Source organism: Robertmurraya sp., assembly GCF_036676585.1.
Lineage (GTDB): Bacteria > Bacillota > Bacilli > Bacillales > Cytobacillaceae > Robertmurraya_A.
The window spans coordinates 1-40,665 of the sequence record NZ_JAKFCQ010000122.1; the positions used below are offsets into that span (position 1 = coordinate 1).

Genomic DNA, 40,665 nt, shown 5'->3' on the forward strand with positions numbered 1-40,665 from the left:
CTGATTATTGATATACACTCTTTTTCGATGTCTAAAACCTGGATTTTTAATTAATAATACGAGAGCAACTATATCCATTAAATGAACTTCTAGCCCATCCTCTTGAAAGATTGGATTCTCTAAAAATGGAGTGAACTCATTCAACTTCTCCTCAAAAAAACGGACATAAAGAACTGCTAGCGTTTTCTCCGTATTCTCTTCTACAAAAGTTACTTCGCTTCGGTTGAAAAAATCCTCCGAAGTGTTAGATTTTTCTTTTTCCAGCTCATACCCTACACAGCTTTTAATTAACACGTTCATACATCCCTTTCTTACCTCCTAATGAGGCAGGTGCAAATTGTGTTAAAAATGCCCCTAAATAGAAGCATTTCCCTGAAAATTAATTATATTTTATCACAAATAATGAATATATGCGTAAGAAAACTTATGATTCCAGATTTTCTTGAAATTTCTCAAAAAACAAGTCCGCTTCTTCTTGCACAAACTCATCATCCACTTTCTCTGGCAATGGAGGCAGCTCCTCTAAACTCCTTAAACCAAAATAATCTAAGAATTCTTTTGTTGTACCATAAAGAATTGCCCTGCCAGTTCCTTCCGCTCTCCCAACTTCCTTTACAAGCACTTTTCCAACCAATGTTTGTAGTGGCCGCTCGGTCTTTACTCCTCTTATTTCTTCTATTTCTGCTCTGGTGATTGGCTGTTTATAAGCGATGATAGCCAGCGTCTCTAATGCAGCCTGTGAGAGCGTTGATGTACTTGGTGATTCAACCAGTTTCTTTAAGTAAACGGAATTCTCCTTCTTTGTTGCGAGCTGATAGGTACCAGCCAGTTGAACAACCGCTATTCCTCGATTTTCATTTTTAGAAAGCTCGTCCATTAAACCCCTGACAATTCGTTCCGCTTCGACCTCTTCGATTTCAAGGACCGTTGAAATTTGCTTAATTGTTAAGCCTTCATCCCCTGCTGCAAACAAGAGACTTTCCACTATTCCATTCCAATTAATAATATCCAATGACAATGTTATACTCCCTTCGCAATGACAAAAATCTCAGAAAAATTGCTTTCTTGCTCTACAAATATTTCTTTTCTTTTCATTAGCTCTAGTATAGAAAGAAAAGTTACGACAATATGATCCTTCTCTTGGATTGGGAATAAATCATAAAAGCTAATTCTTCCCTTCACTTTTCGTAGCTTACCCATGATTTCATCCATTCGTTTTTCAATAGGAATTTCTTGTCTTGCAATCTTAGTAGATAATGGTTTTTGAAGCCTTTTTCTCCGCAAGAGCTTTTGAAAAGCACCCAGCATATCGTACAACGACACGTCTAGATGTCGTCTATCTACTTCCTCCTCTTTCGAATAATCCGAAAGATCACTAGGGGGCTTCGTGAACATTAGTCCTCTCTCCTGCTCCAAAACCTTTAAATCGTCAGCTGCTTCTTTATATTTTTTGTATTCCATTAGTTTTTCAATTAATTCTTCTCTCGGGTCTTCTTCGTAACCAAATTCCATATCATCTTCAAGCTCTTCCTCATGTTTTGGAAGTAGCATCTTACTTTTGATGGCTAGTAAAGTAGCTGCCATGACCAAATACTCACTGGCTACATCTAGCTGTAGCTCCTTCATTGTGTGGATATATAGTAAATATTGCTCTGTAATTTGTGCTACTGGTATATCATAAATATCAATTTCTAGTCGATTAATGAGGTGCAGTAATAAATCTAACGGTCCCTCAAATGCATCGATCTTCACATTATAGTGCATAATCCCACCAAAATTTCTTTCTTAATTTCTTAAAATAACTATACTTAGTATAGAGGAAAGATTGTGTTAATCCAAGATTCTTTCTGAAAGTTTGTTCCTATTTCTTCATGTAAGCAACGTGAAAAGCGTATAGATAGAAAACATGGTAAAATTAAGTAATGAAAGGAGCGTATCTATGTTTACAACGGATTTCATTAATTACTTAGTTCATTTTCATAGTGACAGAGATTATTTTGAATGTCATGAGATTCTAGAAGAACACTGGAAGGATGTAGATGCGCGTAATAAGGAATCTATTTTAGTTGGATGGATTCAACTAGCAGTCAGTCAATATCACCACCGTCGAGGAAATTTTGCTGGAGCTTTACGCACGATACAAAAAGCATTCTCAATACTAACCGTCCATAAACAGTCAATCAAAGAGTACGGTATTGATGAGGATAAGCTACTTGAGGCCATTTTAAGAAAAAAAGAAGAGATTGAGCGTACACTTCCTTATAAAAGCATGCACCTTCCTATAAACGATGCCTCATTATTAAGCGCTTGCGAGCGTCAAGCCGAAAAAGCTGGTCTAATTTGGGGTGTTAATAGCAATTTAACAAACAGTGAAATTATTCATCGACACTCGATGAGAGATCGTTCAGAGGTCATCAAAAGCCGATTGCACGCATTAAAACAAAAAAAAGGAAGCAGTGACTAATCACTGTTTCCTTTTTCTATTTATGATAAAAGAGAGTCGCATTTTTCAAAGAAAGCTGAAGTTTCTTCATTAGCTCGTATCTCTTTTCCAGGGAAAAACTCTTTTAATGCCTTTATCATCGTTTTTCCAATTCCTTGGTGCCGATGCGAAGGATTCACTGAAATATGTTGAATTTCTAGCATGTCCTCTGACACTGTCGTTACCCCAATTAAACCGATAATATCTTCTTCTTTCCAAAGAAACAATTGCCAGTCCTCAGATTGGTCATACTGCTTCATTGTTTGCTGTAGCTTTTTAAGGTCTTTTTCATTAGGCATAAATGACAGTAAGCCCATCGCAATCTTTTCAAAAGCTTTTTTGTAGCGAATTAACATAAGTGATCCCTCATCATATCCTGAGCTTTTAAGGAGTTAAATTTCCTTTAAATACATTTGTATTATATGTCAATTATTTCTTTTTGTTTCAATGTATATTCCTCAATACGATATTATCATACAAGATTCTCTACATTTCTTCAATGTATTTTCAAATACAACAACTTTTGGATCATAAAGTGTGTCTTTTTTCTTTACAGCCCTGGTGATAAGAATAACCAATAATACGTGCCCCAAATGAGCGAAATAAGTAAAATGAAAATAAATAAAAGCGCATTATTTTTTTTCACAAATACCTCCAAAAGATCTATGTAATGTAAAAAGCTGTCACAATCGCGACAGCTCTCTAAATTAGCTTTTTACTCGCTGTACAAATGGCAAATCTTGTTTAACAATATCTTCAAACGTCTCCCTACGAACAACTAATACCGCTTTTCCATTTTCAACAAAGACAACTGGTGGCCTTGGAATACGGTTGTAGTTGTTTGCCATTGAATAACCGTAAGCTCCAGTACAGAAAACCGCTAGAATATCGTCACTATCCGTCTTCGGTAACGGTAAATCCCAAATCAGCATATCTCCCGATTCACAGCATTTCCCAGCAATAGAAACCGTCTCTTCGACTGGCTGAAGTGGTTTGTTCGCTAGGATCGCTTCATATTTTGCCTCATATAATGCTGGACGAATATTATCACTCATTCCACCATCTACGGCTATATATTTACGAACATTAGGAACATCCTTTTTTGAACCAATTTTATACAGTGTGGTCCCCGCATCACCAACAAGGGAACGACCTGGCTCAATCCAAATTTCTGGCATAGCCATTGAGAACTCCCCGGCCTGCTGCTTTACTTCTTCAATAATTTCTTTTACATATTGCGAAGCAGGAATTGGCTCATCTTCACTCGTATATCGAATACCGAAGCCACCACCTAAATTTAGTACCTTTGATTCAAAAGAAAACATTTCTTTCCACTCATGAAGCTTAGAAAATATTTTTCTTGCTGCTAACAAAAATCCAGTTGTTTCAAATATTTGTGAACCGATATGACAATGCACTCCAAGTAGGTTTAAGTACTCAGATCCCATAGCCTTTTGCAGCGCCTCTGCCGCTTGTCCATTTTGCAGATCAAAACCAAATTTCGAGTCTTCCTGGCCTGTTAGAATATAGTCATGTGTATGAGCTTCAATCCCTGGTGTGACTCGAAGCAAAATAGAGATAGATTGCTTTCTCTCCGCACAGATGGTATCTAATAGTTCTAGTTCATAAAAGTTATCAACAACAATACAGCCGATTTGATAGTTTAATGCCATTTCAAGTTCTTCACGACTTTTGTTGTTTCCATGAAAATGAATTCGCTCCACAGGGAATTCAGCTGCTATTGCCGTATATAGCTCTCCCCCGGAAACAACGTCCAATGAAAGCCCCTCTTCCTCAGCCAGTTGGATCATAGCAATCGTGGAAAATGCTTTGCTAGCGTAAGCAACTTGAGCTTTTATACCTAGTTGGTCAAAGGTTTGTTTGAAACCTCTTGCCCGCTCACGAATCAATGAAACATCATAAACATATACAGGTGTTCCGAACTCTTTTACGAGGTCTGTCGTATCGACACCACCAATTTCTAAGTGGCCTCGTTCATTTATCTTTGATGAACCATGAAAAAACATTTCTTCCCCTCACTTCTATGGATACACAAATAGACAGCTAGGCTGTCTATTTGTTGATTAAACCAGTTTGAAATTAAACATTACTTTACCATAGATAAAGTAAATTCGCAATATTCCCATTTAGTTCCCGTTTGTTTTTTGTCTGTAACGATCTCTAGGCTGAACAATACTTGGTCTAAGCTTTGTCCCCGGAACCGACCTGCGGAAAAGCACTTCAAGAAAGGCTTTAGGATGAAACGGCATGAACGGCCACATATATGGACTGTTCAATGATCGAATACTTGTTAGGAATAAGATATAGGCCGTTACCCCTATTACAAAACCTGGTAGTTTAAATATTGCTACAACAATTAATAAGAAAAGCTTCATAAGATTATTCGCAATTCCAAGTTCATAACTTGGAGTAGTAAAAGTTCCAACCGCCGAAACCGCGACGTACAAAATCACTTCTGGTACAAATAAACCCACATCTATGGCAATTTGGCCAATGAGTACGGCAGCAACTAAGCCCATTGAGGTTGCCAACGGAGTTGGTGTATGAATAGCTGCTAATCGTAAAAACAAGATTCCGAAATCGGCCAAAAACAATTGAACTACTGTTGGTATATTAGTTGATTTGTTTGGACCAATGAACTTTATGGCTTTTGGTAATAACTCAGGCTCCAATACAAATAAAAACCATAACGGAAGTAAAAACAAGGATGCTAATACACCAAACAAACGCGTCCAACGTACGACTGTACCAACGAGTGCTGATTCACGATACTCTTCTGCATGGTGTAAATGATGAAAATATGTAGTAGGCGTGATAATAACACTTGGTGATGTATCTACGTAAATTAAGACATGTCCTTCTAAAATATGCGTTGCTGCAATATCTGCTCTTTCAGTGTATCTTACTAAAGGATACGGGTTATACCCTTGCTTTACGAGGAATTCTTCCACTGCTTTATCTGCCATTGTTAATCCATCAATCTCAATGGCTTCGAGTTCTTTTCTAATAATGTTCACAAGGTCAGGATTTGCAACATCTTTTAGGTAACCAATTACAATGTCTGTCTTTGATCTCTCACCAACCGTTAACTTTTCGAATCGTAATCTTCCATCTTTTATTCTTCTTCTTGTTAGCGCAGTATTCACGATGAAATTCTCTACAAAGCCGTCACGAGAGCCTCTTATTACCTTCTCTGTATCAGGTTCTTGAGGTGTTCTACCAGGGTACGATCTTACATCCACTACTAATGCTTCTGAATACCCCTCAACAACAATGACAAGTGTTCCTGTTAGAACTTGGTCAACTATTTCACCTATTGTTTTAATTTTAGATACAGATTGATGAACTAACCGATTTTCTATTAAGGCTAAATAATCGGAAGTGGTTTTTTCATGGTCATTGATTCTTACAATTTCCTCCGTGTTTTGAATAACCACGTTCGTATCAACTAGACCATTTAAATAATACAAGTGCACTTCCTTTTTCAATACCTTAAACTTTCTGACTCCAATATCAAACGTTTCCTCTAATCCAACATGCTCCTTCATATAATTTTCAAGTTCGTCAAGAGAAGGAATCGGTAGGGGATTGATCGGTTTCTTAGTCATAGAATCCACTCCTTTCTAGGATGATTTGTACCGCTTTATGTGTTATAGGAGCTCCTATTTTAACATCGTCATTCCTAGCCATTTTTCCTATATCGCCTATCCCAACTACAACAGGTGCATGAAGCTCATCTACACAATATACGGTGTCTCCATTCATTCTTCCAAGTTCTAAATCTGCTTCACCAAATTTATCTACCCCATAAGGAGTGAGTTCACCGTAGCGGTCCACACAAACATCAATTTTAGTCCACTCGGCTTTTCTTGTTTTAGCTGCAACCGCTAATACACCAAGAACTTCAATATCTTTATGTGTTGCCACATACCTCATTGCCTGTTCTCCAGCACCTTCTCCTACGTATCCGCTATCATCAAACATGACAAGCACCGGATCATTGGCTGCCTTCTTAATGAGCTTGACCATTTCCTCCCCTGATATCGTCGTCGGGTTTCCATAAGACATAGATATACATCTTCCACCAATTTCCTTCGCAACATGTTCGACTGCTTTTCTTGCGTATTCATCTCCGTCTGTTACAAGAATCACGCGGCGCCGTCTATCCATAGGAAATGTTCCTTTCTTATCTTATTTACTCATTTACGAAGTACATCCAATGAAACAGGGAACCGAAAATTTTACCGAACACAAAGGCCATCATCAAGATCATAATTTTGTCCTCTATTCTTACTCTTTTCGCCAGAATCGGAAAAACGTTTAATACTTCAGTTAAGGCAGCTGCAAGTAAACCAACAAATACTCCTCCAGCAAGGCCTAACGGAATTAGTATGATCGAAGGTAAAAAGAGAGTTGGTTCTCTTAAAGAGGCAATTGTACCTGCAATTGCACCGAAAACGACAGACCATTCATACCAATGAATCATCTTCATGGTTTTTGATAATTGAGTAAGCCTTGGAATAATCCCTAATACGGTAAGGAAAGCGACAAACCCTGAACCAACTGCAATTCCTCCAGCAAGCCCAATAAAAATAATGAACACGATATTAATGATCATGAATTCGTTTCATACTTTCTTCATTTTCATTAATGATTACATAGCGGTCCAGGTCTTGCTGATAGTTAAACATTTCAACTTCTAGCGGACTAGGTTCTTCATTTAGACGTTTTTTAAATACATGATTAAAAAATAAGATCATACCTAACCCTAGACCAATTGAATAAGGAATCTGCAGTAATAGTGGTTTTACATTTTCCTTGCCCGTAATAATCTTATATATCCGCTGGTGGACCGCTTGCATACTAACATCCTCATGGAAATTCATAATGGCAAGTGCTGCACCAAAAAACAACAGAAGCCAAATGAGAATAAAAAGAGGGATAGATACCCCGATTTTTTTGTACACTACCTCGATAATCGTTTGTGTTTGACCAATAATTTCAATATTTATTTGATCAACCACATTCGTTAAGATTGGTATTACTTTCATAACATCCAAAATAATAATATTTTGGTCTTTCTCTGACACCGTATAAACAATGCAATCTTTTACCTTTTCTAACAGTGAATCTTCAGCGATTATTTGCGCAGCATCCTGAAGTTTTATGGAATCGTGAGGTCGAACTTGGAGTCGATGTCGCATTCGGATATAAATCGTATTTTCCACAACGTTCACTCCCACACAGTGATTTCCTCGTATAAATAGTATGCTATGGATTGTTTTCCTTCATGTTCACCAATAAGTGGGTTGAATGGGGTAAATAACCAATTAAAACAAAAAGATCGAACGGATTATAAATCCATTCGATCTTTCATTTGTTGTAAAATCTTTTTTTCCAGTCTTGATACTTGAACTTGCGATATTCCTAGCCGTTCTGCCACCTCTGATTGTGTTTGATCCTTATAATAACGTAAATATACAATCAGCCTCTCGCGTTCATCCAGCTCTCGAATTGCTTCTGTTAATGCAATTTTATCAAACCATTTCCCTTCATTCCCATCATCGATTTGGTCAAGTAGGGTGATCGGATCTCCATCATTTTCGTACACTGTTTCATGGATGGAAGATGGTTGACGACTTGCTTCTTGAGCTAAAATGATATCTTCTGGAGTCAGATTCAAATGTTCCGCTATTTCGGAAACAGTTGGTATTCTGCCTAGGTTTTTGGACAGTTCGTCCTTCGCTCTTCTTATTTTATTGCCCATTTCTTTTAAGGAACGGCTCACTTTGACAGATCCGTCATCTCGAATGAAGCGTTGGATTTCTCCAATGATCATCGGTACTGCGTAGGTTGAAAATTTTACATCATAAGATAAATCAAATTTATCAACAGATTTCAGTAACCCTATGCATCCAATTTGGAATAAGTCATCTGGTTCATAGCCTCGATTGAGAAAGCGTTGAACAACTGACCAAACAAGACGCATATTTTTTTGCACAATTGTATCTCGAGCTTCTTGATCTCCATCTTGACTTCTCTTGATTAGATCCTTCACTTCATGATCCTTTAAATACGTTTGTTTGCTATCAGTCTTTACCTCCACATCCATAAGCAATACTCCCTTAATTGCATAGCATTTGGCTCTTTGCTAAATGCTTTCTTAATCGAATTGTGGTACCTATTCCTAGCTCTGAATGAACGTCGATTTCATCCATAAAATTTTCCATAATCGTAAAGCCCATTCCTGATCTTTCTAACTCTGGCTTGGTTGTAAATAAAGGTTGTCTTGCTTCCTCAATATCCAAAATTCCAGAGCCCTCGTCTTTTATCTCCAACTCAATAAAACTTTCCTCAATCTTTACTGAGATAAAGACCGTACCTGAAGGATCGTTATTGTACCCGTGAATAATGGCATTTGTCACCGCCTCTGAAACGACGGTTTTAATCTCCGTCAATTCATCCATTGTTGGATCTAGCTGGGCAACAAAGGCCGCTACCGTTACACGTGCAAAAGATTCATTTTGACTTAAAGCTGTAAATTGAAGCTGCATTTCATTTTTCATTGTTTACGCTACCCCCAATACTCGAAGAGCAAATTCTTCTGTCGGCTCCAAACGGATAATTTTAAATAAGCCAGACATATCAAAAAGTCTTTGAATAGGAGGTGAAATTGCACAAACAACCATTTCACCATGTTGCTGCTTAATTTGCTTATATCTCCCAAGAATCACACCTAAACCTGAACTATCCATAAAATCCAACTGCTCTAGGTTAAGAATAATATGACGTATATCATGTGTTTCAATGGCTTTGGTTGCTTCTGCACGAAGTACATCTGCAGAATGGTGGTCCAATTCGCCGCTAAGTCGTAACAATAAGACATCGTTCTTTGTTTCCATATCAATGTGTAGACTCACTATCCATAGCCTCCTTATGTGGTATAGTGAGTCTTTTTCGATATTAGAATGATGATTTCCTTCTTACAGACAAAACTAGTGTTTATTCGCTAAAAAAAGTATGAATAAAAAAACATTCGACATATTTATTTGGTCGTTTTTGTGAACATACCAAACGCGCGTTTATAAAGCGTCCACCAATTTGCTTCTTTCACAGATGCTTTCGCTACAAGCGGACTTGACACAAGAGTCTCCCCATTTTTCACGAGCTTTAATGAACCAATGGTCTGCCCTTTTTCAATTGGTGCTTTTAAATCTTTTTCGTAAGTGATTTCCTTCTTTACATCATCCACTTTTTCCCCTTTTTTCGTTAACAAGGAAATCGGTTCACTCGTAAGGGCCTCCACCTTGCTCTCACTGCCTTTACTTACCTTAACTTCACCCACTGAAAAACTTCTTTCATACATTGGATGAGTTTGATACTGTGCAAAAGCATAGTCCAGCATCTTTGAAATTTGTGCATTTCGTTCTTTAGAGGTTGGAGCACCAAAAACAACTGCAATCACACGCATTCCATCTTTCTCTGCGGTTGCTGTTAAGCAGTATTTTGCCTCGTTAGTAAAACCGGTTTTTAACCCATCTACTCCAGGATAAAAACGAACGAGACGATTTGTATTAACAAGCCAAAACTTTTTATCGCTTTGTTCGCGTAGGTAGGCTTCGTATGTACCTGTAAATTTTGTAATTCCTTCATATTTTAATAGCTCTTTTGCCATAACTGCCATGTCATGAGCTGTACTATAATGTCCATCCTCCGGTAAACCGGTAACATTTTTAAATACCGTACTTTTCAAGCCTAGTTCTTTAACCTTCGCATTCATCATCTCGACAAAAGCTTCCTCTGAACCTGCAATTCTTTCCGCCATCGCAACGGAAGCGTCATTTGCAGAACCGATTGCTATTCCTTTGAGCATTTCTTCAGAGGTCATTTCTTCCCCAGGCTCTAGGAAAATTTGAGAACCTCCCATAGAAGCTGCATACTCACTTGTTCGAATATTTTCATCCCATTTTATTTTTCCTAAGTCGATAGCCTCCATAATTAACAGCATCGTCATGATTTTTGTCATACTAGCAGGTGGAAGCATTTCATCACTGTTTTTGTTATAAAGAATTGTTCCAGTATCTCTTTCAATTAATACGGCTGACTTTGCATTATCAACAAGCTCAACACCCGTTGTTTTCTCTTCAGCAAAAGTTGGGGTTGCAATAGATGTTAAAAAAGTAAAAGCCATTAATAATGATAGAATCTTCTTCATAGCACATAGCCCTCCATTCTTTATACATCCATTTTTCACCAAGAAAAGAGAAAATATACAAAAACAACCAATCAAAGAAAAAAATAAAAAACCCTCCTAATATTAGGAAGGTTTCATACTTACTATTCGGTTATTTCTTCATGAACTAGTATGGGGGCTGAGACTTTTTCTTTTGTGATTGAGATGCTATTATAAATCTTTTCTTTTACTTCTTGGACATCCTCAAAATTACTATAAATGGTAACGATGGATTCTCCTACTTGAACTTGATCTCCAATTTTCTTTTTTAATAGAAGTCCAACAGCTAAATCGATTTCTGATTCCTTTGTTGCTCTACCAGCTCCTAAAAGCATGGCAGCTGTTCCAATTTCATCTGCAATAATTTCTGCGATATAGCCTTCTTCCTTCGCTTCTACTTCTATCTTAAAGCTAGCTTGGGGCAGTCTTGATGGATCGTCAACAACAGAATCATCTCCCCCTTGAGAACGAAGGAAGACTTTCAATGTTTCAAGCGCTGAACCATCTTTTATAGCATTCTTTAGCATTTGACGTGCCTCTTCTACATTCGTAGCTTTATCAGCTAACAGGACCATATGGCTACCAAGGGTTAAACAAAGTTCTGTTAAGTCCTCTGGGCCTTCCCCTTTTAACGTATCAATGGCTTCCTTTACTTCTAAAGCATTTCCAATAGCAAATCCTAGAGGCTGACTCATATCAGAGATGACGGCCATCGTTCTCCGGCCAACATTGTTTCCAATCCGTACCATTGCTTTCGCAAGTTCACGAGAATCCTCAAGAGTTTTCATGAAAGCTCCAGCACCGGTTTTTACGTCTAACACAATCGCATCGGCGCCAGCTGCAATTTTTTTACTCATAATGGAGCTAGCGATTAATGGAATACTTTCTACCGTACCTGTTACGTCTCTAAGCGCGTAAAGCTTTTTATCAGCTGGTGTTAAGTTCCCACTTTGGCCAATAACCGCTATTTTATTTTGGTTCACTAGACGGACAAACTCTTCATTTTCTAATTCCACATGAAAACCTTCAACCGATTCAAGTTTATCAATGGTTCCACCTGTATGTCCGAGCCCTCTTCCAGACATTTTGGCAACAGGAACGCCTACAGAAGCTACCAATGGGCCTAATACTAGAGTGGTTGTATCTCCCACTCCTCCTGTCGAGTGTTTATCCACCTTGATTCCATGTATCGCAGATAGATCGATTTGGTCCCCTGACTCAACCATAGCCATAGTCAGAGTCGCTCTTTCAGCCTCTGACATCCCTTGAAACACAATTGCCATTGTAAGAGCACTCATTTGATAATCAGGAATGCTACCATCTGTGTATCCTTTTATACAAAATTGAATTTCTTCTGTCGTTAATTCTTTGCCATCACGTTTTTTCTCAATAATATCAACCATTCTCATTTTTCTCACCGCTTTATAAGGAATATTGTTTTCTTTTATGCTCCTATTTCCTTAACCACTGCTTTAACTAGTCTTAAAAAGTCATGTTTTACTTTTTCTGTTGTTTCTATTACTTCCTCGTGATTTAACGGCTGGTCTAGTATTCCTGCTGCCATATTGGAAATACAAGAGATGCCTAGAATTTTTAAGTTAGCATGTCTTGCTACAATAACCTCCGGAACAGTTGACATTCCAACTGCGTCGCCACCCATCACACGTAACATACGAACCTCTGCTGGTGTCTCATATGTAGGTCCAGTGTTTCCAACATACACTCCCTCTTGAAGAGTAAGACCTAATCCATTAGCTACCTGCTTTGCTTTTTCACGTAAATCTCTTGAATAGGCTTCAGACATATCAGGGAAGCGTACGCCTAATCTTGAATCATTTGGTCCGATTAATGGATTCGATCCCATATTATTAATATGATCGGTAATTAACATTAAATCACCTGGATTAAAGGACTCATTTACGCCACCCGCTGCATTTGTGACAATTAGTATTTCAACACCAAGTTCTTTCATTACGCGAACAGGAAATGTCACTTTATCAAAGCTATAGCCCTCGTAGTAATGAAATCTCCCTTGCATAGCGACGACCTCAACACCTTCTAACGTCCCAAATACAAGCTGTCCAGCATGTCCTTCTACTGTTGAAACTGGGAAATCTGGAATTTCATTGTATGGAATTTTTGTAGGCTCAAGAATCTCATCTGCAAGTACACCTAGCCCGGAACCAAGGATCAATCCAACTTTTGGTGTTTTTTTGTATTTTCCCTTTAAAAAAGAAGCTGAATTATTTATGTTTAACACGTCCATCTTACAAAACTCCTTTAAGAATTTAATTTAATTCGTTTAAAAAGCTTTTTCCGTACTTTGGCATTTTCACTTGGAAATTCTCTGCTACGGTTGCTCCAATATCTGCAAATGTCTCACGAATCGGCAGTTTTTTTCCACCCTTCATGACAGGTGAATACACTAATAAAGGAACGTATTCACGTGTATGGTCTGTTCCAGGGTGAACCGGATCATTTCCGTGATCAGCCGTAATGATTAACAAATCATCGTCTTTTAGTTTTTCAAATACTTCAGGTAAGCGAGCATCATACTCTTCTAGAGCTTTTCCGTAGCCAATAGGATCCCTACGATGTCCAAATAAAGCATCAAAATCAACTAAATTTAAAAAGCTCAAGCCTGTAAAATCCATATCAAGCGTTTGAACAAGTTTATCCATTCCATCCATATTAGACACCGTACGTAAAGACTCCGTTACTCCTTCGCCGTCGTAAATATCTGATATCTTCCCTATCGCAATCACATCAAACTTGCTATCCTTTAATTCATTCATCACTGTTCTATCGAATGGTTTTAGTGCATAATCATGACGGTTCGCTGTTCTCTTAAAATTCCCTGGTTCTCCTACAAATGGTCTAGCAATAATTCTACCGACCATGTATTTTTCATCCAAGGTCAGCTCTCTAGCTATTTTACAGATTTTATATTGCTCTTCAATCGGAACAATGTCTTCATGTGCCGCAATTTGCAAAACGGAATCAGCAGACGTATAGACAATTAATGCACCTGTCTTCATATGCTCTTCACCCAGTTCATCGAGAATTTCCGTTCCACTGGCAGGCTTATTTCCAATAATTTTTCTACCCGTCTTTTCTTCTAGTTCAGCTAACAATTCATCTGGAAAACCATCCGGGAAAACTTTAAACGGGGTTTTAATATTGAGCCCCATGATCTCCCAATGACCTGTCATCGTATCTTTTCCATTAGAGGCTTCTTGCATTTTTGTATAGAAAGCAAGCGGGGAATCCGCTTTTTCAATTCCACCTACTGGCTCAATATTACTAAGGCCAAGCTTTGCCATATTCGGCATATGTAAACCATTCATTCTTTCTGCAATATGGCCTAATGTATTCGAACCTTTATCTCCAAATCTCTCGGCATCCTTTGCTTCACCGATCCCAACAGAATCCATCACAACTAAAAAAATCCGTTTATATTGATAAGGCATTCATTCTCCTCCTTAAAATTAACCGTTTACAACTCTCATCAAATAGCTTTCCCAAATATTAATCTGACGGTTCAATATCTAACAACGTCAGAAGTCTGACATCTTCATTGTACAAGAAGTTTCATATAAAACACAACGAAAAGCTGCTATCTTTCATGGCAGCTTTTTGAACATTTATTACTTTCTCTTAATCTATTATGCTCTTGGGTGGAATTGACTATACACGTCCTTTAAACGTGTTTTCGTTACATGTGTGTATATTTGCGTAGTCGATATATCCGAATGTCCTAGCATTTCCTGAACCGCTCTTAAATCTGCTCCGTTCTCGAGAAGATGTGTAGCAAAGGAATGTCTAAGTGTATGAGGAGTTAGTTCCTTTTCAATGCCAGCTTCCTTCGTTAATCCCTTTAAAATCTTCCAGAATCCCTGTCTTGTTAATCTTCTTCCATGATGGTTGACGAACAATGATTCTTCACGCTGGTTTTTAATGAATTGCGGGCGTCCTTTGTCTAAATACTCTTGAATGGCTATTGCGGCTGTTCGGCCTAATGGAATAATCCGCTCTTTATTTCCCTTTCCGATACAACGAACAAATCCCATCGTTAAATGGGCATCATCGAGATTCAAACCAATTAGTTCACTTACACGAATTCCTGTTGCATATAAAAGCTCCAGCATCGCTTTATCGCGCAATCCGTAATGGGTGTGAAGCTTTGGTGTCTCTAACAATCTTTCTACTTCTTGCAGATTCAACACCTTTGGAAGGGTTCGTTCAAGCTGAGGTGTTTCAATATGTACAGAAGGATCCTGCTCTGCTACTTTTTCACGTAATAAGAACTGATGAAAAGCGCGTATAGAGGCTATATTTCTCGCGATCGTTCTTGACGATTTCCCGTGTTCTTTTAAATGACCTAAAAAGTGTACAATCTGAATTCGGCCGATATCATTAATGGATTGAACATTTTCTACTGTCTTTATATATTTTAAGTATGCTTTTAAATCTCGTTCGTATGATACAATCGTATTTTTAGCTAATGCCTTTTCAACTATCAGAAAATGCATAAAGTCCTTTAACTCATCTTCCATCCAACATTACTCCCCATTTAAGTAAAAAAGAACGATACGATCAAACCAAGTAGATTTTTCAGCATCTACATTCGCTGATACTTTTACCGCTGTCCCGTTTGGTTCATCGTATCGATGATAATCTTGATACTCTTCATTTACCCACATAATACCATAATAAAAGAGGATTGTGCATCCGGTAAAAAGGATAAATACCTTCAAGGTTTGAAAAACGAGCTGGAACCACGTTTTCATTTCTGATGTCCTCCAAGTCCAAAATAAAGTATTGGCTCTTACTCTTAAAGAACCTACTAATAAAGGGTATGCCAGTTTGGACAAGAATTATACCTAAAGGGCTTTAACTGTTTATAAAAAGAACAAAAATAAAAAACCTTTCCATTTGAAAAGGTTTTGCTGGTTTATTCTTCTTCTGCCTCTACTTTGTCATGACAGCGGTGGCAAATACCATGAAAGGTTAAACGGTGGTCCTTAATTTTAAAGTTCCAGCGGCGCTCTACCGTTTCTTCCACATCTTCAAGTAGATCTTCTTGTATTTCGTCAACTGCTCCACATTCAATACATACTAAATGGTGATGGAAGTGTGCTGCACCTTCTTGTCTCAAGTCGTACCTTGAGACTCCATCTCCAAAGTTTATTTTATCAACAATTTTCAATTCTGTAAGTAATTCTAGAGTTCGATAAACAGTTGCCAATCCAATCTCAGGCGATTTTTCTTTTACAAGGAGGTATACATCTTCCGCACTTAAATGATCCTCTTCATGCTCTAATAACACTCGAACGGTTGCTTCGCGCTGAGGTGTTAACTTGTAACTGGACGAATGTAACTGTTTTTTTATTCTATCAATTCGATTTTCCATCACGAAAGTCCTCCCTCGCCACTGTCAATACCCATTATAACAGATGAGAATAGACTTTCAAAATAAAATAATTACAAATAAGCAAAAATAACCATTATCATATAAAAATAATTATAATTAAGAGTGAATCGATTCAACAATTGATTTCATTAATAATGGTGATATATATGCCTCAATGGCAGCTGCTATGGCAATGAATACGAGAGCGGCTAAAAAGGCTGCAACGTATCCACCTAGCATCGGCATGATTGGTTGGCCCTGTTTTTTCATAAACTGTCTGCGAATCATCTTTAGTGAGAATGCTACTGACAGGGTTGCACCGATAATAAACACTGGGATAATTAATAGATTTTGCGGAAGTACAGATACAAATGATAAAACAAAACCTTCCCAGCCCATTTGATTCACTAAAAAACCGACCGTAAACCCAACAACCATTCCTTTCATAAATAAAAGTATGAGTGTAATTGGTAAGCCGATAATTGACACACCTAATACCCACATGAGCCCCACAAACTTACTGTTATGAAAGAAACTTTGATAAAACAAATCTTTTGATGCCGCTACTTTTCCGTCTGATACTTGTCCGAAAAATTGTGACAAATAATAAAATAAGTCTTCCTTCTGGGTAAAGCTTAAACTATTGACGATAATCGCTCCAAAGATGACCCCCATTAGAAATAACACCACGACAAATAAATAAATCGAGGAGTGCTCGCGGAAATGCATTGCTACGACGTTCTGGTATTTTTTTTTCTTCAATTGCCCTTCCTCCCCTTACAACTCAGTTAGTAAAATGTATGCGAACTCTAGTAAAGGTATGACTAGATAGATTCCAAAACTGTTATAAATCCTCTTGTCCTAACCATAACTTACCAGTTATAATACTCAAAATCTCTATATTTAGGAGGAATATCGAATGAAGCCTATATTAATAGATTTTCCAGAAAAAATAGAATCAGAGCGTCTTTATATTCGACCTTGTATGCCTGGAGACGGTCATCTTGTGTATGAAGCCATTCAAGCTTCCCTAAACGAATTACAACAGTGGCTCCCTTTCGCTCATACAAATCAAACGCTCGAGGAGGTAGAAGAAGGCGTTAGAAAATCGTATGCACAATTTATATTAAAAGAGGATATTCGTCTTCATATTTTCAGAAAAGAGGATCATCAATTTATTGGTTCAACTGGGCTACACCGAATCAATTGGGATGCAGGTTGCTTCGAGATCGGATATTGGTGTGATAGTCGCTTGACAAAAAAGGGGTATATAACTGAATCAACAGCTGCTTTAATAAAAACTGTCTTTGAAGATTTGCAAGCGAATCGTGTGGAAATCCGTTGTGATCCGGATAATATCGCTAGTCGAAGCATTCCTGAAAAACTCGGATTCACCCTAGAAGCCACCTTAAAAAATAATAGTAAAAGTGCGGATGGAAAAACACTGAGGGATACCTGTGTTTTTTCAAAGCTTAAATAAATAGAAGAGACAGTATCTTCTACTGTCTCTTCTAATCAATAATCTTCCCGTACCTTCCACCACCGCCTGCATGGAAATGAAGTTCTCCGTTTCTAGCTGAAACAATTAATTCTGCCACGCGTTTTGGTACAACCTCATGTAAAGCTTCTTCCGGTACGTGGTGGAGAATGGCCATTTCCGTGCCAAAATGATCTAGTAATTTTTGAAAAAGCTTTGGTCCGAGTCCTGGAATGAAGTCTAGAGGAACTTGATGAATATATGGAGGACGCCCCTTCTTTCCCTCTTTAGAGGTTTGAAGCTCTCGTATTCTTGTAGCAACTCCTTTAATGAATTTTGTATGGCCACAAGCTTCACATACTTGATCGGACAACTGCACTTTTTCATGGCAGTTCGCGCATACGGTTTCGTGATACTTGCCAAGCAATGGATCAAGTCCATAATTGGCCTCCACATACTGACCCTCTTGGTTGTATAAAGCCTCCTGAAAGCTAGTAAAAGACAGCTCTTTCATTTTTATCTGCTGATATTCTCTTGCAATTTTCCCTAATGAGTGTGCATCTGAATTCGTCACATACGAATAACGATGAAGCTCACCTATTTGGTCTGCCATTTGCGTATTAGCACTTAATCCAAGCTCTATGCCGTCTATTAAGTTTGGATCAAATACCTCGGTGAGTGACTGTTTTACTCCTTTTCCAAACAAGCTTTTAAAAGGAGTAAATACATGGGCTGGAATAAATAATCCCCCTAGCTCCTTCACCTTTTTCTGCAACTCAAGTCCCGTGACATACACACGCTGTGAGCTTAGGTTGATATTTTTCAAATGATTGGAAAGCCATTGTGAAAATTCCTTTAATTGAGCCATGTCAGGCAAAAAGGCTAGTATATGAATGGGTCCCTTGCAGTTATCGTCATAGATTTCAAGTTCAGAACCCATTAGGATAAGCATGTCTCCATACAGCAAACCACCTCTTGGGGACTCTATTATTTCCCCTTCACTCATCAATGCTTCGATCTCTTGAATGACCTCAGGTGAATGGCAATCGATGATTCCTATGATATCCAATCCTTTAATCGTTCTCGCATGCTGAATAATATTCGTAAACGTTAATGATTTTGACCCCGTTATTTTCACTGCCTTCCCATTCCATGTTCTCCCAATATGGATGTGAAGGTCGGCGAAGTATGAATTCATTTCTTTAATGCCTCTTGAAGTTGTAAGTATTGAACAGCGTAGGCTGTTTTTGCATCATATATTTTTCTCTCTTCTATGTACTCTAGTGCTTCTTCAAGCGTTAGCTCTACTAATGTAACAAATTCATCCTCGTCAGGCGGGGCAGCGTCTTCTTTTTTCTCTAATCCACGTGCCACATATAAATGAACAATTTCATCCGCGAATCCAGGTGATGTGTAAAAAGAAATCAACCAGTCTAGGCTTTTGCATACATAACCTGTCTCTTCTTCTAGCTCACGCTTCGCACAAAGGGATGGTTCTTCTCCCTTTTCAAGCTTTCCTGCAGGGATTTCCACTACATCTCTTTCCAAAGCCTTTCTGTATTGCTCAACCATTACGATTTTTCCTTCATCCGTAATCGCAATAACAGCAACTGCCCCTGGGTGTTTAATCAGTTCGCGTTTCGAATGCTTTCCATTTGGCAGCTCCACATCGTCTACCTGTAACGAGATGATTTTCCCAGAGAAGATCTTTTCTGATTTTATTGTTTTTTCTTCAAAGGATGAACTCATTTGTCTCCACTCCTGTTCTATTGTCAGCTAGTTTCCTCATACATTTTATCATACCTTAATTTGGAGGAAAGTGATGAAAATATACTTACATGAAAAAGGAATTGTTCTTGTCGGGAAAGCATGGGAAATTCGACACAAACTTCTCCAATATTCTAAAGACTATACTCTTGTAAAAGACTGGGTGGAGGATGAGAGAAAGAAAAAGTAATGCTTGTTCTTCGCATCAATGGGAAATTTTCTGTAAAATAATGAGCAGAAGGTAAACTATTTTATAGAAGAAGGTGCTTAATCCCATGGAAAAGAGACGTCTCGGTAAGTCGGATTTGCATGTAACAGAGCTAGGACTTGGATGCATGACGCTTGGAACAGATGCACTTGCAGCAGAACGAATCATCAACGCCGCTCTTGAAGAAGGAGTCAATTATTTTGATACGGCAGACTTATACGATTTTGGAGTGAATGAATCAATTGTCGGACAAGCTTTGAAGCCTGTTCGAGAGCAGGTAATTATTGCAACAAAGGTCGGCAATCGTTGGAACAACAATAAGGATGGTTGGAGCTGGGATCCGAGCAAAACGTATATTAAGGAAGCAGTTAAAGACAGTCTTACTAGACTTGGAACTGATTATATTGATTTATATCAACTTCATGGCGGAACTTTGGATGATCCAATGGATGAAACCATTGAGGCATTTGAAGAACTTGTCAGTGAGGGGTTTGTTAAATACTATGGCATCTCCTCGATCAGACCGAATGTGATTCGTGAATACGCCAGTAAATCGAATATCTCTTCCGTGATGATGCAGTACAGTATCCTTGATCGCCGTCCTGAAGAGGAAGCTCTAAGTATTCTTCGTGAGAATGATATTTCAGTTGTGGCACGAGGACCTGTCGCAAAGGGTTTATTAAGCGATGTTGGTGTGAATAAAATTACGGAAAAGGGTTTTATGGATTATTCAGAGGAAGAGTTACGCTCGCTCTTATTAGAATTGAGAAACCATTTTGGGGATCGATCGTTAACTGAAGTTGCTTTACGCTACGTCCTTCATAACCCGACCATTGCAAGTGTCGTTGCTGGTGCAAGCTCAGTGGAACAAGTGAAAAACAACGCAAAAGCTGTACGCTCTCAACCCTTATCAGAAGGAGAGGTTTCTTTTATTAAGGAAGTTTCAAAAGCAAATGTGTATGGCCAGCATCGGTAATTCGAAAATGCCCGTCTAATAATGGAAGGTCCTTCATCACAAAGATGAAGGACCAATACATACTATCACTTAAATTTCTTCCAATCAAATTCACTTTCATTCAGAAGCTCTTCGAACGTTTTGTTTTTTTCTTTTAGGCGGCGTTCTTCTCTTTTTCTTTCCTCTTCCGCTACCTTTTTAGCTTGAGCTTCTTCCTCTAGTTCATTTTTCGTATTCTTTAATTGTTTAACTAGCTCCACATTCAATAGGTCACCAAGAGTTACTGGTTTGTCTTCGACTTTCTTTTGAGCCGGGCGAGTTTGTTTTTTCTTTTTCATACAAAATCCCTCTCTACATGTTGATGACGAATATTATACCAAATGTTCGGTCATCGTTCTATCCATCACTCAAATGCATCTAATCCGACCTTATCATCAATTATCAACTCAGGCTCAGTGGACGCTATCACATCCTCTACCGTATAGCCCTTTGCCACTTCCACAAGCTTCAACCCATTAGAAGTTACATCAATGACTGCTCTGTCAGTAATAATTCGGTCCACTACACCTTGACCCGTTAAAGGCAAACTACAATTTTTAAGGATTTTTGCGTCACCTTTTTTATTCGTATGCTCCATGATGACAATAATTTTTCTCGCCCCATGAACCAGGTCCATAGCTCCACCCATGCCTTTAATCATTTTCCCTGGAATCATCCAGTTCGCCAAATCTCCATTTTCGGACACTTCCATCCCTCCTAGGATGGCGATATCCACATGCCCACCTCGAATCATCGCAAATGACTCTGCACTATCAAAATAAGCAGCTCCAGGAATAGCCGTAACGGTTTCTTTCCCCGCATTAATCAAGTCCGCGTCTACTTCTTCTTCTTTAGGAAAAGGTCCAATCCCAAGTAATCCATTTTCAGATTGTAGAACGACCTCTTTATCCTTTGATATAAAATTTGCAACAAGAGTTGGCATTCCTATACCTAAATTAACGTAATAGCCACTTTCAATTTCTTTTTCTGCTCTTTTTGCAATTCTTTCACGAATATTTGTCATGTCCCCACTCCCTTTCTAGCCCTGAACGGTTAGTCTTTCAATCCTTTTTTCCTGCTTTCCAACAATGAGTCGCTGAACATAAATGCTCGGCGTATGGATTTCATTCGGGTTTAGTTCTCCTGTTTCATATAAATGTTCTACTTCTGCAATGGTTACTTTTCCTGCTGCGGCAATCATCGGGTTAAAATTACGAGCCGTCTTATGATAAATGAGATTCCCCATTTTATCTCCCTTCCAAGCTCGAACGAGGCTAAAATCGGCTTGCAGGGCCTCTTCTAGTAAATATTCTTTTCCATTAAACACTCTTGTCTCTTTCCCATCAGCAATGGGAGTGCCCACTCCAGCAGGCGTATAAAAGGCAGGGATTCCTGCTCCACCGGCTCGAATCTTTTCAGCTAGCGTCCCTTGTGGGGTCAATTCTACTTCTAGCTCTCCTGACAAAACTTGCCTTTCAAACTCTTTGTTTTCACCCACATAGGATCCAATCATTTTTCTAATTTGCTTATTTTTTAGTAATAGCCCTAGACCCCATTCATCCACTCCACAGTTATTAGAAATGACCGTCAAGTCAGTGACTTTCTTTTCAACGAGAGCTAAAATTAAATTTTCAGGAATGCCACAAAGCCCAAAGCCCCCCACCATAAGAGTTGCACCATCATGAATATCCTTTACCGCCTCTAAATAAGACGTATAAATTGGTTTCACCTCATTCACCCCTTCTCTTTATGTAAACGCTACCACTTTTTATATTTCTAGCGGAAATAGAAAAACCCTTCTATTTCAAGAAAATTTCTATTATTCTTGCATATTTAAAATCAATCACTCTACAATTAACGTATGAAGGGGTGAATAAAACATGACGATTGATTTACCTAAGAAAGCAACAATTATTGAAGTCGGTCCTCGTGATGGGCTTCAAAATGTAAGCGTTTTTATACCAACTGAGGCAAAGCTTCAGTTTATTGACCACTTAAAGAAATCGGGTATTAAAGAAATGGAGATCACCTCCTTTGTCTCACCAAAATGGGTTCCACAAATGCAAGATGCCGAGGAGATTGTCTGGCACTCCCTAGACCCTAACACCCGGACCATTGTCCTAACTCCTAATCGTTCGGGTATTCAGCGCGCTCGCTTGTCCAATTGCCAAGAAATTGCTCTGTTCGTCGGAGTAAGCAACCCGTTTAACCAAAAGAATATTAATCGAACAACGGCTCAGGCAATGGAAGAGCTTCTCCCACTTATAAAAGAGCTAAAAGCTCAAGGTGTTTTTGTACGAGCATGCATTTCAACCGCTTTTTACTGCCCGTTTGAAGGCCGAGTCGAAGAAAGAGAAACGATTCAATTATGCGAGCAATTTGTTCAAGCAGGGGTGGATGAATTAAGTGTTGCAGACACCATCGGGATGGCTGCACCGCACGAATCGTATTCTTTGTTTTCAAAGCTTAATAATCTCTTTTCAACTACACTTATTACAGCCCATTTTCATGACACTCGCGGAATGGGTCTTGCTAATATCTTTGCTGCTCTACAAGCTGGGATTTCCCGCTTTGATACATCTGCAGGGGGAATTGGTGGTTGTCCGTTTGCTCCAGGGGCGTCTGGAAATGTTGCGACTGAGGATGTTGTTTTCATGCTTGAAAGAATGGGAATTCAAACGGGAATACAATTACCTCTCCTTGTTCAGGCCATAGATGTTATCGCTCCTCATCTTCCCAAACCAATTTCAAGCTCCTTTTATACTCTTCAGTCAAAAGCTTAGAGATGCTTTCTAAGCTTTTTTTTGTTTTAAATTCCTGTTGAATGGTAAAATTAAGTAAAACATGTATCGGAGGGATGTTTGCCTGAGAAAAGCACTCCGTTTCCTTTTTGCCTTTTTTTTATTTTTGATCACGTTTGGCCTTTATTTTACGAATCGGATCATGTATATGAGAACAAAGGATCCCCTTTTCGTTGTTGATCGGGAACAGACGGCAGGTCGTTACAACCCTGATGATTTTGATCGAATTCCTAAACGCGAAGTACTCATTACTTCACCATTTGGATACCAATTAAAAGCCATTGTGCTGGAACCACATCATACAAAGAAGTACGTGATTATTTGTCATGGCGTTACCGAAAACAAAATCAATTCCATTAAATACATGAATTTGTTTATCGAAAGAGGTTTTAACGCGGTTATTTATGACCACCGTCGTCACGGAGAATCTGGAGGAAAAACCACCAGCTACGGTCATTATGAAAAATTTGATTTAAAAGCGATTGTTGACTGGTTAAAAGCAGACCAAGGCCCACATCTCCTTCTTGGTATTCATGGGGAATCAATGGGTGCCGCAACCATGCTATTGTATGCAGGAATGCTTGAGGATGGGGCAGATTTTTACATCGCTGATTGTCCCTTCTCTGACTTTAAGGCGCAGCTTGCTTATCGTTTAAAGAGAGAATTAAAGCTTCCTGGAAAGGTGTTTCTCCCTGTCGCAGATTTGTTCCTGCGAATGCGCGATCGCTACTCCTTACAAAGCATCGCTCCGATTACCGTTATTGACTCGATTAAAAAACCGATTCTTTTTATTCACAGCAAAAAGGATGATTTTATTCTTCCAACGATGACACAAGCCTTGTATGAAAAGAAGAAGGGACCCAAAAAATTATTTCTCGCTGAAAATGGGGTCCATGCCCAATCACTGAATGAAAACAAAGAGGACTACGAACAGGTGATTGATGAATTTCTCCATGACTTTGTGTTCTCTCCTCTATTAAGTGAGTAATAAAACACAAGCCGAGACTTCTCTAGCGTCTCGGCTTCTCTTCTGCAATGACTTTCTTTTCCTTATCCAGTGCCCGAATATAAGGGTATTTTTTCATTTCAAAAAAATACCTCTTTCCTTCTTTTTCGATTATGGTTAAATTGACGTATTGATTGCCAGTTTCCGATCCTTCAATAGATACAATGTCCCCACTTTCTATCTGTCCATATGTAAGCTGAAATCTACTCAGAATTTTCCCCTGACTACTATAATCATATATATCTCGGTAATAGACGGTTAGTGGGTTAGTTCCTTTATATTCCCAATGATTACCACCTTCATTCGTCCAGCCTTTCTCTTCATCTCCCTCCAGGTATGCGATGCTTATCGCATCAAAATCTTCTCCTTCATGCTCTTGAGCAGTTGTATACATGATGATGGCTCCATCCGTAAGCTTTTCTTCTACAATCGTTTCTTTTACTTCAAAAGGCACTGCCACTTCTATAGTTGCTGCCCGACATGATGTGAGTAGAATAGCAATACCAATTAGCAGTATTCCTCGCCAATTTCGCATATCATCCCCCCACTATCAGTGAATGTAAGAAACATCCAAAAAATGCTAATTTTCTATAAAAAGAAAAACAGATCCACTTTTGTAGTAGATCTGCTCGTTAAATAGTTCTATTTTGTTTTATCGACAAAGGCCATTCTTGGGTTTAGGTATTGTCCTACACTTTTTAATTGGAATGTATTTGCATTCTGAGAGAAATCAATTTTTAGTTCTTCATCAAGAAATACTGCCTTTGATTTTTCGATATACACCGTTTGCTCGTTCGTTTCAATGGCTGTATCATCATCCTCATCCAGCTCATTCACTAACCATAGAGTTGGTACACCACTTACTACACACCCACAGCCTTCTATATCGTACTTTAGCTTCAAAAAGCCTTGCTTTCCACTTATCTTCTCGGTAATCTTTTGTGCTGCTATTTCTGTTATCGTAATATTCATTGTCTGTTCCTCCAGCTTTTCATCATGTTTCCTACGCCACTTCATATAATCATTGTAACATAGCGTTTTTTTATTGCCCTATGATTTGCTTTTCGGCAATGAATTCTTTACGATATTATTACATTTTTTTTGTAGGAGTGGTCAGTTTGTCGAAGGTTCAGATTAAAGTAATGGACAACGGTTCTTTCCGTGTGACTGGTGAGGTTGAATTGATTGATATGGAAGGAAATGTATTTGAAACGAAACCCACGTTCTCTTTATGCCGATGTGGTCTCTCATCCAAACGTCCCTTTTGCGATGGATCGCATAAAGGAAAGTTTCAAGCCCGTGATCGCGCAGTAAAAACTCCTGAATAAACTTCAAGCAGCGGTTTCCTTTCGGAGACTGCTCTTACTCTTTCATTTGTACATCTACAATGCTCGAAAGGGGGACTCGGTGAACCTCCCCAAAATGATCAACAATATGAAGCCTTTGCTGAAGCTCATCCCAATAATGGATTTGTCCGATAATCAATTCGTGCTTCCGGTAACGATAATGAGTGACCATCACCGCTTGATGCTCCTCCATCGCCGCTAATAACAGATGGTTCATCTCCTCCAGCTTTTGTTCATCCATCTCTTTTTCTTTCTCGTAAGAATCCTCTTCCGCCCAATCGCGCAATAGCTTAACATGCTCAGGAAGCATCATTGATGTCCACTTGATTCTTCCTCTATCTCGAATCATCCTTGTTCCTCCTTACCTCTTATGACCGCCAACTAGCTTAGCACGATGCTTCGCCGTTCCCGCTGCTGTATACGATACCGCACGCAATAGAGCGCCATGTCCGTACCGATTGCGGATACGGTCCACAACATACCCGAGCTCTCGTTCCTTCCAGCCATTCGGTTCAAAAATATTTAACTGATAGTCTGTATCATCACAAATATTGCTAAGGGCGATGGAGATTTTCCGTACCGTTTTTCCTTCGTAGTGCTCCGCAAATAGACGTAGACAAACGTCATACAGCTCCATCGTCACGTTTGTCGGTACCTCAATTGACCGCGAACGGTAAAAGCCTCCACCGAACTCGTCCTGACTATAACCAATGCCGAAGCTAATCGTTCGACCTGCCTTCTTATGGGTTCGTGCTCTTCTCGCGACCTCTTCACACATTTCTAGAATGACGCGTTTGATTTCTACTTCCTCTTTATAATCACGAAGCAAAATTTGACTCTTTCCAAAACTAATTTGTCCCTCCATAATCGGTGCTCCAATTTCGGATAAATCCACTCCCCACGCATGATGGTACAGTTGATTCCCCATAATCCCAAACTTTTTCTCAAGCTTTTTCAAATCAAAGCGAGCAAGCTGACCAACCGTAAAAATTCCCATTCCATTTAATGTTTTCTCTACCCTTCTTCCGATTCCCCACATCTCACGTAAAGGAGAAACATTCCAAAGCTTTGTTTTTACATCCTCGTACGTCCATTCAGCAATTCCCTTCTTTTTCGCTTCCAAATCAAGACAAAGCTTTGATAGTAGCATGTTCGGACCAATTCCAATCGCACAGGGCAGCTGAAATTCTCGCTCAATATCATCACGAATCTTCTGTGCAACCGTCCATGCATCTCCCCATAAATGAAGGGCTCCATCAATTTTTAGAAAGCTCTCATCGACGCTATACGTATGAATAGCTTCTTTTGGAACGTAACGATGAAACACCTTCGTAATTTCAGTGGAAATACGTAAATAAGTAGCCATTTTCGGCTCAACTACTTGAATTTTCGGATCGTCTGGAATTTCAAACTTCCTTGATCCGGTTTTAATACCAAATTCCTTCTTTAACTTCGGTGATGCAGCTAATACAATACTTCCCTCTCGCTCTTTATCTCCAATCACTGCCAAATAACACTCAAGTGGATCTAACCCTTCAATAACAGCTGAACAGCTAGCATAAAAACTCTTCATGTCCACACATAAAATGGTTTGATGGGGCAACTCACTGTAATTAATCATCGTGTTCTCTCTCTCCCAAACATCAAATAGGAACATTCGTTCTCTTTTTTTAGTATATTCTTATATTAAGCGAATATACGTTCGGTTTCAATGGAAATTTTATTCTATTTCCTTTTGTGAATATTGGTAAGTTATAATGGCTTAAGAAGAGGTGTAAGGGAATGGAGAAGAAACTTATTTATAAAATGCTTAGGCAATGCTTTCAGCAGTACGAGCATGAGGCAAGTGAAGAGGACTATGAGAAGTTATGCGAACGGGTGGTTGAAGAAGCCGAAGGAGCTCAAGTTGCTTTATATGAACTCATTAATGACGTCGTATACGAATACCTAACCAATTAAAAAAAAAATCACCTATTATAAAGGTGATTTTTATTTTTTATCGAAAAAGCCGCCAACAAAGCGTTCAGCTAACCCTGGGATGAGATTGTAGATGGTACTCCCCATATTCATCCAGCCTGGAAGGTTAAGCTCACGCTTAGGGTTGAGCATTAATTGAATAATTTTTTCGGCAACATAATCCGATTTCAGCATGAATCGATTCACGTTTTTCACGTAGTTTCCTGATTTATCAGCAATTGAAAAGAAATTGGTTTCAATCGGACCAGGGTTTACCGCCGATACACGTATATTTGATTTTGCAAGCTCTAGTCGTAAGCTATTCGTAAATCCTAACACTGCATGCTTCGTAGCCGAATATCCACTGGACTTAGGAGTGGCAAGCTTTCCCGCCTGTGAGGCAATATTAATGATATGACCTGAATTTTGAGCCATCATCACAGGAAGAACCTCTTTCGTACAAGCCATTAAACCGAGTACGTTCACTTGAAACATTTTTTCAATATCAGCAAAATCGGCCTCATGGAAGGAATCAAACACGCCAAACCCAGCATTGTTTACGAGAATATCGATATGGCCGACCTCTTGCTTAATTTGTGAAAACACCTGTTGAACCTGATCGATATCACCAACATCCAACTGAAAAAACAAGGCATTCGTACCCGTTTTTCGGTTAATTTCCTCACCAATTGTTTGTAGCTTGTCAATAGAACGAGCTACAAGAATGGGCCGCGCTCCGCGCTCAGCCGCCATAAGAGCCACCTTTTCTCCAATCCCTGATGAAGCTCCTGTTATAACAATATGTTTCCCTTTTAATTGTTCCAATACAATCACCATCTTCTTATCTATGTAGCATTTGTCGAGCTACATATAACTTACCACAAACCCTTTAAAAAAAGCTAAAAAATCATGCATATGTATTCACTACCTCGATTAGCTTTCTTACGCCTACCCTCAACTGCTCTTCATTGGCGTAAGAATAACTCAAACGAAGCGAAGAGGAAAATCCTTGTTGCAAAGGATCACAAATCAATCCAGGAACAAAGGAAACCGAATTCTCCATCGCTTTCGGTAACAATTTTTCTGTCGGAAGAGGGTCAGGAAGCTGAACCCATAAATTTAAGCCTCCATCAGGACTTACCCAGCTCCAATTCGTCTTCTGTAATTCTTCCTCCATAATTTCCATACGAATTTGCAGAGCAATTCTAAGTTTTTCTAGGTGCTGCTGCAACCGGGGAGAGGAAAAATAATGAAGAAAGATTTTTTGATTAAGTAGTGGGGAGCCATTATCGGCAAGTGCTTTCACTGTAAGCAAGCCATCTTTCAAGGCAGGTGGAACAATACAAGCTGCCACACGTAGTCCAGGTGAAACGTATTTGCAAAAGCTTCTCACATAAATGACGACACCAGCTGTATCAAATGTATAAAGAGGCGGTGGTGGAGCTTTTTCGAAATAAATATCGTGATACGCATCATCCTCAACAATTAAACAGTTGTATCGTTCAGCTAATTCCACTAACTTCTTTCGTTGTGCCGTTGGGACCGTATAACCGGTTGGATTATGAAAGGTTGGGTTCATATAAAACAGTCTCGGCTTGTATTTTTTCATAAGCATTTCAACTTGCTCTAAATCATAGCCATAAGGCTGAATATCGATGGCTATCAAATGGGCATCCTGACTTTTAAAAATATCAATTGCAGCACTATAGCTTGGCTGCTCCAGTAGCACCGTATCTCTTGGTTTGATAAATAATTGAGAGATTAGATGGAGAGCTTGCTGAGAGCCTGAAGTGATGAGGATATCATCAAGGGAAAGATGAGTTTTATAGCATTTAATAAAATAGTTCGCCAATGTATCACGCAGCTCCATATCCCCTTGTACGGTAGAGTAGGTAGAAAGCACCTTAGGATACAAATCAAAAACCTTTTTTACATAATCTGATAAGAAGTGATTTGGCAATAGATTAGGATCAATTAATGCTTGTGAAAACTGATATTGAACGCTTTGCTGATGTATGTCAGATAGGTTGTATGTTTTCTCATTAGCTCGAAGCAAAGAGTGGCCATCTACAGGGGGTGTGGAACTTCCTTGAACATAATAACCAGATTTATCTTTTACAAACACCTTACCTTGTTGCTTCAGCATTTGATAAGCTTTGAAAACGGTCAGCCGATGAACATTCATTTCCAATGACAATTCACGAATCGACGGCAACTTGTCACCAGTCTTCCAGTCCGAACGCTCTATTCTTTGCCATAAATACTCGTATACTTCCTCAAAAAGATACTTTCGTTGTGCGTGTTTACTCATTAAAGACACCCCCTTATGATTTTTGATTGTAACATAATTTACCATCATCTGTTCTGTTCATCTAAAACTGTTCTATTCTTCTAGCGGTATGATTAGTGGCAAGGAGGAATGGAGAATGATTATTTTGTTTTATTTACTTATGTGCTTTATCTTTGGAACCACCTTTTTAGCGATTAAAATAGGTGTAGATGCGGGAATCCCACCTTTTTTCGGTGCAGGACTTCGATTTTTCAGTGCCGGGTTTCTATTATTTCTATTTATGAGGTGGAAGGACAAGGTTTCTTTAAAAATACTTTTTAGAAAAGAGCTCTTTTTTACTGGGGTAGGGTTAACGTTTGGAACATTCGCCACATTATATTGGGCTGAACAGTATGTTTCTTCAGGAGTAGCAGCGGTTCTATCGGCAACAGGACCAATGATGATTTTAATCATATCTTCCCTCTTGCTAAAACAAAAAACGTCTCATACATCCATGATAGGATGTATGATTGGATTGGCTGGAGTAGTCGTGTTAATTTTACCGAGCATTTCTTTAAACGTACATTTCTTATGGATCATGGGATGTCTAGCAATCGTAGTAGGTGAAGTGTTTTATGCTTCAGGGACGATTTATACCAAACAGGTGAAGGAGAAAATCGTTGCTTCTCCCCTTGTATTAAACGCCGTTCAAATGATGCACGGTGGTTTCCTTTTATTGCTACTATCATTGATAACAGAGAAGGTTCAACCATCATCATTGATTCACACAGCATCCATCGGTTCCCTTCTTTATCTAATCATCATTGGCTCTATGGTTGGACATAGCCTATATTATTGGCTTGTGACAAAAACGGATCCTGTCTTCCCGTCCACATGGCTATATATTTCACCTCTTATCGCTGTTGGCTTAGGTGTCACCTTCTATCAAGAAGAAATGACATGGTATACCGGGATTGGTGCCGCTACCATTTTGTTAGGGACGATTTTAGTGAACTACCCTGCTTTACAATCTCTACTATGGAAAAAAACTCTTTCGCAAAAAGGGTAAAATGAAGCTCCTTGCCTTTTTTAGGAAGGAGCTTCATTTATTTTTATAGAGCCGCACTGTAAACAAATGTGCCATTTACCTTTGTATCTTGTATTTTTTTACCATCTAATAAATAGTCTAACTGTGCGATGGATTCTGAAATGGTCAACCCCAGCTGTCTCTTGTAGACCGAAGGAAATAAGCGTTGACATATTTGAAAAGCAGTCATAGATTCCTGCTCCAGCCATTCCTTCACTTGCTCAGCGCGCAAAATTTGATGAGATAGTCTCTTTTCAACAAGACCATGAACATCCGTTACCTCTTCTCCATGACCCGTATAAGTAAGACGAATAGGAAGGGTAAGAAGCTTCTGCAAGGATTCATTGACTTGTAGCTGTGGTTTTGGACGTTCTCTCTCTCCTGGGAGCGGGGGCTCTAGAAGCGGATTCGCAGAAATATGAGCCAAAAGAAGATCTCCCCCAATCAACACCCCATCCTTTTTACGAAATAGACCGATCTGACTCTGGGCATGACCAGGCGTTTCAATCACAGTCCATTCAGGTAATCCTATCGGAACTTCCCCCTCAGAAAGCGTACCTGATAACGATCGGTTGCAGGAAAACAAGAGCATTTGTTTCATTCCACCGATAAAAGGGTCATAATACTTGTCCGGAATGCCACAATCCACAAACAGCTGCCGATAGAAAGAATCGTAGTCATGATAAAACTCTTTGGTTCGATTCAGCCAGCGTTCATTGTTAGCATGTCCGTAAACCTCTAAATCAGGAGAAAACTGATCGAGCAAGCCTGCATGATCCGGATGATCATGGGTTAGTATGACTTGTTCGATATCTGTTAGCTGGAGACCAAGTTGAGCTAGTTGATTTTGAAGCGATACAAATGCTTCCTCCGTATTTGGGCCGACGTCTATTAATGTCAAACGTTCCCCCCTTATTACATACACGTTCACATCGCCGACTGGAAAAGGAGTAGGCAAAACAAGCTTTGCAATTCCATCACGCCATTCTATCATATTCAAACCCCTTGATTATAATTGTTATATAACAATAGTACATATGTATATTTTACCCAATGTTGTTAAGAATGTCATTATTTTCATATATTGTTTTTTGAAAAATGCGAAAAGTCAGGCTGCATTCCCTCTTGACAGAAGGGCTTGTTATCTTGCATAATCACTAGTAAATCATTTAGAGCGTTAAAGTGGCAATGAATAAGACCAGTACGTGGCAAAAGACGAAAGAGAGTAAAGCTCACCGGCTGAAAGGCTTTACCGTCCCTTACCCACCGAACCTACCTTATGAGCTGTTAGGCAAACCTAACCGTGTTCTCCGGCGTTAACGGATTTGAGTTTCATGTTTGCGAGAAGTGCGCAAACATGAAAATGAAGGTGGTACCACGGAAGCTTAGACCTTTCGTCCTTATTAGGATGAAGGGTCTTTTTGTTTATAAATGGATTTTAGGAGGAAGAAACGTGGAGAAAATAGCGATTATCGGAGCAGGATCAATGTCAGAGGCATTAGTAGCGGGGATTGTGGAAAATCAATTAATCAACCCTGAAAAAATATGGGTGACCAATCGCAGCAATGCAGATAGACTGGCAACACTTCACGAGCAATACGGCGTAAGCTCCACGTATGATCATCGTGAACTACTGGAAGGAGCAGACATGGTTTTACTAGCGATGAAGCCAAAGGATGCTGCAGCCTCCATTGAACAAGTACGGCATTTATTAAAGTCTAACATGCTGATTGTCTCTGTTTTAGCAGGTATCTCAATGGATTCGATTGAATTACTCTCACAAAAGCAGCTTGCGATCGTTCGCGCGATGCCTAATACATCGGCAACAGTTGGCCTATCTGCCACAGCAATTGCTGTCAATGACAAAGTAGATGACGATCAAAAAAGAAATGTGCAAATGCTTTTTGATACAGTGGGGATGACAGCTTTTGTAGAGGAACACCAGTTAGATGCGGTCACAGGCCTATCCGGTAGTGGTCCTGCCTATATCTATTATTTGATCGAAGCAATGGAAAAAAGCGCCGTCGAAATAGGCTTAGAACGAGACATGGCACAACAATTAATTGTTCAAACCTTAATAGGGGCAGCACAAATGGTAGCCAAAACGACAAAAACACCACAGGAGCTTCGCCATGCGGTAACAAGTCCTGGCGGAACAACAGAAGCTGGATTAAAAATCCTTGCTGCTCACGGAGTTCAGGAAGCGTTTGTGGAATGTATAAAAGAAGCAACTGCTCAATCTAAACGGTTAGGGAAAAATATTGCGGAGCAGATGGAGAGTGTGCAGAGGACTTTGTAGTAAATTATGTATTTACCGCTCCTTTTCTAACTAACGCACCCGTTTGTATTACAAGGTCAGCCAGATTTCTGGTTGACCTTTTTTATCTATTGATAGGCTTCCTCAGTAGCTACTCCATCTGATTTGGTAATCTGAAGATCTATATAACACACTTAATTCTTTGCAATCAACCTATCAATGGTCTGTGATACATCTTGTAAAATCGTTTTCCATTTTTCCCTTAAAGTTTTGCTTAATCCTATATGGAACCTTATCTCATAAGGCTCTACTCCTATGAGATACCCCTTTTTTGATTCTTTCTGTTGATACAATGATTGAAACAAGTGAAAGTTATGCACTGATATGTTTAAAGTTTGATATTCATGTAAATTAGCAAGTGGATAAACGGTAAGCTCTCCTGGTTTGTTTCCTGAAAATACAGCATCCACAATGATTACAAATGTAGCTTTCATTATTTGATCGATGCAGTAATCAATATCTGATTCTCCAATCAAAAAAGATACATGCGGGGTACGATTCAGAATTGAAAGTTGCTCAATTAGATAAATTCCAATTCCATCATCCATCATCAATTGATTGCCAATACCTAAAACAATTATTTTTTCCATTAAAGCACCTTTATGGTTTTTACTTGTTTTCCTGGACTATATACATGAGTCGCACATGACATACACGGATCAAAGGAACGAAGAATTCTGCCAATCTCTGCAGGTTTATCTGGATTCTGAATGGGCGTACCGACTAAGGCTTCTTCAGCAGTACCTCTAAAACCATTATCATCCCTAGTTGAGAAATCCCATGTGGAAGGAGTAATGATTTGATAGAAGGAGATTTTCTTATCTCGAATCTTTAGCCAATGGCCTAATGCCCCTCTCGTTGTATCCACTAACCCCCTTCCAGATGCCAATTCTGGGAGTTCATATTTTTTTTGTACATCTACTCCTGGAATGATTTGCTGAAGTAAAATTTTCATAATCTCTGTGATTTTCTTTGCTTCTAGTGCTCTGGCAATCGTTCGATCCATAGCGGAGATTCCGTTATTATACGCTCCACTTAATATTAATCTTGCCAACGGTCCGACCTCAATAGGGAGTCCATTATATCTTGGTGCCTTCACCCAGGAATAGGCTTTTTCTTTGTCCATATTCGGCTCTGTCACTTCTTCATTTGCTTGATTGCTGTTAGTTATTGATTTGAAATAGGAGTAATCTATTTTTTCTTGAATTTTACGTTCATCAAATGCTTCGACAGATTCCATTGTGGATACAAGTGGATCCACATATAGTGTGCCTAACTCCTTATAATGGTTAAAAGCACCATAGGTTAAAAGGTTGCCATACCCTCCGCCTATGCGAAAATAGTCTGCATAGAAGTGCGCAATGTCATATACATCTGGGATCATTTTTTCATCAATAAATCTGGTAATCTTCCCTAAAATAGAATCGATATGAACGACTTTCTCGGCTGTCGCCTGTGTTGTTATCCCTCCAATAAAAACCCCATGATTATGAGGAGCTTTACCACCTAAAACGGCTAACATCTCGTGAGCTAGACGACTGAACTTGAGGGAATCGAAGTAATGCTGTGAAATCCGGTCATTAATGTTTTTGGGTAATCGAAAATCGTCATGGTCGGACTGAAAAAGAGAATTTTGTTCAATCTTTACATAGTCAGGAACAGTATATTGATAAAAATGGCGGATATGATTTTGTAAAAACTCACAACAATGAATGATATCTCGTAAATATTTTCCTTGTTCCATTGGTTCAATGTTTAACGCATCTTCTAAGGCAAGAGATGAAGCCATTGAGTGGGCTGCAGAGCAAATGCCGCATATTCGCTGAGTAAAATAAACGGCATCGAACGGACTTCTTCCTACTAACATTTGCTCAAAGCCGCGAAATAAATTTCCTTTTGTTTTGACATCAACGACTTGATTCTGCTCGATAATCACATCAATTTCCATAAAACCGCTTATTCGTGTCAACGGATTAATCACAATTCTCTTACTCATTCTTCACCACCCTTGTCGTGTCATAACTAATGAACGGCGCCATGGCATCTGGAAAACCAAACTGAGCACAGCCAATGCATGGCGTATTATCTCCTATCGGCCAATTCACATGACCATTCCATTGCCTTGTTGGACAATCTACTCTCGTCACAGGGCCCCGGCATCCGAGCTTAAATAAACATGTTTTATCCCCTAATTTTTCAGCAAAAATCCCTCGGTCAAAAAATGGCCTTCTTGGACACCGGTCATGGATAAGCGTGCTATAAAACATTAATGGTCGGTCTAAGTTGTCTGTTTCCGGCTCCCCATATAATAAAAGATGCGCTAATGTCCCTAAAAACCAGTCTGGATGAACAGGACATCCGGGAAGTTTAATCATATTTTTGTCGGGCAGGACCTGTTGCAGCCCTACAGATTGGGATGGATTGGGTTTTGCTGCTGACACCCCGCCATGTGTGGCACAAGCCCCCACGGCTAAAATATGTGAAGCCTTTTCCCCGAGCATCTTAGCTGCTTGAAGGCCTGTAAGAGGTTTTCCTTGCCAGCTGCCGATAATATTGAATAAACCATTGTTTTTTAACGCCACAGCTCCTTCAACTGCTAAAATATACTCTTCGTCCATTGCCTTTATTAGTTTCTCGATCGCCTGCTCTCCTTCAGCAGCCATTAAACTATTGCAAAACTTAAGATCAACCATTGAATTTAATGTGTACTCAAAGTCGGGATTCTGCCCATTTAACAAGGAAATGATATTACCGGAACAACCATTTAATTCTAAGTAAATGAGGTTTTTTTTCTTGATAATTCTCTTTTCGAGACTCTCCAGGACAGTACTTGTTAACCTTTCCGCAATGGCTTCATTTGTTAAAGACTCTGGTGGCAAAATTTGCCCTTCCATTAAACCAACCTCCCTACAACAGGCAGTGTTGCTAAGATCGATTGTTGCCCAGCATGACAAGAAGCAAATTCCTGCGTATAATCTCTGCCTGCAATTAAGCCAAAGTGGGTAGCAGCTGCCCAAGTCCGATTGTTTGTCACATCATAGACAATGCCATTGACTGCAACATAAGCTGGCCTCCCATTTTTCCCAGTAAAAGTGGCTAATTCTCCAATTGTAAACGTTCGTTGATTAGACTGTGATATAGGTGGTGTGGGTAAAGGTGTAATGGGAGGAATTTGTGACTGATTTAAATTCCCTGACGGAATTGGAATAGATGGTTGTGAAGGTAAAATATGATCACTATTCTTCGCTTGATTTGCCAGCCATTCACTAAGAAAATGAATAGTTGATAGTGCATCCCATAACCGTTGAAGAATTTGTGGCTTCATGGAAGTGTCACTCAAGGTAGATAACGTATAGATATCATGACGTGCTTGTGTAACAAGATAATTTATTTGCATTCTAATCATTTCGATGTTTTGCATGATGCTCTCCCCTTTAGGCATTTTGCACCTATCCTATGCTTACATATCAAAATGATTAACAAATTCTAGGCAATAGCTGACCAGATAGGCGATTAAGTCTTCTTGTTGTACCAACAGCTGTTTTTAAAAGTAGTTTCCCGGATTGAATATGACAGGATGTAATTTGACCAATTACACTTGCATCCTTTCCCATCTCATGATTCTTCAAGATATCAAGTGCCTTTTGTTTGTCATTTGAATCAACGATGATAACTACTTTTCCTTCATTTGCTAGATAAAGAGGATCATAACCTAAAATATCACATGCACCTTGAACATCCTTACGTGCTGGAATAGAAGCTTCATCTATTTCAATTGTAAAACCAAAGTCTTCACATAGCTCTACTAGTGTTGTGGCTAATCCCCCCCTTGTCGGATCCCGCATGATCCGAATTCCTTTGATTTCCTCCAAGAGTTCATGAATCAGGTGGTTTAATAATGCACAATCACTTCTAACATCTGTGAGCAACCCTAGCTCCTGGCGTGCACTCAGGATAGCGACCCCATGATCCCCTATTGTACCGCTAATGATTACAGAATCTCCTTCTTGAACCATTTCAGGTTTCAATCGATGCTGTTCTTGCATCACACCAATCCCTGTCGTATTAATAAATAGGCCATCCACACTCCCCTTTTCGACTACTTTCGTATCACCGGCAATAATGTTCACCCCGGCTCTTTCTGCTTCCCCTGCCATAGTGTTAACAATCTCTTTTAGATTTTTTATTGGAAACCCTTCTTCGATAATAAATCCAGCAGTTATCACGTGAGGAATAGCACCACTTACAGCTAAATCGTTCACTGTTCCTGTTATAGCCAGCTTCCCTATATTTCCACCAGGAAAGAAAATAGGTTTTATCACATAACTATCTGTTGTTACAGCGATGGTTTGTGTAGGAATGGCAAGAATTGCAGAATCAAACAGTGTTTGCTCTGAATGTCCAAATGATTGGATAAAGATATCTTGTATCAGTTGGTGTGTTAACTCTCCACCTTCGCCATGAGCTAGACTAATTCGCTGCACTACGGTTACACCTCCCTCATGAATTGATAATGTGCCGCACAGGTTCCTTCTGTTGATACCATACAAGGACCAATAGGGTGAGTTGGAGTACAACCTTTATTGAACAGTACACACTCTTCTGGTGTAATTAATCCCCGAACGATTTCACCACAGCGGCATTTAGTTCCTCTCGGCTCCCCTACCAAAATATTAAACTTCTTTTTTGCATCGTATTGCGCATATTTCTCTTTGAGAACTAATCCACTTTTGGGAATGGTCCCCATCCCTCTCCATGCTTCGTCATGGACTTCTAAATATTCTTCTAGTAAACTTTGAGCAACGACATTTCCTTTATCTCTTACAACATATGTATAATCATTGATGATTTTAACCTTTTTTTCCAGCTGATGATTCAGAAGCTTATAAATCCCACTTAGTAACTGAACGGGTTCAAAACCAGTAATGACACCCGAAATAGCATATTCTTCCACTAAATAACGGTAGCTCTGTTTTCCTAAAACAACGGAAACATGACCAGGCAAAAGAAATCCATCAAGCTTTACTTCTCCCGAGCTAAGAAGTGCTCTTAAAACAGGCTCCACCAATTTTGTTGTCATCCATATCGAATAATTATTTACATCCTTTCTTGCTGCCTCTCGAACAGCAAGAGCAAGAATTGGAATCGTTGTTTCAAATCCAATTCCTAAAAAAATGACTTCCTTATCAGGATTTTCCTCTGCTATTTTCACACTATCTAATGGAGAGTAAACGACTCTGATATCCTTTCCATCTGTCTTCGCTTTCATTAAAGTAGATTTAGAACCAGGAACACGCATCATATCGCCAAAAGTACAAAGAATGGTGTTAGGCTCTTCTGATAATTGGATCATTGCATCGATCGACTTTTGATCTGTAACACATACAGGACATCCCGGTCCCGCAATCAACTGTACATAATCTTTCAATCTCGATTTTATTCCTGTTTTGGCTAATGCCATCGTATGTGAACCACATACCTCCATAAATACTGGAATTCTGCCTTTTTCTTCTTTAAATCTCTTCGCTAAATCGATAACTGCTTCAACTGAATTACGAGTTAAGACCGGATCTGAAAAAAGGTCCATGTCTGCCATCTAACACATTCCTCCATTCTTCTATACTCTCTTTGGCATATTCCTCATCCACTACGGTAATGGCCTGCCCCGCATGGAGTAAAACATAATCGTCGATCCTAACCTCTGGAACAAAAAAGGTCCCTACATACATCCTCGAACCCATTACATCTACTAGAGCTCTTTCCCCTTCAATTTCAATGACTTTAGCCGGTACTCCTAAGCACAAATTAATTCACCACCTTCATTTTCTTTTATCATCCTTACAACTGATTAGCAGCAATGATAATTTGTCCTAATGATAAGCCTCCATCGTGACAGGGTACATGTTTATGTGTATAGACGTTAAATCCTTCTTTTTGAAGACCTTTCTGAATCTCTCTGGCAAGAAAAACGTTTTGGAAGGACCCTCCTGACAGCACGACCGTTCTATTTAATTCTGGTCTATTCCTCAATAGTTTTAAAATCATCTGTATACAGCAAGACACCAATGTGGTATGAAATTTCTGTATGATTGCAGTAGTGGATTGTTGAAGTTTGTCTTTAATGATTTGAAAAATCATAGGAGATAAGTCAAGTTGAAGTTGGTTTGGAGTACTTGTTATTAGATGATATGAATACATCTCACCTGTGCTTTCAAGTTTGGTTCTATTCATACAATCAGATAATTTGATCGCTGCCTCTCCTTCATACGTTGAGATCGTACATATACCGAGAATGGCACTAATAGCATCAAATAAGCGGCCACATGTTCCAGCCATAGGAGAATTCATCTGATGGACTATCATTTGTTCCATAATGTTTATTTCTATTAATCTCTCAGGAAAAAGTTCCATACATAATTCTTTTCCCTTCTGCGGCCAGTAATAAAGTAGCATCCCAACTGCATTTCTCCACGGTTCTTTCACGGCTTTTTCTCCACCTGGAAGAGGAGTGTATTTCAGGTGAGCCAGTCGTTCAAAAGATTTTGCGTCTCCATATAGAAATTCAAAGCCCCAAATATTCCCGTCTTCTCCATATCCTGTACCATCTAATATAATACCTAAACAAGGTTCGGTAAGACCGTTATCTTCCATACAAGATACATGGTGTGCATGGTGGTGTTGAATGGATATGATTTTACGATTGAGTTTTTGGGCGATAGAAGTGGATGTGTATAGTGGGTGCTTGTCGACAGCCACATTCACTTCTTTAACCCCTAGAAATTCTTTATAATGCTGCAGTTGCTCTTCAAAGGAGGCAAACATTTCTTCGTTTTCTAAATCACCTACATGAGGACTCATGACAATGTTATTCTGTATTCCGACGGAGAATGTATTCTTTTGGTTCCCTCCTAATGCAATAATATGATCCACATTAGATGTTGTTTTCAGCGGCTCTGGAACAAATCCTCTAGCACGCCGTACAAATATCGTATTTTCTTCATCACATTGAACAACCGAATCATCAATAGGAAACTCGATTTTACGGTTATGAGTTAAGATATAATCACATATGTTTTGTAAAGGTTCTAAATGAGTAGCTTTATATAAAATAGGAAAGCCAGAAGGATTCGCACTCGTCAACACGATACATTCCAACTTATGTTTTTTAAATAAAAGATGATGTAAAGGAGTATAGGGTAGCATCACTCCAATAGTCGACAAACCTGGAGAAATATTTTGTGGTAATACTCCCTCTCTTTTTCTTTTTAAAATAACAATCGGCATTTCG

General features: G+C 39.1%; 50 protein-coding genes. 10 read left to right on the forward strand and 40 right to left on the reverse strand.

Going from position 1 to position 40,665, the window contains the following annotated elements; translation table 11 throughout:
- The 3 genes from ACGLXV_RS16515 to ACGLXV_RS16525 form a co-directional block, all read right to left on the reverse strand.
- Positions 1 to 300 (reverse strand): hypothetical protein (locus ACGLXV_RS16515; protein WP_391559491.1); only part of this gene is annotated, 300 nt, incomplete at its 3' end.
- A 124-nt stretch (positions 301 to 424) separates the two neighbouring features.
- Positions 425 to 1,012, reverse strand: coding sequence for an SMC-Scp complex subunit ScpB (gene scpB / locus ACGLXV_RS16520; RefSeq protein WP_119710651.1), 588 nt, complete (start codon positions 1,010 to 1,012; stop codon positions 425 to 427).
- Positions 1,013 to 1,020: 8 nt separating this feature from the next.
- The gene (locus tag ACGLXV_RS16525) at positions 1,021 to 1,764 is read right to left on the reverse strand and encodes a segregation/condensation protein A (protein ID WP_391559492.1); all 744 of its coding nucleotides are present in this window, start codon (positions 1,762 to 1,764) and stop codon (positions 1,021 to 1,023) included.
- Between the two features lie 175 nt (positions 1,765 to 1,939).
- Between ACGLXV_RS16525 and ACGLXV_RS16530 the strand changes: the two genes are divergently transcribed.
- Positions 1,940 to 2,464 carry a DUF309 domain-containing protein gene (locus ACGLXV_RS16530; protein WP_391559493.1) on the forward strand — a complete coding sequence of 175 codons (525 nt, stop codon included), beginning with the start codon at positions 1,940 to 1,942 and terminating at the stop codon, positions 2,462 to 2,464.
- Positions 2,465 to 2,484: 20 nt separating this feature from the next.
- On the opposite strand, the gene ACGLXV_RS16535 is transcribed toward ACGLXV_RS16530, so the two are convergent.
- The 17 genes from ACGLXV_RS16535 to spoIIM form a co-directional block, all read right to left on the reverse strand.
- Positions 2,485 to 2,838: a GNAT family N-acetyltransferase gene (locus ACGLXV_RS16535; protein ID WP_119708997.1), complete on the reverse strand. Its 354-nt coding sequence runs from the start codon at positions 2,836 to 2,838 to the stop codon at positions 2,485 to 2,487.
- A 351-nt stretch (positions 2,839 to 3,189) separates the two neighbouring features.
- Positions 3,190 to 4,509, reverse strand: coding sequence for a diaminopimelate decarboxylase (gene lysA, locus ACGLXV_RS16540; protein ID WP_391559494.1), 1,320 nt, complete (start codon positions 4,507 to 4,509; stop codon positions 3,190 to 3,192).
- Between the two features lie 120 nt (positions 4,510 to 4,629).
- Positions 4,630 to 6,111 (reverse strand): spore germination protein, encoded by a 1,482-nt coding sequence (locus ACGLXV_RS16545; RefSeq protein ID WP_391559495.1) that lies wholly within the window; start codon positions 6,109 to 6,111, stop codon positions 4,630 to 4,632.
- Positions 6,104 to 6,673: a stage V sporulation protein SpoVABEA gene (spoVAEA, locus tag ACGLXV_RS16550; RefSeq protein WP_119709000.1), complete on the reverse strand. Its 570-nt coding sequence runs from the start codon at positions 6,671 to 6,673 to the stop codon at positions 6,104 to 6,106. The genes ACGLXV_RS16545 and spoVAEA overlap by 8 nt, the downstream gene beginning before the upstream one ends.
- 25 nt (positions 6,674 to 6,698) lie before the next feature.
- Complete coding sequence (locus ACGLXV_RS16555; RefSeq protein WP_391559496.1) at positions 6,699 to 7,121, reverse strand: stage V sporulation protein AB; 423 nt, start codon at positions 7,119 to 7,121, stop codon at positions 6,699 to 6,701.
- On the reverse strand, positions 7,111 to 7,731 hold the full coding sequence (locus ACGLXV_RS16560; protein ID WP_391559497.1) for a stage V sporulation protein AA: 621 nt from the start codon (positions 7,729 to 7,731) through the stop codon (positions 7,111 to 7,113). The genes ACGLXV_RS16555 and ACGLXV_RS16560 overlap by 11 nt, the downstream gene beginning before the upstream one ends.
- Before the next feature lie 125 nt (positions 7,732 to 7,856).
- Positions 7,857 to 8,615 (reverse strand): RNA polymerase sporulation sigma factor SigF, encoded by a 759-nt coding sequence (sigF, locus tag ACGLXV_RS16565; protein WP_391559498.1) that lies wholly within the window; start codon positions 8,613 to 8,615, stop codon positions 7,857 to 7,859.
- Positions 8,616 to 8,628: 13 nt separating this feature from the next.
- Positions 8,629 to 9,069 carry an anti-sigma F factor gene (spoIIAB, locus tag ACGLXV_RS16570; protein ID WP_119709003.1) on the reverse strand — a complete coding sequence of 147 codons (441 nt, stop codon included), beginning with the start codon at positions 9,067 to 9,069 and terminating at the stop codon, positions 8,629 to 8,631.
- Between the two features lie 3 nt (positions 9,070 to 9,072).
- Complete coding sequence (spoIIAA, locus tag ACGLXV_RS16575; protein ID WP_119709004.1) at positions 9,073 to 9,423, reverse strand: anti-sigma F factor antagonist; 351 nt, start codon at positions 9,421 to 9,423, stop codon at positions 9,073 to 9,075.
- A gap of 125 nt (positions 9,424 to 9,548) precedes the next feature.
- The gene (locus tag ACGLXV_RS16580; protein WP_391559499.1) at positions 9,549 to 10,718 is read right to left on the reverse strand and encodes a D-alanyl-D-alanine carboxypeptidase family protein; all 1,170 of its coding nucleotides are present in this window, start codon (positions 10,716 to 10,718) and stop codon (positions 9,549 to 9,551) included.
- A gap of 122 nt (positions 10,719 to 10,840) precedes the next feature.
- On the reverse strand, positions 10,841 to 12,145 hold the full coding sequence (locus tag ACGLXV_RS16585; protein WP_391559500.1) for a pyrimidine-nucleoside phosphorylase: 1,305 nt from the start codon (positions 12,143 to 12,145) through the stop codon (positions 10,841 to 10,843).
- Positions 12,146 to 12,180: 35 nt separating this feature from the next.
- Positions 12,181 to 13,002: a purine-nucleoside phosphorylase gene (locus ACGLXV_RS16590; protein WP_119709007.1), complete on the reverse strand. Its 822-nt coding sequence runs from the start codon at positions 13,000 to 13,002 to the stop codon at positions 12,181 to 12,183.
- 22 nt (positions 13,003 to 13,024) lie between these two features.
- Positions 13,025 to 14,206 (reverse strand): phosphopentomutase, encoded by a 1,182-nt coding sequence (gene deoB / locus ACGLXV_RS16595; protein WP_391559501.1) that lies wholly within the window; start codon positions 14,204 to 14,206, stop codon positions 13,025 to 13,027.
- A 195-nt stretch (positions 14,207 to 14,401) separates the two neighbouring features.
- Positions 14,402 to 15,292 (reverse strand): site-specific tyrosine recombinase XerD, encoded by an 891-nt coding sequence (gene xerD, locus ACGLXV_RS16600; RefSeq protein WP_391559502.1) that lies wholly within the window; start codon positions 15,290 to 15,292, stop codon positions 14,402 to 14,404.
- 6 nt (positions 15,293 to 15,298) lie between these two features.
- Positions 15,299 to 15,526, reverse strand: a complete 228-nt coding sequence (locus ACGLXV_RS16605) for a YqzK family protein (RefSeq protein WP_391559503.1) — start codon at positions 15,524 to 15,526, stop codon at positions 15,299 to 15,301.
- A 164-nt stretch (positions 15,527 to 15,690) separates the two neighbouring features.
- A complete protein-coding gene (gene fur / locus ACGLXV_RS16610) occupies positions 15,691 to 16,149 on the reverse strand; it encodes a ferric iron uptake transcriptional regulator (RefSeq protein WP_119709011.1) in 459 nt (152 codons plus the stop codon).
- Between the two features lie 117 nt (positions 16,150 to 16,266).
- Positions 16,267 to 16,911 carry a stage II sporulation protein M gene (gene spoIIM, locus ACGLXV_RS16615; RefSeq protein ID WP_119709012.1) on the reverse strand — a complete coding sequence of 215 codons (645 nt, stop codon included), beginning with the start codon at positions 16,909 to 16,911 and terminating at the stop codon, positions 16,267 to 16,269.
- Between the two features lie 157 nt (positions 16,912 to 17,068).
- Between spoIIM and ACGLXV_RS16620 the strand changes: the two genes are divergently transcribed.
- A complete protein-coding gene (locus ACGLXV_RS16620; RefSeq protein ID WP_391559504.1) occupies positions 17,069 to 17,629 on the forward strand; it encodes a GNAT family N-acetyltransferase in 561 nt (186 codons plus the stop codon).
- Between the two features lie 31 nt (positions 17,630 to 17,660).
- Here the strand turns inward: ACGLXV_RS16620 and ACGLXV_RS16625 are convergent, their stop codons facing one another.
- Positions 17,661 to 18,824, reverse strand: coding sequence for an endonuclease Q family protein (locus ACGLXV_RS16625; protein ID WP_391559505.1), 1,164 nt, complete (start codon positions 18,822 to 18,824; stop codon positions 17,661 to 17,663).
- A complete protein-coding gene (locus ACGLXV_RS16630) occupies positions 18,821 to 19,375 on the reverse strand; it encodes an NUDIX hydrolase (protein WP_391559506.1) in 555 nt (184 codons plus the stop codon). The genes ACGLXV_RS16625 and ACGLXV_RS16630 overlap by 4 nt, the downstream gene beginning before the upstream one ends.
- 73 nt (positions 19,376 to 19,448) lie before the next feature.
- Between ACGLXV_RS16630 and mciZ the strand changes: the two genes are divergently transcribed.
- Positions 19,449 to 19,583, forward strand: coding sequence for a Z-ring formation inhibitor MciZ (gene mciZ, locus ACGLXV_RS16635; protein WP_391559507.1), 135 nt, complete (start codon positions 19,449 to 19,451; stop codon positions 19,581 to 19,583).
- Positions 19,584 to 19,668: 85 nt separating this feature from the next.
- Positions 19,669 to 20,577: an aldo/keto reductase gene (locus ACGLXV_RS16640; RefSeq protein WP_391559508.1), complete on the forward strand. Its 909-nt coding sequence runs from the start codon at positions 19,669 to 19,671 to the stop codon at positions 20,575 to 20,577.
- A gap of 65 nt (positions 20,578 to 20,642) precedes the next feature.
- Here the strand turns inward: ACGLXV_RS16640 and ACGLXV_RS16645 are convergent, their stop codons facing one another.
- The 3 genes from ACGLXV_RS16645 to ACGLXV_RS16655 form a co-directional block, all read right to left on the reverse strand.
- A complete protein-coding gene (locus tag ACGLXV_RS16645) occupies positions 20,643 to 20,894 on the reverse strand; it encodes a YqkE family protein (protein ID WP_119709018.1) in 252 nt (83 codons plus the stop codon).
- 65 nt (positions 20,895 to 20,959) lie between these two features.
- On the reverse strand, positions 20,960 to 21,619 hold the full coding sequence (locus tag ACGLXV_RS16650) for a CoA transferase subunit B (RefSeq protein ID WP_391559509.1): 660 nt from the start codon (positions 21,617 to 21,619) through the stop codon (positions 20,960 to 20,962).
- Between the two features lie 15 nt (positions 21,620 to 21,634).
- On the reverse strand, positions 21,635 to 22,324 hold the full coding sequence (locus ACGLXV_RS16655) for a CoA transferase subunit A (RefSeq protein WP_119709020.1): 690 nt from the start codon (positions 22,322 to 22,324) through the stop codon (positions 21,635 to 21,637).
- A gap of 151 nt (positions 22,325 to 22,475) precedes the next feature.
- Here ACGLXV_RS16655 and ACGLXV_RS16660 point away from each other — a divergent pair, with 151 nt between their 5' ends.
- Positions 22,476 to 23,378 carry a hydroxymethylglutaryl-CoA lyase gene (locus ACGLXV_RS16660; protein ID WP_391559510.1) on the forward strand — a complete coding sequence of 301 codons (903 nt, stop codon included), beginning with the start codon at positions 22,476 to 22,478 and terminating at the stop codon, positions 23,376 to 23,378.
- 82 nt (positions 23,379 to 23,460) lie between these two features.
- The gene (locus ACGLXV_RS16665; RefSeq protein ID WP_391559526.1) at positions 23,461 to 24,384 is read left to right on the forward strand and encodes an alpha/beta hydrolase; all 924 of its coding nucleotides are present in this window, start codon (positions 23,461 to 23,463) and stop codon (positions 24,382 to 24,384) included.
- Positions 24,385 to 24,406: 22 nt separating this feature from the next.
- Here ACGLXV_RS16665 and ACGLXV_RS16670 read toward each other — a convergent pair whose 3' ends face one another.
- Positions 24,407 to 24,937, reverse strand: coding sequence for a hypothetical protein (locus ACGLXV_RS16670; protein ID WP_391559511.1), 531 nt, complete (start codon positions 24,935 to 24,937; stop codon positions 24,407 to 24,409).
- A gap of 107 nt (positions 24,938 to 25,044) precedes the next feature.
- Positions 25,045 to 25,374, reverse strand: coding sequence for an iron-sulfur cluster biosynthesis family protein (locus ACGLXV_RS16675; protein ID WP_391559512.1), 330 nt, complete (start codon positions 25,372 to 25,374; stop codon positions 25,045 to 25,047).
- 146 nt (positions 25,375 to 25,520) lie between these two features.
- Here ACGLXV_RS16675 and ACGLXV_RS16680 point away from each other — a divergent pair, with 146 nt between their 5' ends.
- Positions 25,521 to 25,730 carry a CDGSH iron-sulfur domain-containing protein gene (locus ACGLXV_RS16680; protein WP_391559513.1) on the forward strand — a complete coding sequence of 70 codons (210 nt, stop codon included), beginning with the start codon at positions 25,521 to 25,523 and terminating at the stop codon, positions 25,728 to 25,730.
- 34 nt (positions 25,731 to 25,764) lie between these two features.
- On the opposite strand, the gene ACGLXV_RS16685 is transcribed toward ACGLXV_RS16680, so the two are convergent.
- Complete coding sequence (locus ACGLXV_RS16685) at positions 25,765 to 26,097, reverse strand: YolD-like family protein (protein WP_119709030.1); 333 nt, start codon at positions 26,095 to 26,097, stop codon at positions 25,765 to 25,767.
- Between the two features lie 12 nt (positions 26,098 to 26,109).
- Positions 26,110 to 27,369 carry a Y-family DNA polymerase gene (locus tag ACGLXV_RS16690; RefSeq protein ID WP_119710654.1) on the reverse strand — a complete coding sequence of 420 codons (1,260 nt, stop codon included), beginning with the start codon at positions 27,367 to 27,369 and terminating at the stop codon, positions 26,110 to 26,112.
- A gap of 161 nt (positions 27,370 to 27,530) precedes the next feature.
- Between ACGLXV_RS16690 and ACGLXV_RS16695 the strand changes: the two genes are divergently transcribed.
- Positions 27,531 to 27,707, forward strand: coding sequence for a YqzH family protein (locus tag ACGLXV_RS16695; RefSeq protein ID WP_119709031.1), 177 nt, complete (start codon positions 27,531 to 27,533; stop codon positions 27,705 to 27,707).
- A gap of 30 nt (positions 27,708 to 27,737) precedes the next feature.
- On the opposite strand, the gene ACGLXV_RS16700 is transcribed toward ACGLXV_RS16695, so the two are convergent.
- The gene (locus tag ACGLXV_RS16700; RefSeq protein ID WP_391559514.1) at positions 27,738 to 28,529 is read right to left on the reverse strand and encodes an SDR family NAD(P)-dependent oxidoreductase; all 792 of its coding nucleotides are present in this window, start codon (positions 28,527 to 28,529) and stop codon (positions 27,738 to 27,740) included.
- Between the two features lie 82 nt (positions 28,530 to 28,611).
- Positions 28,612 to 30,015: an aminotransferase-like domain-containing protein gene (locus tag ACGLXV_RS16705; protein ID WP_391559515.1), complete on the reverse strand. Its 1,404-nt coding sequence runs from the start codon at positions 30,013 to 30,015 to the stop codon at positions 28,612 to 28,614.
- A gap of 115 nt (positions 30,016 to 30,130) precedes the next feature.
- Between ACGLXV_RS16705 and ACGLXV_RS16710 the strand changes: the two genes are divergently transcribed.
- Complete coding sequence (locus tag ACGLXV_RS16710; RefSeq protein WP_391559516.1) at positions 30,131 to 31,042, forward strand: DMT family transporter; 912 nt, start codon at positions 30,131 to 30,133, stop codon at positions 31,040 to 31,042.
- Positions 31,043 to 31,085: 43 nt separating this feature from the next.
- Here the strand turns inward: ACGLXV_RS16710 and ACGLXV_RS16715 are convergent, their stop codons facing one another.
- Positions 31,086 to 32,054: an MBL fold metallo-hydrolase gene (locus ACGLXV_RS16715; protein WP_391559517.1), complete on the reverse strand. Its 969-nt coding sequence runs from the start codon at positions 32,052 to 32,054 to the stop codon at positions 31,086 to 31,088.
- Positions 32,055 to 32,513: 459 nt separating this feature from the next.
- Between ACGLXV_RS16715 and proC the strand changes: the two genes are divergently transcribed.
- Positions 32,514 to 33,359 carry a pyrroline-5-carboxylate reductase gene (gene proC / locus ACGLXV_RS16720; protein ID WP_391559518.1) on the forward strand — a complete coding sequence of 282 codons (846 nt, stop codon included), beginning with the start codon at positions 32,514 to 32,516 and terminating at the stop codon, positions 33,357 to 33,359.
- A gap of 152 nt (positions 33,360 to 33,511) precedes the next feature.
- Here the strand turns inward: proC and ACGLXV_RS16725 are convergent, their stop codons facing one another.
- The 8 genes from ACGLXV_RS16725 to ACGLXV_RS16760 form a co-directional block, all read right to left on the reverse strand.
- Entirely contained in the window at positions 33,512 to 33,967 is a 456-nt protein-coding gene (locus tag ACGLXV_RS16725; RefSeq protein ID WP_119709036.1) for a hydrogenase maturation protease, read from the reverse strand.
- A complete protein-coding gene (locus ACGLXV_RS16730) occupies positions 33,967 to 35,373 on the reverse strand; it encodes a nickel-dependent hydrogenase large subunit (RefSeq protein ID WP_391559519.1) in 1,407 nt (468 codons plus the stop codon). Before ACGLXV_RS16730 ends, ACGLXV_RS16725 begins: the two co-directional genes overlap by 1 nt.
- Positions 35,366 to 36,271, reverse strand: a complete 906-nt coding sequence (locus ACGLXV_RS16735) for a hydrogenase small subunit (RefSeq protein ID WP_391559520.1) — start codon at positions 36,269 to 36,271, stop codon at positions 35,366 to 35,368. Before ACGLXV_RS16735 ends, ACGLXV_RS16730 begins: the two co-directional genes overlap by 8 nt.
- On the reverse strand, positions 36,271 to 36,798 hold the full coding sequence (locus tag ACGLXV_RS16740; RefSeq protein WP_391559521.1) for a cytochrome b5 domain-containing protein: 528 nt from the start codon (positions 36,796 to 36,798) through the stop codon (positions 36,271 to 36,273). The genes ACGLXV_RS16735 and ACGLXV_RS16740 overlap by 1 nt, the downstream gene beginning before the upstream one ends.
- A 55-nt stretch (positions 36,799 to 36,853) precedes the next feature.
- Positions 36,854 to 37,861: a hydrogenase expression/formation protein HypE gene (hypE, locus tag ACGLXV_RS16745; RefSeq protein WP_391559522.1), complete on the reverse strand. Its 1,008-nt coding sequence runs from the start codon at positions 37,859 to 37,861 to the stop codon at positions 36,854 to 36,856.
- A gap of 5 nt (positions 37,862 to 37,866) precedes the next feature.
- Positions 37,867 to 38,973, reverse strand: a complete 1,107-nt coding sequence (gene hypD, locus ACGLXV_RS16750; RefSeq protein ID WP_391559523.1) for a hydrogenase formation protein HypD — start codon at positions 38,971 to 38,973, stop codon at positions 37,867 to 37,869.
- Positions 38,930 to 39,181: a HypC/HybG/HupF family hydrogenase formation chaperone gene (locus ACGLXV_RS16755; protein WP_391559524.1), complete on the reverse strand. Its 252-nt coding sequence runs from the start codon at positions 39,179 to 39,181 to the stop codon at positions 38,930 to 38,932. The genes hypD and ACGLXV_RS16755 overlap by 44 nt, the downstream gene beginning before the upstream one ends.
- 34 nt (positions 39,182 to 39,215) lie before the next feature.
- A partial coding sequence (locus tag ACGLXV_RS16760; RefSeq protein ID WP_391559525.1) for a Kae1-like domain-containing protein occupies positions 39,216 to 40,665 on the reverse strand: 1,450 nt, incomplete at its 5' end.

Bases quoted from the DNA above. Each gene is read 5' to 3' on its own strand.
- ACGLXV_RS16525 (WP_391559492.1), bottom strand. From the start codon at position 1,764: ATGCACTATAATGTGAAGATCGATGCATTTGAGGGACCGTTAGATTTA.
- ACGLXV_RS16530 (WP_391559493.1), top strand. From the start codon at position 1,940: ATGTTTACAACGGATTTCATTAATTACTTAGTTCATTTTCATAGTGAC.
- ACGLXV_RS16535 (WP_119708997.1), bottom strand. From the start codon at position 2,838: ATGTTAATTCGCTACAAAAAAGCTTTTGAAAAGATTGCGATGGGCTTA.
- lysA (WP_391559494.1), bottom strand. From the start codon at position 4,509: ATGTTTTTTCATGGTTCATCAAAGATAAATGAACGAGGCCACTTAGAA.
- ACGLXV_RS16545 (WP_391559495.1), bottom strand. From the start codon at position 6,111: ATGACTAAGAAACCGATCAATCCCCTACCGATTCCTTCTCTTGACGAA.
- spoVAEA (WP_119709000.1), bottom strand. From the start codon at position 6,673: ATGGATAGACGGCGCCGCGTGATTCTTGTAACAGACGGAGATGAATAC.
- ACGLXV_RS16555 (WP_391559496.1), bottom strand. From the start codon at position 7,121: ATGATCATTAATATCGTGTTCATTATTTTTATTGGGCTTGCTGGAGGA.
- sigF (WP_391559498.1), bottom strand. From the start codon at position 8,615: ATGGATGTGGAGGTAAAGACTGATAGCAAACAAACGTATTTAAAGGAT.
- spoIIAB (WP_119709003.1), bottom strand. From the start codon at position 9,069: ATGAAAAATGAAATGCAGCTTCAATTTACAGCTTTAAGTCAAAATGAA.
- ACGLXV_RS16580 (WP_391559499.1), bottom strand. From the start codon at position 10,718: ATGAAGAAGATTCTATCATTATTAATGGCTTTTACTTTTTTAACATCT.
- ACGLXV_RS16585 (WP_391559500.1), bottom strand. From the start codon at position 12,145: ATGAGAATGGTTGATATTATTGAGAAAAAACGTGATGGCAAAGAATTA.
- ACGLXV_RS16590 (WP_119709007.1), bottom strand. From the start codon at position 13,002: ATGGACGTGTTAAACATAAATAATTCAGCTTCTTTTTTAAAGGGAAAA.
- deoB (WP_391559501.1), bottom strand. From the start codon at position 14,206: ATGCCTTATCAATATAAACGGATTTTTTTAGTTGTGATGGATTCTGTT.
- xerD (WP_391559502.1), bottom strand. From the start codon at position 15,292: ATGGAAGATGAGTTAAAGGACTTTATGCATTTTCTGATAGTTGAAAAG.
- ACGLXV_RS16605 (WP_391559503.1), bottom strand. From the start codon at position 15,526: ATGAAAACGTGGTTCCAGCTCGTTTTTCAAACCTTGAAGGTATTTATC.
- fur (WP_119709011.1), bottom strand. From the start codon at position 16,149: ATGGAAAATCGAATTGATAGAATAAAAAAACAGTTACATTCGTCCAGT.
- ACGLXV_RS16620 (WP_391559504.1), top strand. From the start codon at position 17,069: ATGAAGCCTATATTAATAGATTTTCCAGAAAAAATAGAATCAGAGCGT.
- ACGLXV_RS16625 (WP_391559505.1), bottom strand. From the start codon at position 18,824: ATGAATTCATACTTCGCCGACCTTCACATCCATATTGGGAGAACATGG.
- ACGLXV_RS16630 (WP_391559506.1), bottom strand. From the start codon at position 19,375: ATGAGTTCATCCTTTGAAGAAAAAACAATAAAATCAGAAAAGATCTTC.
- mciZ (WP_391559507.1), top strand. From the start codon at position 19,449: ATGAAAATATACTTACATGAAAAAGGAATTGTTCTTGTCGGGAAAGCA.
- ACGLXV_RS16640 (WP_391559508.1), top strand. From the start codon at position 19,669: ATGGAAAAGAGACGTCTCGGTAAGTCGGATTTGCATGTAACAGAGCTA.
- ACGLXV_RS16645 (WP_119709018.1), bottom strand. From the start codon at position 20,894: ATGAAAAAGAAAAAACAAACTCGCCCGGCTCAAAAGAAAGTCGAAGAC.
- ACGLXV_RS16650 (WP_391559509.1), bottom strand. From the start codon at position 21,619: ATGACAAATATTCGTGAAAGAATTGCAAAAAGAGCAGAAAAAGAAATT.
- ACGLXV_RS16660 (WP_391559510.1), top strand. From the start codon at position 22,476: ATGACGATTGATTTACCTAAGAAAGCAACAATTATTGAAGTCGGTCCT.
- ACGLXV_RS16670 (WP_391559511.1), bottom strand. From the start codon at position 24,937: ATGCGAAATTGGCGAGGAATACTGCTAATTGGTATTGCTATTCTACTC.
- ACGLXV_RS16675 (WP_391559512.1), bottom strand. From the start codon at position 25,374: ATGAATATTACGATAACAGAAATAGCAGCACAAAAGATTACCGAGAAG.
- ACGLXV_RS16685 (WP_119709030.1), bottom strand. From the start codon at position 26,097: ATGATTCGAGATAGAGGAAGAATCAAGTGGACATCAATGATGCTTCCT.
- ACGLXV_RS16690 (WP_119710654.1), bottom strand. From the start codon at position 27,369: ATGATTAATTACAGTGAGTTGCCCCATCAAACCATTTTATGTGTGGAC.
- ACGLXV_RS16695 (WP_119709031.1), top strand. From the start codon at position 27,531: ATGGAGAAGAAACTTATTTATAAAATGCTTAGGCAATGCTTTCAGCAG.
- ACGLXV_RS16705 (WP_391559515.1), bottom strand. From the start codon at position 30,015: ATGAGTAAACACGCACAACGAAAGTATCTTTTTGAGGAAGTATACGAG.
- ACGLXV_RS16710 (WP_391559516.1), top strand. From the start codon at position 30,131: ATGATTATTTTGTTTTATTTACTTATGTGCTTTATCTTTGGAACCACC.
- ACGLXV_RS16715 (WP_391559517.1), bottom strand. From the start codon at position 32,054: ATGATAGAATGGCGTGATGGAATTGCAAAGCTTGTTTTGCCTACTCCT.
- ACGLXV_RS16725 (WP_119709036.1), bottom strand. From the start codon at position 33,967: ATGGAAAAAATAATTGTTTTAGGTATTGGCAATCAATTGATGATGGAT.
- ACGLXV_RS16730 (WP_391559519.1), bottom strand. From the start codon at position 35,373: ATGAGTAAGAGAATTGTGATTAATCCGTTGACACGAATAAGCGGTTTT.
- ACGLXV_RS16735 (WP_391559520.1), bottom strand. From the start codon at position 36,271: ATGGAAGGGCAAATTTTGCCACCAGAGTCTTTAACAAATGAAGCCATT.
- ACGLXV_RS16740 (WP_391559521.1), bottom strand. From the start codon at position 36,798: ATGCAAAACATCGAAATGATTAGAATGCAAATAAATTATCTTGTTACA.
- hypD (WP_391559523.1), bottom strand. From the start codon at position 38,973: ATGGCAGACATGGACCTTTTTTCAGATCCGGTCTTAACTCGTAATTCA.